At 60.3% G+C, this 44,170-nt stretch carries 48 protein-coding genes and 1 pseudogene; 29 read left to right on the top strand and 20 right to left on the bottom strand.

Annotated elements, in window-relative coordinates; translation table 11 throughout:
• Window positions 1-48 precede the first annotated feature (48 nt).
• The 5 genes from AX672_RS01005 to AX672_RS00985 all read right to left on the bottom strand — a co-directional run bounded on the left by AX672_RS01005 (window position 49) and on the right by AX672_RS00985 (window position 4,195).
• The gene (locus AX672_RS01005) at window positions 49-318 is read right to left on the bottom strand and encodes a cytidylyltransferase domain-containing protein (RefSeq protein WP_066646900.1); all 270 of its coding nucleotides are present in this window, start codon (window positions 316-318) and stop codon (window positions 49-51) included.
• A gap of 151 nt (window positions 319-469) precedes the next feature.
• A complete protein-coding gene (locus AX672_RS01000) occupies window positions 470-1,483 on the bottom strand; it encodes a sensor histidine kinase (protein ID WP_060977085.1) in 1,014 nt (337 codons plus the stop codon).
• Complete coding sequence (locus AX672_RS00995; protein WP_060977086.1) at window positions 1,484-2,155, bottom strand: response regulator; 672 nt, start codon at window positions 2,153-2,155, stop codon at window positions 1,484-1,486.
• Between the two features lie 51 nt (window positions 2,156-2,206).
• A complete protein-coding gene (locus AX672_RS00990; RefSeq protein ID WP_208597792.1) occupies window positions 2,207-2,878 on the bottom strand; it encodes a cytochrome b/b6 domain-containing protein in 672 nt (223 codons plus the stop codon).
• Between the two features lie 306 nt (window positions 2,879-3,184).
• Window positions 3,185-4,195 carry a site-specific integrase gene (locus AX672_RS00985; RefSeq protein WP_081095488.1) on the bottom strand — a complete coding sequence of 337 codons (1,011 nt, stop codon included), beginning with the start codon at window positions 4,193-4,195 and terminating at the stop codon, window positions 3,185-3,187.
• A gap of 314 nt (window positions 4,196-4,509) precedes the next feature.
• Here AX672_RS00985 and AX672_RS00980 point away from each other — a divergent pair, with 314 nt between their 5' ends.
• Window positions 4,510-5,310, top strand: a complete 801-nt coding sequence (locus tag AX672_RS00980; RefSeq protein ID WP_231731107.1) for a MarR family transcriptional regulator — start codon at window positions 4,510-4,512, stop codon at window positions 5,308-5,310.
• A 5-nt stretch (window positions 5,311-5,315) separates the two neighbouring features.
• Here the strand turns inward: AX672_RS00980 and AX672_RS18090 are convergent, their stop codons facing one another.
• The 4 genes from AX672_RS18090 to AX672_RS00965 all read right to left on the bottom strand — a co-directional run bounded on the left by AX672_RS18090 (window position 5,316) and on the right by AX672_RS00965 (window position 10,255).
• Window positions 5,316-5,597: a WGR domain-containing protein gene (locus AX672_RS18090; protein ID WP_082660524.1), complete on the bottom strand. Its 282-nt coding sequence runs from the start codon at window positions 5,595-5,597 to the stop codon at window positions 5,316-5,318.
• Between the two features lie 1,013 nt (window positions 5,598-6,610).
• On the bottom strand, window positions 6,611-7,864 hold the full coding sequence (locus tag AX672_RS00975; protein ID WP_082660526.1) for a replication initiator protein A: 1,254 nt from the start codon (window positions 7,862-7,864) through the stop codon (window positions 6,611-6,613).
• Between the two features lie 178 nt (window positions 7,865-8,042).
• Complete coding sequence (locus AX672_RS00970) at window positions 8,043-9,059, bottom strand: ParB/RepB/Spo0J family partition protein (protein ID WP_058803371.1); 1,017 nt, start codon at window positions 9,057-9,059, stop codon at window positions 8,043-8,045.
• Complete coding sequence (locus AX672_RS00965; RefSeq protein ID WP_058803372.1) at window positions 9,056-10,255, bottom strand: AAA family ATPase; 1,200 nt, start codon at window positions 10,253-10,255, stop codon at window positions 9,056-9,058. The genes AX672_RS00970 and AX672_RS00965 overlap by 4 nt, the downstream gene beginning before the upstream one ends.
• 222 nt (window positions 10,256-10,477) lie before the next feature.
• Between AX672_RS00965 and AX672_RS00960 the strand changes: the two genes are divergently transcribed.
• Window positions 10,478-14,695 (top strand): strawberry notch family protein, encoded by a 4,218-nt coding sequence (locus AX672_RS00960; RefSeq protein ID WP_058803373.1) that lies wholly within the window; start codon window positions 10,478-10,480, stop codon window positions 14,693-14,695.
• Window positions 14,696-15,009: 314 nt separating this feature from the next.
• Here AX672_RS00960 and AX672_RS00955 read toward each other — a convergent pair whose 3' ends face one another.
• The 5 genes from AX672_RS00955 to AX672_RS00935 form a co-directional block, all read right to left on the bottom strand.
• Entirely contained in the window at window positions 15,010-15,747 is a 738-nt protein-coding gene (locus tag AX672_RS00955; RefSeq protein ID WP_062344765.1) for a type II toxin-antitoxin system PemK/MazF family toxin, read from the bottom strand.
• Window positions 15,748-15,780: 33 nt separating this feature from the next.
• Window positions 15,781-16,902 carry a hypothetical protein gene (locus AX672_RS00950; RefSeq protein ID WP_058818313.1) on the bottom strand — a complete coding sequence of 374 codons (1,122 nt, stop codon included), beginning with the start codon at window positions 16,900-16,902 and terminating at the stop codon, window positions 15,781-15,783.
• Window positions 16,903-17,585: 683 nt separating this feature from the next.
• Window positions 17,586-17,825: a hypothetical protein gene (locus AX672_RS19245; RefSeq protein ID WP_066646894.1), complete on the bottom strand. Its 240-nt coding sequence runs from the start codon at window positions 17,823-17,825 to the stop codon at window positions 17,586-17,588.
• 21 nt (window positions 17,826-17,846) lie between these two features.
• Complete coding sequence (locus AX672_RS00940; protein WP_058803377.1) at window positions 17,847-18,797, bottom strand: ArdC family protein; 951 nt, start codon at window positions 18,795-18,797, stop codon at window positions 17,847-17,849.
• Window positions 18,798-18,879: 82 nt separating this feature from the next.
• Window positions 18,880-20,688: a ParB/RepB/Spo0J family partition protein gene (locus AX672_RS00935; protein ID WP_066646891.1), complete on the bottom strand. Its 1,809-nt coding sequence runs from the start codon at window positions 20,686-20,688 to the stop codon at window positions 18,880-18,882.
• A 67-nt stretch (window positions 20,689-20,755) separates the two neighbouring features.
• On the opposite strand from AX672_RS00935, the gene AX672_RS00930 reads away from it, so the two are divergent.
• The 6 genes from AX672_RS00930 (at window position 20,756) to AX672_RS00905 (ending at window position 23,614) form a co-directional block, all read left to right on the top strand.
• Window positions 20,756-21,112 carry a hypothetical protein gene (locus AX672_RS00930; protein WP_066646888.1) on the top strand — a complete coding sequence of 119 codons (357 nt, stop codon included), beginning with the start codon at window positions 20,756-20,758 and terminating at the stop codon, window positions 21,110-21,112.
• Between the two features lie 128 nt (window positions 21,113-21,240).
• Window positions 21,241-21,801 (top strand): hypothetical protein, encoded by a 561-nt coding sequence (locus AX672_RS00925; protein WP_066114003.1) that lies wholly within the window; start codon window positions 21,241-21,243, stop codon window positions 21,799-21,801.
• A gap of 12 nt (window positions 21,802-21,813) precedes the next feature.
• Complete coding sequence (locus tag AX672_RS00920; protein WP_058803379.1) at window positions 21,814-22,437, top strand: DUF6927 domain-containing protein; 624 nt, start codon at window positions 21,814-21,816, stop codon at window positions 22,435-22,437.
• A 16-nt stretch (window positions 22,438-22,453) separates the two neighbouring features.
• Complete coding sequence (locus tag AX672_RS00915) at window positions 22,454-22,654, top strand: hypothetical protein (protein ID WP_058456862.1); 201 nt, start codon at window positions 22,454-22,456, stop codon at window positions 22,652-22,654.
• A gap of 110 nt (window positions 22,655-22,764) precedes the next feature.
• Window positions 22,765-23,115, top strand: coding sequence for an antitoxin Xre/MbcA/ParS toxin-binding domain-containing protein (locus AX672_RS00910; RefSeq protein ID WP_054590611.1), 351 nt, complete (start codon window positions 22,765-22,767; stop codon window positions 23,113-23,115).
• Window positions 23,116-23,119: 4 nt separating this feature from the next.
• Window positions 23,120-23,614 carry an RES family NAD+ phosphorylase gene (locus AX672_RS00905; RefSeq protein WP_058456863.1) on the top strand — a complete coding sequence of 165 codons (495 nt, stop codon included), beginning with the start codon at window positions 23,120-23,122 and terminating at the stop codon, window positions 23,612-23,614.
• Window positions 23,615-23,621: 7 nt separating this feature from the next.
• Here the strand turns inward: AX672_RS00905 and AX672_RS00900 are convergent, their stop codons facing one another.
• Window positions 23,622-24,119, bottom strand: coding sequence for a hypothetical protein (locus AX672_RS00900; RefSeq protein WP_058803380.1), 498 nt, complete (start codon window positions 24,117-24,119; stop codon window positions 23,622-23,624).
• A 67-nt stretch (window positions 24,120-24,186) separates the two neighbouring features.
• Between AX672_RS00900 and AX672_RS00895 the strand changes: the two genes are divergently transcribed.
• The 12 genes from AX672_RS00895 (at window position 24,187) to AX672_RS00835 (ending at window position 33,152) form a co-directional block, all read left to right on the top strand.
• Entirely contained in the window at window positions 24,187-25,473 is a 1,287-nt protein-coding gene (locus AX672_RS00895; RefSeq protein ID WP_058803381.1) for a hypothetical protein, read from the top strand.
• Window positions 25,474-25,520: 47 nt separating this feature from the next.
• The gene (locus tag AX672_RS00890) at window positions 25,521-26,156 is read left to right on the top strand and encodes a DUF7007 domain-containing protein (RefSeq protein ID WP_062344724.1); all 636 of its coding nucleotides are present in this window, start codon (window positions 25,521-25,523) and stop codon (window positions 26,154-26,156) included.
• A 103-nt stretch (window positions 26,157-26,259) separates the two neighbouring features.
• Entirely contained in the window at window positions 26,260-27,954 is a 1,695-nt protein-coding gene (locus AX672_RS00885) for an ATP-binding protein (protein WP_062344726.1), read from the top strand.
• Complete coding sequence (locus AX672_RS00880) at window positions 27,947-28,318, top strand: DUF3768 domain-containing protein (RefSeq protein WP_066646883.1); 372 nt, start codon at window positions 27,947-27,949, stop codon at window positions 28,316-28,318. Before AX672_RS00885 ends, AX672_RS00880 begins: the two co-directional genes overlap by 8 nt.
• A gap of 73 nt (window positions 28,319-28,391) precedes the next feature.
• Window positions 28,392-28,739, top strand: coding sequence for a hypothetical protein (locus tag AX672_RS00875; RefSeq protein ID WP_058456870.1), 348 nt, complete (start codon window positions 28,392-28,394; stop codon window positions 28,737-28,739).
• Between the two features lie 202 nt (window positions 28,740-28,941).
• Window positions 28,942-29,442: a DUF736 domain-containing protein gene (locus AX672_RS00870; protein ID WP_058456871.1), complete on the top strand. Its 501-nt coding sequence runs from the start codon at window positions 28,942-28,944 to the stop codon at window positions 29,440-29,442.
• Window positions 29,443-29,626: 184 nt separating this feature from the next.
• Window positions 29,627-30,142 (top strand): hypothetical protein, encoded by a 516-nt coding sequence (locus AX672_RS00865; RefSeq protein WP_058456872.1) that lies wholly within the window; start codon window positions 29,627-29,629, stop codon window positions 30,140-30,142.
• Entirely contained in the window at window positions 30,136-30,507 is a 372-nt protein-coding gene (locus AX672_RS00860) for a hypothetical protein (protein WP_058456873.1), read from the top strand. Before AX672_RS00865 ends, AX672_RS00860 begins: the two co-directional genes overlap by 7 nt.
• A gap of 75 nt (window positions 30,508-30,582) precedes the next feature.
• Entirely contained in the window at window positions 30,583-30,885 is a 303-nt protein-coding gene (locus AX672_RS00855; RefSeq protein WP_058456874.1) for a hypothetical protein, read from the top strand.
• Window positions 30,866-31,270 (top strand): hypothetical protein, encoded by a 405-nt coding sequence (locus AX672_RS00850; protein WP_058456875.1) that lies wholly within the window; start codon window positions 30,866-30,868, stop codon window positions 31,268-31,270. Before AX672_RS00855 ends, AX672_RS00850 begins: the two co-directional genes overlap by 20 nt.
• 476 nt (window positions 31,271-31,746) lie before the next feature.
• Window positions 31,747-32,082, top strand: coding sequence for a single-stranded DNA-binding protein (locus AX672_RS00845; RefSeq protein ID WP_058456876.1), 336 nt, complete (start codon window positions 31,747-31,749; stop codon window positions 32,080-32,082).
• Window positions 32,083-32,516: 434 nt separating this feature from the next.
• Window positions 32,517-33,152, top strand: coding sequence for a hypothetical protein (locus AX672_RS00835; protein ID WP_058456878.1), 636 nt, complete (start codon window positions 32,517-32,519; stop codon window positions 33,150-33,152).
• Window positions 33,153-33,568: 416 nt separating this feature from the next.
• Here the strand turns inward: AX672_RS00835 and AX672_RS18790 are convergent, their stop codons facing one another.
• Both AX672_RS18790 and AX672_RS00830 read right to left on the bottom strand, forming a co-directional pair.
• Window positions 33,569-33,805, bottom strand: a complete 237-nt coding sequence (locus AX672_RS18790; RefSeq protein ID WP_062345367.1) for a hypothetical protein — start codon at window positions 33,803-33,805, stop codon at window positions 33,569-33,571.
• Between the two features lie 223 nt (window positions 33,806-34,028).
• Entirely contained in the window at window positions 34,029-34,514 is a 486-nt protein-coding gene (locus tag AX672_RS00830) for a hypothetical protein (protein ID WP_058456879.1), read from the bottom strand.
• A gap of 681 nt (window positions 34,515-35,195) precedes the next feature.
• Here AX672_RS00830 and AX672_RS00825 point away from each other — a divergent pair.
• Window positions 35,196-36,188, top strand: a complete 993-nt coding sequence (locus tag AX672_RS00825; RefSeq protein WP_058803389.1) for a DUF2493 domain-containing protein — start codon at window positions 35,196-35,198, stop codon at window positions 36,186-36,188.
• Window positions 36,189-36,527: 339 nt separating this feature from the next.
• Window positions 36,528-37,094, top strand: coding sequence for a hypothetical protein (locus AX672_RS00820; protein WP_058818295.1), 567 nt, complete (start codon window positions 36,528-36,530; stop codon window positions 37,092-37,094).
• Between the two features lie 149 nt (window positions 37,095-37,243).
• On the opposite strand, the gene AX672_RS18415 is transcribed toward AX672_RS00820, so the two are convergent.
• On the bottom strand, window positions 37,244-37,435 hold the full coding sequence (locus AX672_RS18415; RefSeq protein WP_146215413.1) for a hypothetical protein: 192 nt from the start codon (window positions 37,433-37,435) through the stop codon (window positions 37,244-37,246).
• A 47-nt stretch (window positions 37,436-37,482) separates the two neighbouring features.
• On the opposite strand from AX672_RS18415, the gene AX672_RS00815 reads away from it, so the two are divergent.
• Entirely contained in the window at window positions 37,483-37,776 is a 294-nt protein-coding gene (locus AX672_RS00815; protein WP_331711152.1) for a hypothetical protein, read from the top strand.
• Window positions 37,777-37,824: 48 nt separating this feature from the next.
• Here AX672_RS00815 and AX672_RS00810 read toward each other — a convergent pair whose 3' ends face one another.
• Window positions 37,825-38,163, bottom strand: coding sequence for a hypothetical protein (locus tag AX672_RS00810; RefSeq protein ID WP_152998736.1), 339 nt, complete (start codon window positions 38,161-38,163; stop codon window positions 37,825-37,827).
• A 437-nt stretch (window positions 38,164-38,600) separates the two neighbouring features.
• Here AX672_RS00810 and AX672_RS00805 point away from each other — a divergent pair, with 437 nt between their 5' ends.
• The 6 genes and pseudogenes from AX672_RS00805 (at window position 38,601) to AX672_RS00775 (ending at window position 43,593) form a co-directional block, all read left to right on the top strand.
• The gene (locus tag AX672_RS00805) at window positions 38,601-38,894 is read left to right on the top strand and encodes a ribbon-helix-helix domain-containing protein (protein WP_058818294.1); all 294 of its coding nucleotides are present in this window, start codon (window positions 38,601-38,603) and stop codon (window positions 38,892-38,894) included.
• Window positions 38,887-41,283, top strand: a complete 2,397-nt coding sequence (locus AX672_RS00800) for a type IV secretion system DNA-binding domain-containing protein (RefSeq protein ID WP_058803392.1) — start codon at window positions 38,887-38,889, stop codon at window positions 41,281-41,283. Before AX672_RS00805 ends, AX672_RS00800 begins: the two co-directional genes overlap by 8 nt.
• On the top strand, window positions 41,280-41,576 hold the full coding sequence (locus AX672_RS18080) for a helix-turn-helix domain-containing protein (protein ID WP_082660521.1): 297 nt from the start codon (window positions 41,280-41,282) through the stop codon (window positions 41,574-41,576). Before AX672_RS00800 ends, AX672_RS18080 begins: the two co-directional genes overlap by 4 nt.
• Window position 41,577: 1 nt before the next feature.
• Window positions 41,578-41,928 (top strand): annotated as a pseudogene (gene mobF / locus AX672_RS00790) (MobF family relaxase); the annotation flags it as partial.
• Window positions 41,927-43,243, top strand: a complete 1,317-nt coding sequence (locus AX672_RS00780) for a hypothetical protein (protein WP_058803396.1) — start codon at window positions 41,927-41,929, stop codon at window positions 43,241-43,243. The pseudogene mobF and the gene AX672_RS00780, both read left to right, overlap by 2 nt.
• 140 nt (window positions 43,244-43,383) lie before the next feature.
• Window positions 43,384-43,593, top strand: coding sequence for a hypothetical protein (locus AX672_RS00775; protein ID WP_054136348.1), 210 nt, complete (start codon window positions 43,384-43,386; stop codon window positions 43,591-43,593).
• A gap of 128 nt (window positions 43,594-43,721) precedes the next feature.
• Here AX672_RS00775 and AX672_RS00770 read toward each other — a convergent pair whose 3' ends face one another.
• Complete coding sequence (locus tag AX672_RS00770) at window positions 43,722-44,081, bottom strand: hypothetical protein (protein ID WP_058456890.1); 360 nt, start codon at window positions 44,079-44,081, stop codon at window positions 43,722-43,724.
• Window positions 44,082-44,170 lie beyond the last annotated feature (89 nt).

Below are 44,170 nucleotides of genomic sequence, written 5' to 3'. Positions count from 1 at the left end.
TTCGCTATCCGTTCGCCCTTTCCGTGCAGATACGTCACTTTCGTGTAGTCACCCCATGATGTTGCGGGAAATACCCGACTGGCCCGATTTCACCACCACGCGCGGATCGGAAGCGAAATGGGCAAGCGCAGGATCATCGAGGATCGCATTGTCCTGCGCGATGATGACGACCCGCCCAACGTAACGGGATTGCAGCAACGCATCGAGCACCCAGCCGATCATCGGCCTGCCGTTGATCGGAATCAGCGCCTTGGTAGAACGCCTGAAGCCGCGTGCCAGCGGATCGACACCAGGGCGCTGCCCCGCAAGAAGCGCCACCGACCAATATCGAGGCGAACGACCAACCATATTCACGAACCCTTCCCGTGAAGCATTACGGGGGATACGATACCGTGCCCACTAATGCTTTGGATTTTGATGAGATTTTGCCTACTCGCCGAAGCTGACAGCAACCTGACGGAGCGATCGTTCAGCTGAAGTCGAGGATCAGCGCGCTGTTCTCAGGATCGGTGCGGATCGCGCCGCGGTGCACCTGCATGATGCGGTCGACGATCGCGAGGCCCAAGCCGGCGCCATCCGGGCTGGCATAGTCGGCGCGTCGGTTGCGCTGGATCAGCTGGGTGAGCTGATCCAGCGACAGACCAGGTCCACCGTCGATCACGCGAATGGCAGGAGTGCCGTCCAGCACCACGTGAACGGTGCCGCCATTCGGCGTAACCCGCACAGCATTGTCGATGAGGTTGCGCAACGCCGCCGCAATCGCCTCGCGCCGCCCGCGGATCACCAACCTTTGGCCATCATTTACCAGCTCAATGGTGCGGCCTTGCGCGATCACTGCCGGAGCACATCTTGCAACCACATCGCTGGCGACATCAGCCAAATCGACATCGTCGGTCGCGGTCGCTGCAGCCTCCTGCGCATCCATTTGCGCCAGCAACATCAGCTGGTCGATCAACCGGCGCATGGCAGCGACATCGCCTTTCAAACGCGCAGCGGCAGGGTCGGTCATGCCATCGAGTTCCAAAACCATCGCCGCCAGCGGAGTACGCAACTCGTGCGCGACATCGGCGGCAAAGGCCTCCTGATGCAATGCTGATTGCTCAAGCCTTCCCAGCAGGGTGTTGACCGCCACGGTAAACGGGCGGACTTCGGTGGGCAGCTTGTGATCATCAATGCGGATGTTGCGATCACGTCCGGTAATGGCGTTCAGCTGCTCTGTTGCATCCGTCAACGGCTTGAAAGCTCGTCGCATGACGAACAGGGCGGCGGCCGTCATCGGCACGACCAGCGCGACGACGGGCAACAGCACGTGTTCCACCATTTCATGGAGCGCGGCCTCCAACGCATTTGCCGTTGCCATCTCGGCAAAGCTGATGCGATATTCGATGAGCACGGCAACAAGCAGGAACACCGTCCCGCCCAGCCCGACCACCGCAAGGCCGCGCGCCAGAGACTTGAAGATGGACGTGGGCTGACGTGACATTCAGCTGCTCCGCAGCATGTAACCGACACCGCGCACCGTGTGCAGCTGCCCGGCAAGCCCTGCTTCGTCCAGCTTGCGGCGAAGACGCGATACCGTGGCCTCTACCGCATTGGGGGTTACCGGCTCGTTGAAGCTATACAACGTGGTCTCGATCGTATCGCGCAACACAACCGTGCCCAGTCTGCGCATCAGCAGTTCCAGCAGGTCAGCCTCACGGCGGGATAAATCAAGCACCCGCTCGTCGCAGCGGGCCTCACGGCTGACCGGATCAAAGGTGAGCGCCCCGGCTTCCAGAAGTATCGCAGCACGCGGCCCAGGCCTGCGCAGCAAGGCGCGAACCCTCGCCGCCAGTTCCTCAATATCCACCGGCTTGACCAGGTAATCATCAGCGCCTGAATCGAGCCCCGCGATCCGGTCTTCCAGCCCGCCACGTGCGGTCAGCATCAGCGCCGGGATCAGCTGGCGCAGGCTGCGCTGGCGCTGCAACCATGTCATGCCGTCGCCATCGGGCAGGCCAAGGTCGAGGATGACAGCATCGAAGGCAGCGCTTTCCAGGCATGCATCTGCTGTCGCCAGATCCGGGGCAATATCGCAGGAAAAGCCCCGCCGGCCCAGACCTTGTGCGATCAGACCGGCGAGGCGTTCATTGTCTTCCACGATCAGCAATCGCACGGGTCTGGCCTCATGGGTCGCTGGGCAACTGTGGAACCTTGGCGCGGACACTCAGTCATTGTCGTGATCGCCATCGGTGCTGCCTGCCTTGCCTTGCTCATATTCGCCTGCTTCGCTCGATACGCCATCAAAAGCCGTCTTGTCATAGCGCAATATGCCCAGGACAGACATTACCACGACTGCGCCGCCTGCCAGCGCGGCCAGGGCGCGGGGGCGCTCGGACTGCTGCACCGGCAGCCCCGCCGCCGTTTTGCGCCCGGTGACCATGGCGCGGACGAGATTGTCTCGCGTCATCACCGACATCACGATCACGCCGATCACATGCACCGCGATCATCACAAGCAGGCCATAGGCAATCGTCTCGTGCAGCTCTTCGCTGCCGCCCACGCCGGTCAGCTGGACGCCGGTCCACACCGCCGCAGCTGTGCCGCCGAGCAGTGCCAGAACAGCCAAGCCACCCAGCGGATTATGGCCCACCGACCGTTCGGCCTTGCCTTTGAACAATTCGCGCAGATGCGGCAGCAGCGCACCGGGCCGGACAAAACTGGCAAAGCGTGCATGCTTGCCGCCGATAAAGCCCCAGCTCAGTCGAAATGCGATCAGCACGGCAGCAATCCATCCTGCCGTCATATGCCAGGTCGCGAGCACGCTATCCTCTTCAGACGAAAGAAATGCTACTACGATGGCCGTGACGAGGGACCAATGGAACAGCCTGACGGGCAAGTCCCAAACGGCGATCTGATTTTTTGGTGATGCAATTCCATGTGCCATAACAGCCTCCTATGAGGCGTTAATGGCTGAGCTACCTGACACCAGCCTGACGGTCGGTAAAACACTTAAGTCGCCTCCCGGAACTCGTGGAGCCGATGGTTGCTGGATGAAGGTAACTGGGGAGCAATGGTCAAGGATGGTGTGCGATCACTGATTGTCTGGTCTTGGCAGAACCTGCCGCTGGAAATTTTGTCCGGGAAAGACCGGAAAGTCCCAGACCCGGTCAATTCGGCCACGGTGAGCGCTCAAAAACGAGGACTACAGAAATCTCTCGCCCGCATGGTTCTCGAACAGAGCAGCATCACGGACATAGCCAAGCAACACCTCGACCTTTTTCTGGCGCGACACCTCTTGCATTTTGGGCAATGAAGCCCCGGCCTTGGCCGCTTCAGTCAGGAATCCGGATCGCAACGAGTGCGCGCCAACCACGGCAGGATCGAGCCCAACCTTTTCGGCGTAGCGCTGGATAAGGCGGGCAACCGAGCGATCTGACATGGGCTCCTTGGTCATCATCCCTTGTGCGTCGGTGCGGTAGAACAAAGGACCCGCCTCCCCTCCCCTTACGCTGAGCCATTCGTTGAGGCGCGCGCCGGGCTTGAGAACCTTGCCCGACGGCACCGCAATGACCTGCCCTTCCCCTTCCTGGTCGGTTTTGGAATGCCGGATCGTCAATTTGAGACCCTCCCGCACCAGCTCGAGGTCAGCCAGTTGTAGCGCGACCAGTTCGGAACGCCGCAGCGCCGCCGCCAGCCCCAGTGCCATCACCGCCCGGTCGCGGACCGCCCGCGGACTCTGGCCTTCAGCAGCTGCAATCATCCGCGCCAGATCAGCCGCCAGAATTGCGCTCTTCTTGCGCGTCGGCCGCGCGCGCTGTTCGCGCCGGATCCCCGCGAGGGTATCGGCAATCACATCGCGCGGATCGCGATGCTGGGGTGCGACCTGCCCTGCCTGCCTGTGGTGCCAGGCGATGGCGGCAAGATGGCGACCAATCGTGCTGTCCGCCCTCCCCGCCTGCGCCAGCGAGGCAAGGTATGTGGCCACTGCTTCCGGCATAGCCGGCATAGGCGCAAGATCGCGCGTCCAGCACCATTCTTCGAACTGCCGCCAGTCGCTGTCATAGGCCCGCACAGTGTTTGCCGCCTTGGACCGCGCCCGGTACGACCGCGCCGCTTCGATCTCAGCCGCTAGCTGTGACGGGATTCCGTTCCCCAGCGGCGCGAGCGCGGCTTCACCTGAAAGCCTCAATGCCTTGCTGCTATCATCGTCCAAGGCGACACTCCTGAAGTTTCAATTCCGCTGTGGTGCCTCACCCTTGCCTTTGGGCGCGGGCGAGATCGCAGCGAATTTCGCCTGCTTTATATAGAATAGCATGTCGTCCGTGAAGGGCTCTTATCGGACAGCAAACCCACCGTACAAGCTGGGTATACTTTTTATGCCATTTATATACTATCTGGCCGATGGTATCCGCCCCAGCACCTTGGCAACTGACGCTTGCCCGCATCGAAGGCGCCCTCCCCTTCATCTCACCCGAGTTGTCCGAATGCCTTGCGCTGGCCTCACTTCGGCGCCTCTGGCGCGTGCATGTGCGCGATTATCCGTTTGATAATCTTGGAATTGAACACAATCCGGGGCTCGAAGCGAGCGAGCTGATGCGCTCGTGGTATTCCGAGGAACGCCGTCAGTTCTTGTCGTGGATTAGCCGGCGAGGACACCCTCCCCTCGCCCATGCTGCCAAGCTGGTCATGGCCGCCAAGAACCACTCTGAAGGGTTCACCGAGACCTATTGGCCCGCCGATCGCGCGCTGGAGCGGCTTGACGCGCTGCTACCAAGCCGTGACCCGATGAGCACCTTGCTTGAATGGCTGACGGAACTGAGAACGGAAGAAATCGACTTTCTCGAAGGCGGCAGCGAGATGGTCCAGGTCGGAGGGTTCGCGGTAACACGTATGGCACCGCGTGGGGCGGCCTGGGCGGCATCGCTCGCTGCTGCCATGCGGCCACACTTGTTTGGGCTGGGCTCGGCGCCAATGGCGCTTGCTGGGGTCATGCCGCGGGCTCTGTTCCGTGAACTTCACGAGGAACCCCTGCCCGTCCTATTAGGCCGTGCGCTTCAGGCTACCGCTGAGAGTGCAGCCGCAGACCTCCGTGCCATGCAAAGGGCTCACCTGCAGGCTGAGGGAGCACTTTCAGGCCTGTACGCCTCCTCGACGGCTCCCCTGGCTTGGCGTCTGGTAGCCGGCATCGGACCTCTCACCCGTGCGGAGCTTGCCAGAGGCCTTGGGGTGACCAAGCGAACCGCTTCACAATCAGTTGCGGCTATGGTGACTGCCAGCATGGTCAGCCTTCGAACTTCCGATGGAGCAATCGTCCCAACGGACACGTGAACGTATCATGGACCCCGGAATACTTCCCGGTAGCAAACGCCAATTCGATGATGTGAGGTCGCTCTGCGACGCAGCAACTGTTCTACGAACTTTGTCGCCCTGCCTGCGTCGGCGAAGGATAAGATGCGTCGCTGTCCACGCGTTCCAATCCGCCCCCACGAGAATTCAACAATCGTGACACCGAACAGGTCCTGGCTTCGAGATATGACGTACCGCCTTGCAACATTGAGATCGGGATCTTTGGCTTCGAGCCAGATCTGACATTCCCTTTGTCCAACCTCTAACATGCGGAGGACTATGCGATAGCCACGTGAAGTTAGGCCAATCGGAAGTTTGAATCACAGGTCCCTGTCGTGATTCACGGAATCGATCTTAAGGCTGTGACCAGCGCTAATCTGCCGAGTTGCCATTCTGGTGGAATGTACGCATCGCACGCAAAGCGGTCATCGTCGAAGGGATATGTCGGCCTTCCTTAATCTTGAATCAAATCAATAACAAATCCGCCGCAGGCGTGAACGTTAGGGGATTTAGATTCTAAGGTTAAGAGGTTACCTGCTCGTGATCAGCCTGCAAACTCCTGATTTCTCGCGAGTCGGGGCGGCTATGCCGAATCTGAAAACACGATGTTCGGTTTCTGATAGCACGACCGCCAGATTCTAATAACACGTCATCTGATGCCCGATCACACGTTCGCCACCTCCCCGCCCTGTTGATAACTTTGAAAGCGCGGCTGTGAGCGTGAGGCCAGAGGATCAGTTAGCGTTCCGATTCACATATGATGCGCCGATCCCAAACTTTCTGATCCCCCATTTGCTCCTAGGCTGAAACGAACGTGTTTTCGGAAATGTGGTATTTCCGGTCGAACGTGTTTTCAGGAATGGTTTTTGGAGGCATTTTCCATCGTCCAGATTGAAGGCCGACCTGTCGGGTTTCTGGATCGCAGTGACTGAAGTGGAGCCTCAGGCGATCTGCCAGCTGGCTTGAGCGCTGCACAGTAGATCGCTGATTTCAGTCAAAGATGGACGGCAGAAGCACGGCTGTAGGGTCTATGCCGGTACTCTTGGGCCTAGTCAGCGATTTATTTACCTGGCGCCGAACGTAGACGCGGTCCTCTGATCGGGCGGGCTAAGCGAAGTGATTCCCGAAAACACGTTCGCTAGCTGCCGTGCATGATGAGACTGTTCTTATTCTTACGATAGATCGCTATGCCTGCGGCAGAGCGTAATCAGGCCTGAAGCCGAGCGGCAGCTCTACCAGCGCGCCGGGCGCCGCTACCAAGTCCTGCAGAAGGTCGCGATCTTCAAAAGCCCGGAAGCGTATGCTTGTTGCGCTCGTGGTGCTTCTTCATGAAGCCGTAGAACCGTTTCGAGTAGTTCCTTGGCAACTCATGCGGATTGCTGTTCAAAAAGGAATCGAATTGCCGCATCAGCACATCGAGATCCCAACCAGGACATTCAGCACGGATGGCCTGATAGATTTCGGGGTCAAGAGTGTCCTGAGCGCCCCCTCCCCTTCGTCGTGACTGAGATTGGCTCGCATTGCTGTCCAATGCCGCTGATGCATCGGCTTGCTGTTCGGGGCGCAAGCTCGCGCTTGTTGTTGCAAGGAGCTTGCGCACGAGGGCAGGATCAACGAATTCCTGCGGAGGGCTGACCTTGGCTGCCTTTTCGGGGGTTGCGCGCTGAATGCGCTGGGGTCTGCTCTCCGTGGCGACAGAGCCACTATGTTCGGTTTTTCCAGAAGGTTTTTCGAGATGGCGACGCATCACCATCTTTAGCTTTGGACGCGGCGTCTCTGCTCCAATGACCTCCAGACTGATATCCGGCAGGTTGTTAGCTCGCGCCAATTCAAGAATCTTGTTCTTGAACGAGGGTAGGGAGCTTTCGCTGCCGCTTTTCTGATGAAGAGTTTCGAAGCCAATCGTGAAACCTTCTGGCCCATTGCCACCAGCGTGCTTGCGAGCTGCGCGGTAGAGCCATTTCCCAAGTCCGCTCGTTATCTCGAAATACAGAGGCGAAATCGCAAGGACATTTCGCTTGTCCATGACCCCGTCGAAGAACCACTTAGAAAGCGTGATTTCCATCCCAAGCGAACGCTGGGTTCGCTCATCAACGAGATGAGTATAGCTATCGATCCACGAAAATGTGGTCTCGCGGGATTTGGAGTTCGCTCGGATGTTCGTCTTGATCGTCGTGGCCTGAAGGCGATCAAGCGCTGCGATCAGTCGCTCATAGGCGCGCCCGCTTACACCCCAGCAGATTCGCTTGAGAAGATCGCCAGGTTGAACACGAATGGTCGGCGACAGGTCATTGTCACCCCGCTCGCGCAATTCGTTGAGGTGGGACGCCAGATAGATCATGATATCTGCATCCCAGATGGTCGCCATCCCATAGGCTGGGTTGGCTGATACATGCACGGTGACCGACTTGTCCGGACTGAGGTACTCAATGGGTTTCAGGCGCTTCTTCTTCGAAAGGCTGAAGAAAGGGCGCTGCATGGTCTCCTGATAGTCCCGCAGCGAGATATCGCTGAAATCAGGCAGCGTGAAGAACATCTCGAACTGCACCCGGCGACCGGAGGAGGACTGATCTTTCTCGCTCACGTTCTTCGCCTAGTAAATCTGCCGCTGTCCCACATGTGGGACAAGTGAGCTAAACATATGAAATAAAACGATAAAAGCCACATTTTCAGAGTGGTAAAGGCATGGCCATAGGTGGGTCCAAAACCCTCCTTCATGGGGCAGGCCTTTTCAGAATCTTCGCCTTCTCAATCAGAGGGCGCAATGCATCAAGGATTTCGTCAGCGCTCAAATCAGTGGGGTTGATCGTTATCGTGAGCCCTCGTGCACGATCCTTTTCGATGACACCAATGGACGATCCTGCGGCTTCGATTACGGCTTTCTGGGCACGGCCAGGCCTGCCCGAAACTGCCTTGAGCAGACGGACAACAACCTGAGGGCCAGAAATTGGCTCTTCGTCTCCGGATTGCCGGAAACTTTGTTCCGCAGCGATTTGCTTTGCTGCTTCCTCCATCCTGGGGCGCAGCGATGGGTTGCGTATGGCTGGAAGAAGCTTGTCACCGTACCGGACCTGAAGTTCCATTGGCGAGGCAAATGCGCTTACGATTGTTTGCGGGATCTCTGTCAGGCCGATGTACCGGGCGAGCGTAGATTTCGAGATCTTCACGCGTTCAGCAAGCCGTGCCTGAAGGCCATCGTAATAGGTGTCGACTGCTGCCTTGTAGTTCAAACCGCGTTCTAAGTCTGAGATATCTTCCCTCTCGCGGTTCTCGATATCAGCAAGGCGGAACGCAGCTTCGTCATCGAGATCTTCGATAATCGCTACGAGCTCGATATCCGGGTAGTGATTGGCGTTGAGCCACGCGACAGCCCAGTGACGCCTTGTGCCAATGATCAGTTCGTACTGCAGCTCACCTTGCTGCTTACGACGCACGACTACTGGGATGCGGTTCCCGTTTTCTGCTTGGATCGACTCAATCAGAGATCGCAAACGGGGTTCGGTGAGCTGTTCGTAATCACGGGCGTTTCCCGGCCAGATCGAACATTCTGCAGGTTTGAGCCGGATGGTCGGGCGCTTGACCATCCGCGCTGCTTCCGTGAAGCCTTCAAGCCGACGTGTTGTGAAATTGCGCGATGCAGTTGCCCCTGCAGCGTCCTTGGCTTCAGAGACGGAAGGCTGGTCAGGGGCAGGGGAGGCGAGGGCCTCGCCAATCAATGAACGACGGCTCACGCTGCAACACTCCCTGCCGTGTCAGATGACCGTCTCGAAATGCTCTTCGACGGCCACTGCTCGTGTATTTCGTTCAGAACTTCTCCGAAGACTGCGTTGAGATTGTCCCGGCAACGCTGGTAGGTTGCGTGCGCAGCTGAAGGCTTGCTTTCATAGATCGACCGGAATGCTTGAGTGGCATTCTTGATTTCCTCAGAAGCCAGAATTGGCTGATTCAGCAGGAAATTGGCATATGTGGCCTTCATCATCTTCCACATGTCGGCTTCACCTGGCTTGCTGGGGGTGTAGGCCGAGCAGACGACGCGAATGAACCCATAATCAACAGGCGTTCCGTGATCCTCGAGGATCTCGATATTCTCGGCGATGGTGTCCATGAAATGGATGGTTGAAAGATAGTCGAGCTGCCTTGCCGGAACCGGGATGAGCATACCTGTTGCGGCGGCCATCACATTGAGGCCCAGGAACCCCATGGCCGGCGGAGGATCGAGCAAGACGACGTCGAAGTCCTTGATGATACTGTCGATGCCAATTCGGAGACGCTGAAGTCCCTCGCGCACTGCTTGTCCGCCCTCCGTCAACGTTGCCGTGAGGTCCCACTCTGCATCCTGCAGGCCAAGGCTTGACGGCACTATTTTGATTGTAGGCCAAGCGGTTTCTCGGATTGCCTTCCTGAAATCATCGAATGTACTGCGAGGCGACAGGAAGTTTCCTAAAGTCTCCTCTTCATCGATAAGTGCTTCGGGCTGGATGTCGAACATAGTTGTCGTTGACGCCTGCGGATCGCAGTCGATCACGAGAACGCTATATCCGTTCAGTGCGAGAAAATCGGCGAAATGCTTGGTAATCGTACTCTTGCCGACGCCGCCCTTGAAATTCTGCACGGCTACTACGACCGCATTCTCATGGGCTAGCTTGCCCGGATGAATGTTCAGCGCCTTGCGAATATGAGTAAGGTCTTCGAGCGTGTAATAGCGACGGCCATTGTTAAGCTGCTTCGGAGGCGCGAGACGTCCCTCCTTCTCTGCCTTGGCAAGCGCTTCAGGCGTTCTTCCGACCAATTCCGCTGCCGCCGTAGGCCCAAACGTGATATCCAGGACCTTGCGTTCATCAGGTTTGAACACCACAGCTTTGACCCGATCGCGCATCATTTCGCAGGATCTGGTCATATTTCGCAGTGTGTTCACGGTGTAGGACATGCGTCTGCCTTTCGATGAATCGCAGTTCTGCGACCCAGTTCGTGTTTTATGATCATTTTCGGCGGTAGAAGTCAAACCGATATCTTCGGGATGGTGCCGGTCCCGAATCCTCGTCGCTGCCGGGCACCCCTTGTCGCATAGCCCGTAGTGATCACGGGCTCATAAACCCGAGGCGAGAGGGAAGGGGGATGACCTGATGCGGTTCAGCATCAGGAGCAGACCGTGACCGACCTATTTGAACAATCCAGCCAGAAGCTGGACGCAGCAATCACCGAAATCCAGAACGCCATCGCCACCGGAATGGCGAACAAACAACGCCTGTTTGAGACGATGAGCCAGCTCTACGGGGAGGGCTCCGCAAACGGCGCCTGGAGCCAGAGGGACGCCTTTGACCTGCTCGAGGCGGCATTGACGCGCCACATGGCCGGACTCCTGAGCAAACCTCAGATGCTGACCCAAATTTCGGAGATCAGCGCGCTTATCGAGGCGCTGCCGACACATACGGTCAGAAGTGAAAACCAGCTCAGGTACCAGCAATTCTCGACGCCCGCTGACCTCGCAGCGCTATCCGTGATTTTGGCGCAGCCGCTTGCAACCGATATCGTTCTTGAGCCGAGCGCCGGACATGGCGCTCTGGTGGCAACTTTGCCCGATGTCCGCGCATTGCATCTCAATGAGATCGATCCGCGCAGGCGGGAGAAGCTGGCTCTGCTGTTCCCCCAGGCCACCACCACGGGGATCGATGGAGCCATGCTGGCATCGCATCTCGACGCTGCTGTGCAGCCCAGCCTGATCCTGATGAACCCGCCGTTTTCCCGCTCAATGGGACGAGGAGCAGACGAGTTCGCGGCTGTGCGTCACCTGCGCGCTGCCATAACGCGGATAGGGCAGGGGGGGCGGATCGTCGCGATCATGCCGGACTGGTTCACGACGAGCGCGAAGCTTGCGAAAATCTACGACGACACCTTCGCCTCTTGCACGGTCCGCACATCAATCCGCCTCGATAAATGCTATCACAAGCAGGGCACTAGCGTGGCTGTGCGCTTGTACGTGATCGACAAGATCCCGGGGCAAACCAGACCAGCAGTTTTGGCGCGGGAAACGGTTGCAGACGTGGCGTCTGCGGTTCCAATCATCAAACGCGTGACAGCCCAGCCCGACTGCGAACCGCGCGCGGTGCCGCCGAAAACAAAGCCGGGCGCGCTCTTCAAAGCCATGCGGGCAACGCCGATCACAAAGCCCGTCAAAGCGAGGGCAGCCCAAGCGCCCAAGATCGAAGCACTGGCGTTCAGTACCCTGGACAAGCCGCGCGTTCTCGGTGAGCAAAGCGGGGTCTACATCCCATACCGGCCAAGCCGGATCGACATTGTTGGTGCACGCGAGCATCCGACGCCGCTCGTCGAAAGCGTGGCCATGGGTTCGATCCCGGCACCGATCCCGGATTATGTCCCGGCGCTGCAGGATCGGGTTTTGCAGGAAAGCCTGCTATCCGAGGCCCAGATCGAAACTGTCATCTATGCTGGGAACGCGTGGCAGCAGTATCTGCCTGGCCAGTTCGTTCCGGCTGAAGAGGGCGTAGGCCTCCAACTCGACGAGCAAGGACGGGCCTATCGCAAAGGCTATTTCCTCGGCGATGGCACGGGGGCAGGGAAGGGCAGGCAGATCGCCGCCTGCATCCTTGATGGATGGCTTGCCGGACGCCGGAAGGCCATCTGGGTATCGAAGAACGAGAGTCTGCTCGAAGACGCGCGCCGCGACTGGAGTGCCATCGGCGGCCTTGCTGCCGACATTCAGCCGCTTTCGAACTGGAAGATCGATCAGGCGGTTCCGTTTCGCGAAGGAATCCTGTTCGTCACTTACCCGACCCTTCGGAGCCAGCGTCAGGATGCCACGCGCCTCAAGCAACTACTGGACTGGGCGGGCGAGGATTTCGACGGTGTCATCGCCTTCGACGAGAGCCACGAGATGGGCGGGGTTGCGGGAGGCGAGGGCGCCCGGGGCACGAAAAGCGGATCCTTGCAGGGCATCGCCGGCGTACTGCTGCAAAACAATTTGCCCAATGCCCGGGTTATCTACGCCTCTGCAACCGGGGCCTCGGAGGTCAACAACCTTGCCTATGCCGTGCGGCTCGGTCTGTGGGGACCGGGCACTGCGTTTGCCAACCGCGAAGATTTCATCAGCCAGATCAGGGCAGGGGGCATCGCAGCGATGGAACTCGTGTCGCGCGACCTCAAGGCACTCGGGCTCTATCAGGCGCGCGCGCTCAGCTTTGCAGGGGTCGAATACGACATCCTGAAGCATGATCTGACCGCCGAGCAGATCGCGGTCTATGATACTTATGCGGATGCCTGGGCGATCATCCATCAGAACATGGAGGAAGCGCTGGAGCTCACCGGCGTGGTCGATGAAATCGGCGGCGCAACGCTCAACAGCGGCGCAAAAGCTGCGGCACGCAGCCGGTTTGAAAGCACCAAGCAGCGGTTCTTCAACCAGCTGCTGCTGTCGATGAAGCTGCCAACGCTGATCGCTGCCATCAATCATCATCTGGACCGGGACGAGGTGGTGGTGGTTCAGCTGGTCTCGACTGCCGAAAGCATCCTCGATCGCCGTCTCGACAGCCTTTCGCCAGAAGAGCGCGCGGAGCTCGACCTCGACCTCAGCCCGCTCGACGCTGTGATCGAGTACCTCGAACGCGCCTTCCCCACGCAACAGATGCAGGTATTCGTCGATGATACCGGCACCCAGCGCTCTGCACCGATGTTCGACGAGGAAGGCCGTCCCGTCCACAACCAGACTGCGATCGCCCGCCGCGGCGAGATGATCGAGCACCTGTGCGCCATGCCGCCGATCAAGCCAGCGCTGGACGGGATCATCGAGCACTATGGCCCGGAGAAAGTCGCCGAGGTGACCGGGCGCAGCAAGCGGCTCATAACCCAGAGCGACGGGCAGCAGCGGCTCGAGACCCGCTCGCCGCGGACGAACCAGTCCGAGACCGACCAGTTCATGGATGGCAGGAAGCCGATCCTGGTCTTCAGTGATGCGGGCGGCACCGGGCGGTCCTATCACGCCAGCCTCGATGCAACTTGCCAGAAGCGGCGCATCCACTTCCTGCTGGAGCCTGGATGGCGAGCCGACCGGGCCATCCAGGGGCTGGGCCGAACGCACCGGACGCATCAAGCCAACACGCCGCTGTTCCGGCCTGTGACCACGAACTGCAAGGGGGAACTGCGGTTCACCAGCACCATTGCGCGCAGGCTCGATAGCCTCGGCGCGCTTACTCGGGGCCAACGCCAGACGGGCGGGCAGAACCTGTTTGACCCTGCCGACAATCTCGAGAGCGAATATGCCAAGGCGGCCCTCTCGACATGGTTTGCCTTGCTGGCGGACGGCAAGCTCAAGAGCGCTACGCTGATCGATTTTCAGCGCCGCAGTGGGCTCAAGATCGTCTCCGACGATGGCGTGCTCGAAGAGGACCTTCCGCCGATCCAGCGCTGGCTCAATCGCATCCTCGCGCTGCCGATCGGGATGCAGAATGCGATCTTCGAGGAGTTTCTGGGGTTGGTCGAAGCGCGGGTGTCAGCAGCGCGCGAGGCCGGATCGCTCGATGTTGGCGTCGAAACCCTGCGGGTTGAACAGGCCGATATTGTCGAGGACATAGTCCTTCGGACCGATGAGCGAACCGGCGCCACGTCGCATTTGCTGCAGCTAGCCCTCAAGACCAGAGCACGGCCGATCTCGCTTGAGCGTGTCCTTGAGCGCCGCGACTATGCCGACGGCTGCATTCTGCTCCACAATATCAAGAGCGGGAAGGCGGCCTTGGCCGAACCTTCGCGGCACTTCATGACAGAACAGGGGGATTTGATCCGGCGGGTTATCCTCCACCGTCCGCTTCGCCGCGAATACCACCACTTCGATGACCTCGCCGAATCCGCATGGGAGGAAGTCCCGCGCAGGACCTTCGAGAAGCTGTGGCAAAGCGAGGTTGCGGAGCTTGCCGAACGGCTAACGACGGAGACCGTGTACCTTGCGACCGGACTTCTCCTGCCGATCTGGTCGAGCCTGCCTATCGACTATCTGGAGGTCCGGCGGATCGTGGACGAAGAGGGCAGAAGCTGGCTCGGCCGTATGGTCCACGAACTCGACGTGGCGAAGCTGCTCGAGAAATTCGACATTGCCTCCACCGTTGAACTCAGCCCGGAAATGATCATCAGGTCGCTCGGCGAAGGCCGGACAGTCCCGATCAATCAGCCCTTCGAGGCGACCTTGAAATGCTCCCGCGTGGCAGGCGAGCAGCGCTATGAAATCGTGGGGGTCCCGCCTGAACAGCTGCCTTGGCTCAAGAGCATCGGCTGCTTTACGGAAATCATTGCGTTTCGCACACGGGTGTTCATCCCGACAAAGGCAGCGCTGTCGGTCATAGGCGCGATGTTTCGAGCATGATGAAAAGCAATGCTGGGAACATCGATGCCGGAGCCCTGACGTCCCACGGTTTTCCTCTTGGTCTGCACTATCTGTGCAGCATGGAAGGCCACGAAGTGGGGCATTCCTGTCAGTGTCGGTGGCGTTTGCTAGCAACGGCTCGCGCCAGAATCAGATGTTTCCTGCTTGTTCGCAACGACGAGTGAGGCTGGCCGGTTGGGGAGGGCGACAGTGCTCGTAGCACCCTCGGCGCAGCCGAAGCCGATCAGCTTCGACAGTTCGGGTCAGTCGAGTGGATGGAGTCAGCGACGTGACCGCATCACCGACACCGCTGCCTACTTCTTTCTCAGCGTCAGGGTGTTCGGCCCCAAAGCCTTTGCAGGTACGGCAGGCGGTACCTGAACTGGCGTGGCCCCCGCCGCTACAGCGGTCTGCGCAGGTCCGAACGCAGCGCCCAGAACCTTTTGCACTACCGCGAAGATCGCGGTCAGATCGTGCGGCTCTACCTTGGGAAAGACAGCCTTCCCATTGTGGACCAATGGGCGGAGGCGGTTGATGTTGACCGTGTAGAGATGGTCGCAGACGACATAGGCGATCCGCCCTGCAGCCTGCCCTTTGGGATTGGGATTCCTGGAGAGCTGATGAAAGTTCGTCCCCGCTTTCTGCTGCGCGCTCGTAACGGGCAGGATAATGCAGGTGTCGTGTAGCGAATTGGCCGCGCGAATAACAATGCCAGGGTGCTCTTTCACGAACTCGGGCGCATAAGCGTCGTGCGGAAAATCGATCCAATACATTTGGCCCATGCGCGGTCGGCTTACGATACGCCGTTCGCGGCGGCTGATTGGCACATAGCCCGCTTTGATGATCTCATGATGCAACGGAAAAGGATGCCCGGCTTCCGTCAGTAAATGGGCCACGTCCGGCATGTTTGTGAAATCGATCGGCACATAGCCCTGTGCCAGCAACTCTTCGTCTGTCGGGATTGGCACATAGCCCGCTGCAAGCAGTTCGGCCTCGGTCGGGAACGGCACTTCCATAGTCGGCTGATCATCTGAATTGTCGTCATTCGGCATGGAGAGGCTGCTTTTTCCCGGCGGTTGGTTGTCTCATTGCGGCGTGCTGGTATTCATTGGTCGACTATATTCACCCCGTAGCGCATCGAGTGCTATTTGGGTGTAGCCAGCTTCGTAGATTTCGATCTGGGTTCGGCGCTTGTAATAGGAAAGCCGACGACCCGGCGTATCCGCCTCGATCCGCATACGCGCCACGCCCCGGATACCTGGCGCGCGACGATGCTGCGCGAGGGTCACTAACATGTCGATGCCATAGCGTTCGAGCAGGTTGCTGCGCTCTTCAGAAAGATTGGCCGCAGCGTCGAGCATCGTGCGGGTGAGCTGATAGACATCGTCACCCTCACCCTGATGATACAGGGCGCCGGGATCGACTGGAAACAGCGGCTCGGCATCCGATTCCTCGCTGTCGAAGATCCATGCTTCATACCAGACGGCCCCGATCTTCTCGAGCATCGCCACCCGCGCCCAGAAATCCCCCCAGGCTCCATCCTTGTTGCGGCTTTTCGAGCGATGATAACTCGCCCAATCACCTTTCGCAGACTTCGACCCACCGACGAGGCGAAGTGCCCAAACGGAATGGATGCCGATCTCAAAAACCTTTCGAGCAGGATAATCGTCGGGCGGGGTCTGGCTCAACGCGCCGATTGGCACACCGAATGTCGCATCGAGCTGGACCAAACCATAGAGGTCCACCAGCATTCGCAGTAAGAGCGCGTCGCCGGTCTCGCGGACACGGCGAAGCATTGAAGCCTCAGTTTCAATTCCCGTTACCAACGCGACCGGCAGAAAGATGGGGTCGCTGTCGAGAGGGATCGGCTGCAGGCGATATTGCGGATAGAGCTTCGTCGAGCGGTCGGTGTGCGCAACGAACCCATGCTGGATCAGCTCGTCGATCGCGACCTTGGCCCGTGGCTTGCCCATTCCTGCATGCTGTTCGCAAGCCTTGGTCGACCATTTGCTGAGCTGATGGTCGCTGCCGGTCCCGGCAAGCAGCACAATATATGCGGTGACGAGGTTCAGCCTGTTGTTAGTCTCAACCTCCCATAGGCGTTCCCATGCTGCGCGATCAATGGCAAGAAAGTTGCCGCCTCGCCCCTTCCCCCGAATGCGATCGGCACCGACTGATTCGGCTTCACGGGACGCCGAATCGTCCAAAGGCGCATTTTTCGATCGTTCCACGAGGGCGTGGTAACACGTCTTTCTGTCCCCATCAAGGTATTCAATGCAATCAAGGGTATCAAGGCAATCAAGAACAATGGAACATATCAAGGGAATCAAGGAAAATGGATCATGCCGTATAACGGCCTGGCTCGCAAGGAATGTCTGAAATCAGGGACTTAGGATTCAAACGCGAGTTGAATTTTAACGCCTTTGGCCTATATAGAACTCACAGCTCAGGCTGCTCGGCTTAACGGCCTTTTGGAATTACACCGCAAGGTGCTCGGGGAGAGCTTCGCAAGAGGCTCTCCCCTTTCCTCATCCAGATTCCTTTAGCATCAAGCGCTTTCCGATCACCGATCGCGCATTGTGCGTTCAGCTCTCGCCTTCAGGCAGGTGCTGTCGAGAAGCGATGAAAACTGCCTTTCAAAGCTCGACTAGCTAACGTCGCATTCTGGCTCAAAGCCGGTCTGGTTACGCCGCGAATGGTGGCCATCCCAGAATCGCGAGCTCCAACCCTTTCGGCATTTTGTTCTTTTATGAGTCGCTCCGTCCAGCTCAAGACCATGTTATGCTGTTCACCCTCAGGGGAGAAGATGGTCAACTCTTAGTCCTGCGTGAAACGCAGATCGGAAGGGGAGGGGGAGGGGATGTGTGCCCGGGTGATTGCCGGGTGCACATCAGGAGCGACCACGATGCTTATTCCCTTTTCCCGGCTCTATCTGAGCGATGCCAATGTGCGCAAAACGCGCAGCGAAGAAGACGATATCCAGCTTTCCGCCGACATCGAAGCGCGCGGCCTTTTGCAGAACCTGCTGGTCACCAGGAGCAAGAAGCGCGGCAAGTTTGCCGTGATCGCCGGTGGCCGGCGATTGCGGGCCATCGAGATGATCGTCACGCGCGGTGCCTGGGTGAGGCAAACGACCTCCTGCGGTGCCGGCTCAAGCAAAAGCCGGAACTGGCGCCGTCTCATCGGCTTCCTCCCCCTCTTCGCCGGCAGGTTCGCTCTGGAAGCCCGAATAGGCCGCAAGATGGTTGAACGCCTGATCGGCCTTCGCGGCTGCGGTGATGATCGCCGTCTTGTCGGCCTTGAGGATCTCCAGCCAGTGCGAGACGTAGCTGGCATGGCTTTCGTGAAGGTCTGCCGGCAGACCCAATTCATAGCAAATGCGCGCACTCACCTGCTCGGCCACCAGCTCCTCGAAAGCGTATGCCTTGTCGCCGAAACGCTTGCCAAACTCGCGGGCGAGCCGCGAGGCATGGCCCGACCAATGCCCGAGTTCATGCGCTTTCGTCGCCACGAACCCGTCTTCGGTGTTGAAGACATTGGGGTGCGGAAGCTGAATATAATCAGCGCCCGGCGAGTAGAACGCGCGGTCTCCGCCGAGGCGTATGTCAGCCGGAACGGGTGAGAAGAAGCGCTCGATGGCAGCGGCCTTCTGCGAGGGCGTCGGCGGCGCTTCAGGCACCGGGCTCGGATAGAAATGCGGCGGCAGCCCGTCGATTTGCGATGCGTTGAACACACTGTAGGCGCGCATGAACCGGATTGTTTTCGAGGATTCCTCGCCGGTCGCCTGGTCGATCGCAGTCTTCTTCGTGCTGTTGAAGTAGATGCTCGGCTCGGCGGTCTCGCCCTTGCGCACCTTTCCGCCAAGCTCGATGGCTTGCCGCCAGGTCATCCAGTAGCGCGAGCCATAACCATAATGGTCGGCGACCGCCCAAAGATAGAGGCGGTTGATCCCTGTGTAAGGGACGCCTGCCGCGCGCAGCGGCGCTCCGCCCATCCCAGTCTTCTTCCAGGGCCGGCGCCAGGGCAGCGTTCCGGCCTCGATTGTAGCGATGATCAGATTGGTGATTTCCTGCGCGACGTCGCGCTTGGGTCTTTGGCGCATTGGCCTGCTCCTCAACAAAAAGAGGCCCAGCTCACTCAGGCGAGTGGCCGGGCCAGGTCATCAGGAGGGGTGATTTGCCGCCTCAGGCGGCTACCGCCGCTTCTTCACAGGCGACTTCAGGTTGATGGTCATTGATAAGCTCGTCGGCCTCGCTATCGGCTTCAGCTTCAGGTTCAGCGCCATCGCCATCGCAGGCGCCGGAGACAGGGGCGCTTTCGTCGGTGTCCGGGATGACCGGATCAGCGGGGTTGGCACCAATCGTGAACTTCATGCCTTCGGGGAGCCAGGCCAGCGCTGCTTCCTTGACGTCCTGTTCAATGATCGCCTTGCCGGCGAAGATCGTCTCGCAGGTCTTGGCAAGGTCAGCCTTCTTCGATGCGGCATAACGCGCCGCAAGATCGCTGCCGCCGACTTCGGTCAGTGCCGCAAGACACGAGGTCTTGCTCACCCGGTCGAAGAAATTCTCGGCTGTCGGGCGCCACATTGCTGCAACGTCAATGTCGAGCATGCTGCCGATGACGGCATGGATCGGATGGTATTCCGAACCATAGCCCTTCTTGGCTTCGAGCGAGATGGCCACCGCATAGGCGAGCCACGCCGCCTTGGCTTCGTCGGCAAGTTCGCGAAAGGCAATGAAGCGCTGCGCCGCACACCCATGTTCCTGCCATGCCTTGTCGAGCGCGCTTTCGGCCTCGGCGAGAATCCCTTCGGCTGTGGACTGCGGAAGTTCTCCGGTCGCCGGATCGCTGGGGTGCCCGCCCCTGATCGAGGTTCCCCGGCTTTCATAGCTGCGGCTGTCAGCCAGCGCGAAGATGGCGAAGTCGAGCGCGAGCCCGGCATCGCTGAGGAGGGATGCCGACAGGATATTACGGCGCTGCACGGAAAGCTCGTCGAACAGACGGGCGCTGATCGGCTTCTCCGTGCCCGGCGCAACTGCCTCGGGTCTGGAAGGTGCAGCGCTACCGCGCTTGGTGGAACCTGACACCGGCTCTTCGGCCGTCGCTGTCACCTTGCCATTCTCATCGGTCTCGAACGACAGGCGCTTTTCGCTGTAGTAATCGGCCTCGAGCACCATCTCGCCGCGGGTGGTGAGAACCAGGAACCGCCCGGCCTCACTGCGCCATTCTTCGGGCAGTTCGCGCACCGGGTTATTGAGGTCGCTGCGCTCAGCATCGAGATCCTCATACTCGGCCTCGAGCTGCCCGAAATCGGCCCCGTCGCCTTCAGGGCCGCCTTCATGGCCTTCGTCGATGATCTCGCTGATTTCTTCCATGCGGGCATCGATCGCGTCAATTCGGGCTCGTGCTTCTTCGGACAGCGGCGCGGGCGGCAGCCGGACAGCATTGACGCCCATTTCGCTGCGCGCCTGCCATGAATTGGTCGACGCCACTGGGCTGATCCAGGCAAGGCCAGTTTCAGCAGCGATCCGCTGGGCTTCGGCCTCCATTTTCTCGGCCGCAAGCCTGTGGGCGATCTCGATGTCGATCCAGCGATCATCTGCCGCTTCGCTGAAGAGGTCGCGTTCGATCTTCCCGCCGGCGGCCACATAGGCATCTTCGCCGATCAGCAGCGCAATCGGGTCATTGCCGCGCATGGAACCGTTCGCCACCATACGCCGGATGGCATCGGCGCTTGGGTTATAGGCGTAGCGCATCTGCTCAAAGACCCGCAGTTGCACCTCGTGCTGGTCGGTCGCTGCGTAGGCCTTGGCGATCTCGAGTGTGACATCGCCTTTGGCGAGTGCCTCGAAAATCGGCTCGGCAAGGTTCGCTAGCCGCAAGCGGCCTTCCACGAAGCGCAGGGTGAGGCCGAAGCGTTTGGCGACCGCGGCAACGTCGCTGCCTTCCTTGATAAAGTGCTGGAAGGCCCGGCATTCCTCAGCCGGTGACATCCCGACGCGCTGGAAGTTCTCGGCAAGCGAGGCCTCGCCTGCTTCCTCTTCGCTGCCTTCGAGCAGCTTGCATTCGATCTCGGTATCGGGGGCCCAGCTTCACCGTTATGCGGGCGATGTTGCAGGCCGGAGGAGGGCGCCGATCGGCGAGGAGCTGGACCAGCATATCGCAGGCCTGTTCCCCCAGAGGGACCCGCGCCAGGTGCTGGACGGCCTTCTCGGCAAGGGGGGCGTCGGTTGGTCGCTTGGCACAGTTCCGGGTCAAGGCCGATCGCTCATCATCCTGACAACCGAGGCGGGCGTTGCGGTCTCGGCAATAGCGAGGATCCTCGAACAGATTGCGCCAGGGGCGCTCCTGCGACCGATGATCTACGAGCCGTTGCTGCTGGAGAACCCGAGCGAGCACTGCGGCAGCCTGCATTGAGGAAAGGGGGATGGGGCCATTGCATCTTGCAATGGAAAGGAAGCCTCATGTCCTGCGACATTGATTACCGTTACCGCCGCGCACTCCAGCCCGATGGGCTGACGACCTTCGAAAATGCGCTGCGAGCATTGAACGAGGCCGTGGATGATGTCCGTCTGGCAGGCCGGCAGGCCGCAACCTGTCCGGCAGTGCTGCTGCTGACGCGCCACCTTCAACGCATTGCTGACGGAAGGCCGACCGAATGTGAGGCAGACGACCAGGCTCTGCGGTCCCAATGCATTGAACGCCTTGCCGAGCTCAAACACAGGCCTGCGATCATTGCGCTGGTCAAACGCGGGATCGACTATCGTCCCGAAGAACTGCGCCACTACCGGCGCGAGGGCACGCGGGCGCTGCGCCAGATCGCAGCAGGGATCGGGCTCGAGCACGCCGATTATCGCATCAGCTATTACACCTCACAGGAACAGCTCGCGGGCGAGCATGTGCTGGAAGCCGACGGGATCTACGTCCGGATCAGCCCGGAAAGGTTCGGCGAGCCGGGTCTCGCCTGGCGCAACCCGTTCTGGAAACCGCCTGGCGCGGTGATGCGCAAAGCGCCGATCACCGCCCTTGCAGACATTCCCGCACTCACGGCGCGGATCGCGCGCGAATTGAAGATCGCACCTCCGGCGCAGCCGGGGCTCATCTGAAGGAGAACACGCATGGGCTGGCTTTACATGCACCGTGCCGGAATGGGGGGCTTCGACACTCCCAAGGCCTATCTTGACAATCAGCTCACATGGGAGCGCGAGAATGAAGAAACCGGCACCTTCGAAGGATGCCGGGTCATCAGAAGCGTGTCCACAACCGGTGCCTACTACGCGGCTGTCCAGCGCTATGGACCGAACAACCAGACCCACGCCATCTCCGCGGTGATCTGTCTGGTCCGCTGGAACCCCAAGGCAGCCGACGGCCTCCTGTTCGGCTACAAGGACATGGATGAAAATTCAGGACCGGTGGAGGCCGGGTGCCCCAGAAGTGTCCTGGAGGAGTTGGGGCCAACCAGTCATCCTTATGCCCTCGACTGGCGCAACCGGTGCTACCGCCAGCTCCGGCTCAAGGAACGCAAGATCGCCGATGGCGACATGATCCGGCTGCCTGAACCGATGAAGTTCACCGACGGCACCGAACACGCTGAATTCAGGGTGACAAAGCGCGGCGCGAAAATTGAACTCAGCACGCCCGATGGCCGAGGCCGGTTTCGCATCAGCAGATTGATGGAGCGCCGATTTGAAGTCGTGCCCCCAAAGCGCGCGGTGCGCACATTCTTCCCGGCGACGCCGTAACGCTCGGGAGGTGATCATGCTGCCTCAGAGCCTGGACCCCAGAAGGGCGATCCTGTGCGGGCGCGCCAATGCCGAGCGTGTCGCCATTCGGATGACCGCAAATTCCGGGCAGAGCCATGCCGTGGTGAGGACGGACAGCAAGCTCCAGCCCTTTTGCGTTCTGCCTGCAGAAGAGGGCCTTGCCGGCGCGATCGAATTGCAGGTCGTGGTTTTGTAAGAGCGGGTAACCTCTTCGGCAAAACGGGAACACCTGCTGGGTTTGACACCCAAACCTTGATTACCGCAGATATTGACGCTATATCGCGTCAGAATTCATGGGAAAGTGCAATGGCGATTCAAAACTACGCTGACAACGGCGCGTTTGCTCCGCGCAAGATCGTCGACGCGCTGCGGACGACCAGCGACGAACTCGCACGCTCGCTGGGCCTCGGCAAGGATGCGATCCAGCGCAAGGACCGGATCGCGTCCGACCGGACGCAGCGCCGCCTTCGCCAGATGGTCGAGGTGCTCAACAAGGTCGAGCCGCGCTTTGGTTCGGCGTTGTTGGCCTATGCCTGGTACCGCTCGGAACCACTGCCGGGTTTCTCGGGCCAGACTGCCATGCAGCTCGTGCAGAGCAACCGGGCCGATGACGTGCTGACCTATATCGACGCGGTCGACGCCGGCGTCCACGCCTAGTCCAATGCACTTTACCGGGCTGCTCTACCGCGCCCACAATCCGGTCTGGTCCCGTGAACCCCTCTCAGGGGAGGGGGCCGCCCGATTTGGCGGACGGTTCAATCGCATGGGGCGCACGGCGCTCTATACTTCCCTCGCCCCTGAGACCGCGCTGCGCGAGGCCAATCAGGCTGGCACGCTGCAGCCCACCACGCTGGTGGCCTATCAGGCCGACATCGGGCCGCTGCTCGATGGCCGGGACACGGCTGCATTGCATCCCTTCGGCATCACACCGGCTGAACTCGCCGACCCGTCATGGCGTGATCGGATGCTCTCCGGCAAGCCGGTCCCGACGCAGGACCTGGCGGAGGCCGCGATCGCGCAAGGCTATGCTGGCATCGTTGTCCCGAGCTACGCCCGCGGCGCCCCCGCAGACGCGCTCAATCTTGTCCTATGGGACTGGGACGGGCGCATCACGCTTGTTGATGACGACGACCGACTTGGCCTTCGCAATAACTGATGGCCTCTTATTCCTCGATCATCCCTCCGAGGCCGGGATCGAGATACCACGATGGGCCTTCGGTAAAGTCGGCGTTGCGGGCAGGAACAGGGCCATCAGGCTCTGACGAGACGTAAGGGTTGACCATCGGTGCCGGGTGCTGGCCCGAGCGCAGAATGTGGCCCGACATCTGGCACCGCGGCCCGAGGAGCTCGAAGAGCCATTCGAGATCGTCGAGCATCTGGACAACCCCGCGCCCTGCCAGTGCATAGTAGAGGCAGCGCTGATAGTCATCGCAATGGCAGGACAGGATCTGCGTCAGCCGAGCCTTGGCATTGGGCAGGCCCTGAAACACGCCCTGCAAGGTCTCATAGAGCTCGCGCGCTGAGTAATAGGCATCGAACGGCTCCACTCCGATCGAGGCATTGGCGAGCATACGCTTGGTTGGACGGCAATTGGGATCAAGTGCCGCGTCGCGCAGCGTGACATCGAGGTCGAACTTGCCGATATCAAAGACCTTGTTCATTATTCATGGGCTCCTGCAGATTATGAACATAACGTGAACAAACGACAGGGTCAAGGCGTCATCATGCATGTGGCTGGTAGGTAAGGACACCACAGGAAAGACCGGCAGGGTCGCCATCAGCGACGAGCTGAAGGCTGCGCTGGTGCGCTGGTATACAGGCCGGGGCAGCGAGGCCGACCACCGCGCTTGCGTCTCACTGGTCTCGACCGCGCGAGAGAACCACAAGTGGATCGCCTGCGATTGCCTTGGGGCAGAGCGGCCGCCGCCGCTGATGAGCGCGGCCTATCTCAGTTTTCAGGAAACCTATTACCTCCGGCGTCTTACCTCGCGGCCAGGCCACGAGCCGGGCTGCCCGTTTCATCTGCCGCAGGCGCCACCGCGCATCCGCGAGACCGTGAAGGATTCGCTCTATGCCATCGGCCTTCCAAAAGGCCTGTTCAGCGCACACCAGAAGGCGCCGGAGAAGCTTGCACAGAGGCCAGAGGACATAGAGCCCGACGACCGCTCACGCGGCGTCGCGATCCCGCGCCTCGGCAAGCTGCTCTGGTTGCTGCTCGAACGCGCAGGCTCGAATATCCTGCGCGAATTACCGCCCAGCGGCAGGCGCGCAGGCTCGATCAGCGAAGAAATGCGTCACCTCAAGCGCGCCGCTCAGGGCCTCGAAATCGCGCCGGGCATCCGGCTGTCGGATCATCTCTACACCAACGCGATCGATTACGAGAAACGGCGGGTCCATGCCCGATTGCGGGCTGCGGCCGAGACCTGGCCGCCCGAGTTTGCACCGCAAGCCTTTCTGCTTCTCGAAGCGAGCGAGGTCACATCGAGCGAGGTGGTGACGGGGCTCGGAACTGTCGAAATCCGCAACCGCATCCAGCACACCGGGATCATCCGCGCCGAGGTCGAGCCCCCATTTCTGGTGCTTGCTGTCGTCGGCGAGCACAGCCGGCGCGAAGGATACCTGGCGCTGCGGGCATATGCCCAGCCTGTGTTCAGCGGAAACCAGTTCGTGCCCGCCGAGCGCGACCACGATCGCGATGTGCTGCGCGCGCTCCAACAGGCCCAGTATGAACTGCGTCGCCTCGGCGTCAGGATGGCGGTCAAGAAGGTCCTTTTTGACATCACGCTGGGTGCTGGCTCGGCGAGGCCGGATTTCCTGGTGGCGCTGCTCGATGAGCATAGCGGGGAGGAATGCAAATTCGCGCTCCAGATCCTGCAGTCGGATGATGCCGACTATCTTGAGCTGTGCAGCATCGAGCGCGAGCGTCTCGCTCAGGCAGGGCATGTCGTATGCCTGTCGGTCAGCAGCGTGACGCCTCAGAAAATTATCAGCGAAGCCCGCCGCATTCTCGCGTGAAGGGGAGGGGGAGGATTTGAGCGAACCTGAAGAAGGAGAGTTCGCTCATGACATGCTTTGCTCCGTCGCCGCGCCCATCGACATCGATCTGGGGTGCTGTCCAACAGGCCGATCAGCTTGGCCCCGGGATTTGGTCGGTGATGACCGCCAGCCACGGCGGCATCATTCTGTCCGATCAGAGACAGGCCGCCATGCCGTCAGCGCTACAGATCGACGGAGGGTCCTACGAAGAAGACTGCGATTGGGCGCTCCCGATCCTTGCCTTTTCCAGCGAGCTTGATGGGCAGGGCTCCTGCTCTGCAGGCTTTCTGCAGCTTGCCCGCGATACCGCCAAATGTTGGCATCCGGACCGCTTCAGTGCCTTTACCGGCGAGGCTGTCGAGGAGAATGCCTCCACGATCCTGCGGACGCGTAAGGCCTACATCGCCGCCATCGGCGAGTTCTGCGTCACCAGCGCCTGGGGCGATTGGGCCGAATGGGTGCCGGAAGGCAAGGTTGGCGTGATTGCCCGGCAAGTCGAGCGCGTCGATCACATTGGCCGGCCAACCTATGGCGAGGCTGAGGTCTGCGCGCTGATCGCGAAGGACCTCTACGCCGCGCGCGGCGAGGTCACAGCGCTGCGGGATACGGCGCACGAGATCATTCCGATGCCCGAGGCCCTGCGACCGAAACGAGTGGGCTGAAGAGCAGGCCGAGGACCGCCCGGCTCTGGCCAGGCATCGATCCGCCGATCTGGAGGGAAGGGGGAGGGGAAGGGCGAACCAGTGCGATGAAGGACCCTTTGCCATGAACCCGACAGTCATCCGACCCAGCGTGAGCCCGAAGACTATCACCAAAGTCACGCGCCTCTTTAACGGCACCATCGGCGATATCCTCGGCGAGCTCCTCCAGAACAGTCGCCGCGCTGGCGCATCCCGGATCGATATCGCCTGCTGCGCCGATCAGGACGGAGCGCGATTGACCCTTGTCGATGATGGAACCGGGGTCGCCGATCCCCAGACCATGATTGCGCTGGGGGATTCGGGCTGGAGCCAGCACATCCATGAGGCCGAAGACCCGGCAGGCATGGGTGTCTTCAGCCTGGCGGGCAAGGACACCCGGATCAGCTCACGTCATGGCGGTGCCGACACCGGATGGTCGGTGCATGTCCCCGCGGATGGCTGGACCGGCGCGAAGGACATTGCCGTGGTGCCCCTTGCTCGCCCGGTTGGCACGACCATCACCTTCCTGATGCCCGGAGTGAGTGAGCAGACGACCGAGCGGATTCTGCGCGAGGTCGCGAAGTTCTATCCGCTGCCGGTCTTCTTCAATGGCGCGCAAGTGCCGCGCGAGGACTTTCTCGCCAAGGCGATCTACATCGCCGAATGGAACGGCAGCCAGATCGGGGTGTTCGAGGGGCGCGAATACAACCAGGATCCCACCACGAACTTCCATGGCATGGTGCTCACCCGCAAGCTTGCCAGCGTCTCGGAAAGCCTTGGCGGCAAGACCTACCATGCCCGGCTCGATATCGGGGCCACCCCGGGCCTTGCCCTTGTGCTGCCGGCGCGCAAGGAATTCGTCGAGAACGCCGCATTTGCGGCGCTGCAGACAGCGTGCAAGCGCACGATCTATGCCGCGCTGGCGCACAGAGGCCAGCACCGGCTTTCCTTCGAGAACTGGAAGGAAGCGCGCGATCTGGGGGTCGCCCTGCCGGAGGCCGACCCCTGCCTGCCCCGCTGGCATGCGGCCATCGCGGAGAGCGACAACGTCAATGTCGAGTATGAGGAAGTCGCAGCAGGTGCGGACACGATCCTTGTCGCGGATCTTGAGCCCGATATTGCACAGGGACTGGAGCGCGCGCTGCGCGAGCACCCCTTGCGAGCGCACCTCGTCGAGAACCATCCTGCCTACGCTGGCTATGGCTGGTATGACGCGCTGCATCAGCTCGGAAACGTGCGCTTCTATGTTGCTGCCGGGGAGCAGGGCCACGTCATCGCCGAGAACGGCAGCTTCCCGCCGCTCAATGACCATGTGCGTGCAGAGACGATCGAACTGAGGTTCTGTGTCTCCCACCGCGCCAGCGAAACGCAGCGCGAGGAACGGATCCCGGCAGATGTGGCCTTTGTCGTGGGCGAGGATGGCTGGTACAGCGGTGTCGATCAGATCCGCATCGCTTATGTGCTGGGTCCGGCGCTGACCCCCGAAACGCTGGTCGATCTGATCGAGAACGTCTGTTTCTGCGCGAGCGACGACAGCGAGGCCGACTCCTGGGACACCCAGCACGAGCACTTCTTGCGCGATGCGCGCGAACTCGCGGCCCGGGTGCTGCTCGGCGAGGACGAGGCCATCGCGGCGCGCATCCGCGACACGCTCGCCGGCATCCTGTGGGTCATTCCCAAGGATCGGCAGGTCGCCATTACCGTCGCCCCGGGGACCGCGATCGATGTTCAGCTATCCGCTTGTTGCCTCCTGGATCGGGACGAGACCTCCAATGCATGACACATCCGACATCTCTTGCGCACGGCAACGCACCGAGCACATCGCGCAGCTCAATGATGCAGCGCGTCAGGGCCGTGACCGCACGGCCCGCATCGTCATGACATCCGGGCTGCTTGCAGAACTCGGCGGCGACACCGCGGCAGACAGCATGATGGCCCAGGCTCGGTTGATGGCCGCTCTGCGCCATTGCACCTTCGCCCCGGATTCGCCCGAGCGAGACTTTGCAAGCATGGATGTCGATGGCATCAAGGTGCTGATGAAAGTCGATTATTACGACACCGAACTGGCGTTCGGGTCAGAGGATCCGGCCAATCCAGCGATGACACGGCGCGTCGTCACGCTGATGCGGCCTGCGGACTACTGATCATTGTGAGGGACAGGCATATCGCTGCGTCACCCGGCAGCCGCCCAAAACCTGATGGGGAGGTAAAAAGCGCATGAGCAGACACAAAGTACCGCTTCGTGACGGGGTTGCGGCGGCAAGTGCCTATGTTGGCTGGGACCGCCCCTTGCAGACATACTTTGCGCAGGTTCTGAGCGCGCCTGACGAGGACGGGGAGGAGACCGAACTCGTGTGGGTCGGCACTGCCTTCGGCGAGCTGCCCCGCGCGGTTGACGCAATCCGCGTACTCGAACCCTACTGCCAGATCGAGGCAAGTCTTGCCGCACAGCTAGAGATCGACAGGATGGCATGCCTCGCCACGCGCGACGGACCCAATCAGCTCGAAGCCAAGGCTTTCATGGCGCGTGTCAGCCAGATCAAGGACACCGAGCCGGAAGCTTAGGTCGGCACGGACCGCGCATGGCTCGAAGCAGGGCCGGTTCATCTCCAAACCACACATCGAGGCTCCTCAGCCCTCTGGGCTGGACAGGATGACGCGCGCCTGCGGTGGCTGGCGCACGGGCCGGGCCACGGGCCCGGAGGAGAGGGGGGATGGGAGAAGGTGTTCCGGACAAGGGGTTCGGACAGCATCAGGAGAATGTGACATGAACATCGGCACCCTCAAGGCCAACGCAGAAGGCGTTCACATCGGCCGCATCACCACCCTGACCTTCAGCGCAACGGTTGCTCTGCGGGCCTTCGAATCCAGCAATGAGCGCGCACCCAAGTTCGACCTTATGGCGCTCTCGGCGGACCGCCGCAGCTGGGTCAAGATCGGCGCGCTGTGGGAATACTCGTCGAACGAGACCGGTGAATGCTTCCTGTCGGGCCAGATCGACGATCCCAGCCTCTCGGCGCCGATCCCGGTCGCCATGTTCCAGCAGAACGACGGCAGCTTCAATGTCGCCTGGCGGCGTTCGAAGCCCAAGGCGTCGCTCGACGGCTTCGGCAGCGAGAGCGAAGGCGCCCTGCCGCCGCTCACCGCCACCGGCGACGAACCGGCCAGCGACCGCAGCGTTGACAGCGCCGCTGCCACCGGCGACGGTCTGGGCGAAAGCACCGCTCCGGCACCCAAGGGCAAGACGCGCGTGAGCGTCGACGCCTGACCGGGACAAGCCCCCCGTGACCGGTGCCGCGACCCGCGCCGGTCACATCGGGAAGGCCCGTCCGCGCATTTGTCGCGGGCGGGCCTTTTCTTTTGCCCGCTGCTGTCGGGCTTGGCAGAACTGCTGAAGGAACTCGGCCCACAAGAGGGAAGGGGGAGGTGCCGTTCGAGCAAAGGAGGCTTGAATGGCACAGACAAACTGGACTCTCGATCTTGGCGGGGCTCCGTGGAACGAAGACTGCGCGCAGATCGGCCACACCCTAAACTTCGACCTCGTGAATACTGCCGAAGCCATGCTCTACAGGGCTGCGCTGATCGCGGTAGCTGGCTTCCCGCCTGCCGGCATCACCTTGCGGATCAAGGCCAACGCCCATGACTTCGGAACCTACCGGACGGTCGAGGCGCGCATCGACGACGACCAGGACGATGGCAGCCATGCCAGCTATCTCGAGACCCTCGAGATCGGCATCGCCTTCTGGCATCAGGCCGGGTTCGCACCGCCTGAATTTAGCAAGCTGACGGCCAGCGATCAGCTTGTGAGTTTCGTCGTGGATGCCGTCGCAAGCGCGCTGCGGATCACACGGCCGAGCACCACCGGGGCATTCTTTCCAGAATCCTCCGGGCCGATCCATCGCAACCTCACCGCAGCCTTTCCGGAAGCGGCACAGCGCGCCTTTTCCGAAGGGGCCGTGCCATGCTGACCGACAGCGAGCGCTTCGCCTTCAGCGCCTGGCGAATCCATGCCTTCGCCTCGACGGGCAATGCCTACGACGCCGTGCAGACCGACGAGACTATTGCTGCTGGGGATACGCTGCTCATCCTCGATGAGAGGGTTGTCGGTGTCGCGATGACCTGGCCGTTTGCTATCACCGCAGAGCCGGGCAAGCTTCACGCGGTCTGTGAGCCATGCGCTGGTGAAACCCTTGGGCACATTGAAACGGCGCTAGATGTTCCAGACGGGTCAATCGCGCGAGCCTGCCGCCTCGCACGGACACTGGGCTTTGCGATTGATGCGGGCCTCGTCCCCTTGTTGCCTGAGCTGCTGGCGGCAGAGGTGGACGGCTAGCGCGGCAAGCGTCGCCACAGAAATCTTGCTATTTTGGCAATAATTGCTATTTTGGTGCCAAGAGGAGATACCACCATGCCAGCGACGGCGAATGAGCACCCCAGGATTCCCCTGACCCGGTTTCACAACAACACCGGCGAGTTCCTTGATCTCGCAACCAAACAGCCGGTCGTCCTCACCAGCCATGGGCGCGAGCGACATGTCATCGCAGATAGCGAATATTTCCGCCATCTTGAACAGGCAGCACGCGGTGTGATCGCCGGCCACATGAATATCGAAGCTGTCGCTTCGTCCGACATGACCGAAGCCGATCGCAAGGCTTTCGCTAATGCACGGCCTTCGGCCAGTGAACTCGCCAATGACCGCTGGGAAGACTGACCGCCCCGCCGCAGGCCATATCCTCCGATACGTCTATCTCTTCGAGGAAGAGCAGAGACGGGGCCGCGACGAAGGCGTCAAGGAACGCTTTGTCGTCGTCGTTGGTGTGGAAGGGTCACGCTACCTGGTCGCGGCGATCACGACCAAGGGCGAGGGGCGCAAGAACGCTGTCGCAATCCCCGATGAGATCGCACGCGCAGCCGGGCTCGCTCCGGGCAGCGCCATTGTCGTTTCGGAATTCAACCGGTTCACCTGGCCCGGGTTCGACATCAGACCCCTGATGAAGCAGCCCGGGTACATTGCCGGACGACTCCCACCGCGGTTCACGGCAAAGACCATCGATGCCATCGCAGCCTGGGGCGCCGCTGCCGTCGATCGCGATTGATTGCCGCAACGCAGAGACAGGCAGCCCCCTTGGAGCCATGTCTGACCCCGCATCAAGGCCAGTATGGCGGCAACTTCGGGGATCGGCACCCCAGGTAGCCAAAATCGGGTCTTCCGGACGACAGCCACAAAGAGTCTATTCGCTCCCTAAAATCGGTGAGGACGGGCGATCGATCCTGCGATCATCACCGTCGACAGCAAGCTCCTGCGAGCCGAGACGCGGCGAGGTCGATGTCCAGGCGTGCGATAAGCTCCTGTGCCAACAGCACGTCCGCCGCCCAGTGCCCCTGCCTCTCTGGTCGAGCTTAGGGCCAACCTGCAGAAATGCGAGCCGTGTTGCCCGGCAAGCCGGGCTGCCCGCACCATCTCGCTTTCTGAGGTTTCCCGCGCGCCGCAGCGCGCGGTGTCCCAGCTCTCTCGCCGAGGCTCGATAAGGGCACCGGCGGACGAGCCGTCGGCACCAAGGAGGCTCATGCAATGAACATCGTCAACCTCGTCGGCCGTCTCGCCAAGGATCCCGTTGCCCGCGACCGCAGCGACACCCGCATCACCGAACTGATCCTCGTGACCGAGCGTCCGGTCATCCGCGACGGCAAGGTCCAGAAGGATCCGGGAACCGGCTACCCGGTCAAGGATGCAGAATTCCACAAGGTCACCGTCTTCAATGGCCTCGGGCTCCCGCTGCGCCAGCACAAGGCCAAGGGTGACCAACTCGCCGTGACGGGCCGCATCCACTACTCGCGCTGGCAGGACGCCGAAGGCAATGACCGCTATGGCTGCGAGATCATCGCCGAGAACGTCGAGTTTCTCTGACCGGGAGGGGCGGCGCGCAGGCGTCGCCCGAGCCCTTTCAGGGGGGCGACAGCTGGACACCGGTGGCGTCCAGCTTGGTTCCCCGGTGACCGCAGCTGCAGCGCAAGTGCCGCGCGACGATCTCCAGCTTCATCGGGATGGATTTGGCAAAGCATCGGTCTCGCAGTTTGGCCGCCGGAACGATCACAACGCGGCGGCATGCGAGACATTCAACCTGTGCGTTGAGGCCATGGCGAACCAGATCGGCCACCGTATCGAGACGCTTGCTGCCCATAGCCACGGCAGAACATCATAAGAACATTAGTTGTCAAGCGTGCTGCGGGGTTGCGCAATCGGCCTGATCAGAAAGACCCGCAAACCGAATAACAAGACACTTTGCGCCGAAGCAAAAAAGCGCAATAATCCCGCACATTGCAGCTGAGGAGTATGACATCATGGCACTCTTTAGGGTAAATCTCGACGAACAGCTCGAGGAGCATCTGGATAACGCAGCCCAGTACCAGCGGCACGATCGATCCGAAATCGTCCGACAAGCGCTGACCGAGTATTTCAGTTCAGCTCAGAACCACGTCCACGACGACGAAGCCATCTGGGACGAATGGCGCGACTTCTCCCGAACCGTGCTCGACGCACAACAAAAGGCGATCATAGCCGCCATCCGAACCCTTCCCGATGAGGCATGGGCCTCGCGGAGCGAAACGCTCGATCGCCTAACCAAGGCCATCGAAGACGTCGAATGGGACCAGGGCATTGAGCCGATCTATGAAATCTTGAGAGAAAAGGTGATCGAAAAATCGCTCGCCTTCGCCACTAACCCCGAGATCGAACCCACCAACCGAAGCTACCCGTTCGCGCCCATCATCCGCTTCGACATTGGCTTTGCAACCGATGACCTCTACTCGGTCCGGCTGCCGCTGATCCAGGCATTCTTCCAATACTACTGGGAAGCAGGCGAAGCGGCTTTCGATGAAATACCAGCCATCTGGGAAGCTGCCAAAGCGCGCATAGATGCTGGCGAAAGGCGCCCCTCAAATGAGGAAGCTGCAGCGGCGCGACGGACCTCTGGCTAGGAAATGGTGCTCTGGCAAGCGGAGTGGTTGATGTATCATCTTCCGTACGCGCGCCTTGCATGAGGCTACCGTCATGCAAGCGGCCTTGCTTCAAACTTGGTTGCCCCCTCGCAGGATAAACAGTGGGTGGCGTCTCCCGACCTCTGGCCGGGATCGCGCTCTATTCCGCCCCGTGCGCTGCGGCCCCGTCTTCACGAAGGCTTCGCGCACCCAAGGCTTCACCGAGCCCCTGAAAGGTCTCGGTCCTTCAGGTGACGATCGCTGACGCATTTGGCCGCTGGCCACGCTTGCGCGCTGCCGCCTGATGAGCGGCGCTCTCAAGCGGCTCGGGCTGCGCCGGGGCATTGCGTTTCTGATGGCCCGCCGGCTCTCGGTTCCGCCGCTCGCGGCCGAGTTGCCGCGCGCGATTTCACGTTTCAAACTTCTTCGTTTATCAGACCTTTGAAAGGAGATGAGATATGGCCAACGTCAGTGGGTCGGAGCGCAAACGGCGCAAGAAAACGCGCGAAGAGAATTCCGTTTGCGCACGCTGCAGCATAACGCTTAGCGACGGATGTGCGGACACTCATCATGATTTTGAGCGTGGCGATAAGCGATACACGGATGAAGCTCATCGACATGCTGTGTGCAAGCCGTGCCATCGAGGCATTCATCAAGTCTTTCCGCAACAAGCCGTCCCTCTTTCCGAGGTGTTGGCCAAGGAGGCATCAGGTGAGATCAAGATTGCCAGAATCTGCTGTGCGAACTGTGCATAGACACCGCCGCCGCAGCCATCTCGGCTATTGTCGTTTCCGCGGCAAACTGCACGAAGCTGCCGGTCTGCTTCAAGTACGGCTCCTGCTCGTCACTTAATGTGGCCCGCCACTGGTATGGACCCTATCGGTCCTCCTGATCCAGACGGACCGCCTTTTCGATGAAGCCCTGTGGCTCTCTCACGAAATGCGCTGCGTCTGATTGCAGAACCGTCCTGACGACAGCTTCCCTGCTTGGCTGAATGATCGCACCCTCCGGCGTTGCAAAGACGCAGTCGAGTTGCCGCGCGACGTCGCAGACCCCGCCGACCAAAGGCAAAGAGAGATCTGCCGCGTCGAAGCGGACCTGGATTTCTTCGATGAATTCGTCATCGAAGCTCACCTGAATGTCGTCCGCAGGTTCGTCACCCCACACCCGGAGACCGGTGTACGATCGCGGCTTCTCGGGCAGCAGCATGTCGAGTTTTGCGAACAGCGCATCCGCCTTTGCGATGGGCAGTGCCAGAACAACTTCCTCGAGCTGCCCGCGGCTCATCCGTGCTGCGTGGACCCCTGCGATACGCGCCGCAGAGGCAGGGATGAGGTTGATGACGAACTGCCAGACGGCCATGGCCCGAACATAGCGTCAATGCGGGCTCCGACAATGGGCTCGTTCGCTAAGTGCCGCCCATGCGGGCAGGGCAGCGCCCCTTACCCGCGAACGCGCCTTTCCTTGCCAGGAAGGCGTTCGCGCTCGGAGCTTTCCGACCGTAATGCGTGCTGCTGCGAGCAGGCGGGTCATTCGGTATCCTCCGTCCGGTCAAGGATCGGCTCAGGCTGTCGCTGCGCTTGCCTTCACCGCCCGCGTGGCGGTGATGCCCGCTTTGCGGCATCATCCCTGACAGTCCGTCGTCTTGCGACCAGCCCCGCCAAACGGTCTCTCAAGATGGGGGGAGTTCCCGCTGTAACCCCTTCGCAGGGCCGAAGGGGCGGCCCGGTGTGGCGCTGAAGCGCCTGACCGGCCCTGCCTTCGTCTCACCTGCTCGAGGGCGGGAACGTCTCTTCCACACACACAGGAACACCTGCCGAAACCTATCGGCGGCCGCCCCTTGGTCAAGGATCGCGGTCCCCCCAATTTTCAGCAATCGCGGCTGTCTCGCTGCGCTCGCGCCACGCTTGGCAGAAAATCGGTTCCCCCACGCCCGCCATGGCGGCGGCGAGACGAGCTCGCCGTCCCTGACACGGTTCGTCCGGCCCGATGGGTTTTTGGCTGTTCCCAATGTGGGGACGATTTCAAAAATCGGAGGCTTTTATGACTTTTTTCAATTCGTTCGCAGATCTGGCTCAGGCACGGATCAATCTCGCCGATGCTCGTGAAGGGATCACGGAATCCTATGACGGAGCGTTTCTTGAACACAGCGATCTGGCAAAGCTCAACATCATCGAGGCTCCAATCGCCGCAGAGATGCCGGATCCCGACATGGCGCGCCGCGCCGTGGAGATGGCAATCGGAACGATCTTCGATGTCCTCAAGGACACGCGCATGGAGGAATTTGCGCAGCAACTCGCCTGGGGCATGGTCAACTCCTTCCACATGACCGCACGCCTGGCTGAAGGTCGCGAGGACGATGCTGCAAAGAAGCTGGGCGAAATGGCCCGCCACTTCGACCCTTCGGAGATTTACGCTGTCGAGCTCGAGGAAACACAACAGCTCTGCCAGACACTGCAAGGATGCCGCGAAGCGCTCGAGGCGATGCGCGATCATGCAGCGGACGTCTACCGGGTCGAAACCGGTCGCCCCTTCACGGCCGCACGGGGATCGCAAGTCAGCAAGAACGGGGTTACCGCAAGCCAGGTGCAGGCACGCGATTTCCTCGCCGCACGCGCCAAGGATCGCAGGGCACAATTCCAGCCCGATGGCCCGCTGGTGATCGTGTCAGGTGGCCAGAAGGATTGGCACGATTTTGCGATGATCTGGGCTATCCTCGACGACATCAAGTCGCGGATCCCGAACATGGTCCTGGGCACGACCGGCATGCGCAAGGGCGTCGACGCCATGGCCGGTGCATGGGCGCAGCAGAACGGGGTCAACACGATCCTGTTCGTCCCCGATCAGCGCCACGGCAACCGGGCTCCGTTCCTGCGCAACGAGAGCATCGTTAAGCTGAACCCTGTTGAAGCGATCATCGGTGAAGGGTCGGGCATCCAGTCCAACCTTGCACAGCGCCTCCGTCAGGCAGGCGTGCCGCTGCACATCCGCCGGATCAGTGATCAGGCGCAGGTTCGGTCGCGCAACTTTGCGTGAGCGCTCTTCGGAAGGCTCCGGCTTATCCCGGGGCCTTCCGCTCTTCTTTTGCGCAAGGGGCGGGCTCTGGGGGCATCGAACCCCCTTCGCCCGCTGACGCGAGCATCGCGATCCCCTGAGTTTATCAGGCGCGCTTGTGCCTTGGCTCGGCGCGCCTTGCCCATGCTCGATGCTTTGCATCTTGCGGGCATCGCTGCCGCACTAACTGCCACACCCGGACAATGGGTCGACCAGCCATCCTTGGGGTGAACCAGAACCACCTGGCGGCATTCTGCCACCAGCTCAGGTAGTGAGAAAGAAGAGGGGGATGGAGGAGACGAGCAGCGACAGGAGGCAAAGATGCTCGTCACATTCCGCGTCAAGGATATCGAGACAAGGCTCAATTCGAAACCGGCTCAGATATGCCCGCCAGAGCTCGCAGCACTGATGCGCAGACTGCACACCGCCAACAGCACGATCGATGCAGACCCAGGCGAATTCCTGGCCGCGCCCCTGAACTTCGAGATCAATGCCAACGCGCTTGCGATCGCCGAGTTCGCATCCTGTTTCGACCATCGCCCGGAAATGATCGCGATCGTCGAGGAAGCACAGTTTCTTGGACGAATGCTGCGGATCGAGCACCACCAATACGACGCACCGATCACGATGCGGGTGAGTGAGCACATTGCACTGGTAGGCGACATCACAATGAGCAGCGACCTTGCTGCAAAGGTGCTCACCTCGCTTGGCTACCACCGCCAAGAATCTGGCCAACTGTCCCTGCAAAAGCTTGGGACAGCGCTCGAGGATCACCGGACTTATGCGGCTTTCGCCAAGGCAGGAATCACTCCGCTCTTCGAAAGCCTCGCGTTCATCGCCGCCACCGATTGTGGAGAGCAACATCCGCTGCTCGAATGGACCTCATGACTATCCGGACAGCAGTTCACGAGCAGCCACGAACCGACTGAACTCGTCGCCATGTTTAACGCTCGATCTGCAAATTGCCTCCTGCAGGATCGAGGTGGAAAAGGGTGCCCGGCACGTTGCCGCGGTGCCCTTTTTTCATGCCCCCTGGGTCACGGCACTGCCGAACAACCACATTCCGGCACATAGCTTTCGCGAAGTCGCTGGTAACGCATGCCTCCCGCCGCAGGCACGTCCACCACCATCGCCATGAGCACCCCGCCAGCATACTGGTCAACCACTAATTTCCCGACCGAGAAGCCGTGCTGCGCCGGCTTCCGCACCATCGAAAAATTAGCGGTCAAGCCTCCGCTTCGCTCCGGTGACCAGCACACTGACGGGGCGCTGTTTCATGGCATGGCGGACGAGCCGCCGAGCGCCAGGAGGCAAGGTCATGTGCTACACAACAGAAAGCTACGAAGACGACATTTCAGTGCTTCGCCAGATCAATCCCAACATCATCGCCCTTGATGAAAAAACGCTCGAAGCTGAGCGGCGCTCCTACCACACATTCTTCGACGTCCATGTCGTCGAGACCCGGGACGGGTACATCCTCATTGAGGAGGGAGACTATGGCGAGCTGCCGATGCACCTGATCGATCAGATCGTCTACACCGCTACAGGCAAAATGGCCGATGAATTCTGACGAGACAGGGCGGTGGTCACCGCCGCCCAACTCGGCAAAAATCAGGCCTCACCCGCCGAGCTTTTCGAGAGCAGAAATCGCTACCTTTGGCTTCACTTTGACGGCTAGCTCCAGAAGGGCAATCGCCGTATCCTGACCGACCTTTTTGATGAGCCGATTCAGCTCTCGTTCTGCTTCCTCACGCTCAAGCTCTGCAAGCTTCTGCCGGCGCTCCTCCAGCTCCTTTTCCGCTGCTGCCAGGGCAGATCGTTCGCGTTCAAGTTTCGACACCATTGCGCATTCCTCCAAGCCTTGAAAGACCATGCGAAGATGCACCAATCGCAGGGTCTGTTCGAGGCATTTTTTTGCTTGCTGCTCTCGCGATACTTCATCTCGAAGCATGCCCAAATTGGACGCCCACCTTGATCGAACGTGGTGCCAATGACGTGACACAGCGGTCCACAGAGGCAGGCCAAACGTCTGTGGTCAGTTCGCGAGTCCGGCTCGCCGGCACATTCCCCCCGGAAGACCAGCTGGGCCAGTGATCCCCCTATGGCACTGAACCTAGCACAGGGCCTAAGTCCCTAATTTTATGCACACCGTACACCGCTGCGCGGTAGGCTGATGCAGCGAAGTTCTGCATATTTCACAATCAGTTAGGTAAGATTTTGCTCGAAATTCGCACGGTGCAGTCCGCTGCATACCGTCCAGTGCTCCATCATAAATATAAAAATACAGGGGCTTAGCGCTGCACCGGGCTGCATCTTCTAAGCTCTTGGCAAGGGGGCTGCAGCGTTATATACTCGGTCCTGCGATAGACGAACCACGCCTGAAAAGGTGTGGTAGTGGAAAAGAAACAGTTTCAGAGCGTCGGTGTAACGCTCAGCCCAAGGATGATCGACGTCGTCGATCAACTTGCGGCAAGCCGCGGTGTATCGCGGTCAGAAGCCATCCGCATTGCCCTTGAAGTCGGTATTCCGCTCCTGAAGGCGGGACTATCGCTCAATGCCGAGCGGGCTGTTACAATCCTCGAGCATACCCAGCTTGCGCTCTCGCTCATCGTCCAGGAGCAATATCCGGCTGATGCCGAACACCTGATCGCTCAGGCGCTCTCCAACGTGCGAGAGCATCATGGCTGAAGACATCAGGTTCAGCAAAAAAGCTGCCACTCTCACCCACGCTTCCGCGCGCGGAAAAGTGAAGCGGAACGCAGGCAATTTCACGCGCGGATCGCAGCTGTTCCACCATGAAATCCTGATGACCTGGGCGGGCATCAGAATGCCCCTCTACGTCTGGGTCGGAACCGCCATTCTTCTGCTGTGTGCCCTCGTCAGTTTGACCTTCAAGAACCACGAGGTGCAGCTCGTGCTTATGAAGCTCTACGCCGAGGCTTGGGGCTGGGTTCAGCTCAATCCGAACAAGCCTGTAAACCTGACGCTTCCATCGGGTCAGATGGTGCAAGGCACCATGTCCATGGTGCCCTATCATCCTGCAGTGGAAAGGGCGTGGGCCAAGGCTGTGCAGGTCAGCATTTCTGCGGGTCTTGGTGCAGCCTTTATCTGCGTCCCATTGACCGTCTGGTTCGTCGACTTTTCGAAACGGCGCGGCACCGACATTCTGACCGAGCGCCATGAGCGGGGGGCCGTGCTTGTGACACACAGCGAACTGGCCCAAGCCATCACCAGCCATAACTGGAAAGCGCATATCAGCGAGTGCCGCAAGCGCACGCCACCAGTGGACCCCGACAAGATCCTCGCAGAGCCCTTGAAGGACCGTGTTCGGGCGGGTCTGCATGCGCCTTACCGCCTGGCAGGTGTGCCGGTTCCTTGGCGTCTTGAGCAAAGCCATGCGATGTTCATCGGTACTACCGGTGCTGGCAAGACGACCGAGCTGAAGAAGATCGTCACGCAGGCGCGTGAACGCGGGCATCGCTGCGTCATTTTCGATCTGACCGGCACCTTCGTCGAAAGCTTCTATGATGCCGAAACGGACATCATCCTCAACCCGATGGATCGCCGCTGCGTGCCATGGTCGATCTTCAACGACTGCGACAATTACGCCGAATTCATGAGCGCTGCGACAGCGCTGGTTCCCAGCGGCCATAGCGCGGAAGATGACTTCTGGCAGAAGTCGGCACGCACCCTGTTCGTCGAGATGTGCGTCAAAATGATCAAGATGGGCGTGCGCTCAAATGGCGCGCTTTCCTACTTCCTGATGCAGTCGGATCTGAAGACGATCCATGCTCAACTTGAAGGCACGATCGCAGGTCCGATGATGTCACCCGCCGCTGCCAAAATGGCAGAGTCGATCCGGACCACCTTCATCGCCAATGCGAATGTTTTCCGCTTCCTGCCCGAACCTCCTCCGGGCGAAACCGGCTTCTCAATCAAGAACTGGATGACCACCGAGGTCAAGGAAGGGTCGATCCTTTTCATCACTTCCACGCACCCGGACCTGGTCCTCAATCGCCCGCTTTTGACGCTGTGGATGGACCTGGCCGTCAATGCGCTGTTCCACATGGGACGGACCCGAGATCTGCGCACCTGGTTTCTCATCGACGAAGTCCATGCGCTGCATCGTCTCCCGGCGATCGATCATGGTCTTCAGACCGCCCGCGCGTTTGGCGGAGCCTTCGTGCTTGGCATGCATTCCTTCGACAAGCTTGAAGAAACCTATGGCGAGAACGGAGCTACCAATCTGGCCTCGCTGGCGGGCACCAAACTGATCCTCAAGACGGCCGATCCCGAGACGTCGCGGCGATGCTCCGAGTTCATTGGCAACCGTCAGGTCCGGATCATGGATGAAGCCTATTCCTACGGCTATAATGACAACCGCGACGCCTCGACGATCACGCCTCGTACCAACGTCGAAGAACTCGTCATGCCGGTCGACATCAGCGACCTGCCCAGCATGCACGGGTTCGTGAAATTCCCCGACGGTTTCCCCGCTGCCAGGATCAGGCTGACGTGGAAGGATTACGAACCCCGCGCCAAGGGTTTCGAGCGTGTCACCGACATGCGCGCCGCCGAATACATCCCACCGTCCGGGGATATCGCGGAATTGGGGGGTGGGGATAGGGAAGGCGCACAACCTGACATCGCGCCTAAGGAGCGGAAGGATCGCGAAGAGGTCGCGCTGAGTGAGGCTGAGCGGGCGGCGCAGCAGCTGAGGGAGGCGATCGAGGGGCCATTGAACCCTGAGCGCGAGCTGACCGAGGAGGAGGTAACACGCAAGATTGAGGATGAAGAGGAGCGGGCAGACTTCGAGCGAAAGCCAGCGCAAGGGGAGCTGTATGGCTATAACCGCCCTGGCAAGAAGGACCAGCGCGACCGGCAAAACCTTGCCATGCGCGACAGCGAAGAGCGCGGCGCGCAAGCGAAGATCGAAGGGCCGAAGGGGCGAGCGCAGAACAGCAGGGCAGACGCGCAGGAGAGCGAGCTTTCCAAAGAGAACATGCGCGGCATCGGCAACGAAAAGCAGAGCCGTCAGGACCCTTCCATCGACGATGATCAGGAGCTTGGGCGATGAGCGCGGCCGCGCAAACTGGCCATGTGTCCCCGTCAATGTGCCCGCATTGTGCCGGTACGATCGGGCGGCGGATAAAGACCGTCCGAGCGGCTCTGGGTATCTCCCAGCACGTGATGGCATTGCAGCTCGGGATCGCGGACAAGACCATCAAGAACTATGAAGGTGGGCACAGGGATCCGCCCTCCAGCCTGATCGCTGCCATCTGCGAACAGTTCCGCATCGATGCCGCCTGGCTTCTGCTGGGCGATGCTTCGCGGCCGATGTTCCAGCATGAGCAGGCAAGGGTGGCCTGAGATGCTGTCGGTCGCATCGGTCGCATCTGCAGGCGGCGCCGCAAACTACTTTGCCAAGGACGACTACTATGTCGGCGATGGTCCTGCCGAGCTTAGCGAATGGGGTGGCGAGGGCGCGAAAGCGCTCGGGCTTGCAGGCCCAGTTGCCAAGGAAGACTTCGAAAAAGTCCTCGATGGCAAGTTGCCCGATGACACGGTCGTAAATGGCAATGCAAACCGCCGCTCGGGCATAGACCTCACATTCTCGATGCCGAAGTCAGCCAGCCTGCTGGCGCAGTTGGGCGGCGACAAACGGATTCTCGATGCACAGCAGGCCGCCGTCAAGGCGACCATGGCCTATCTCGAGAGGCATGGCGCTTGAATACAAAGACGCAGGGACCGTCGGAAGCAAGCGTGGGGCGAAGGACGGGGCGCAGCACAAAAAGGTTGATCTGCGCGATCTCCACATCCGCAATGCCGGCGGTCAAAGTACCGTTCAGAAAACGAGCGAGTTCAAGCGCAGATCACCCAACAGCTACTTGAAGGGCGAAGCGGCAAACAATCTGGCACGCCGGGTCTTCAAAGAGCATAGGGCCGGAAAGTCGGTACGAGAAATCGCGGGCTGCTTTGAGCTTTCTCAGACCAAAATCCGCGTTCTCGTCAATCGCGGCCTCGATGCCGAATTTCGCGACGTGACAGCACCAAGGATGATCCAGCAATACTGCGATGAGGGACGACAGCTCGATATCCCCCTTAATGTACTTCTCGGTAAAAGAACGGGCGTCCATTGCTGGACCTCAAAAATGCTGAACGAGGGAGCGCTCCTGCGAGAGGTAAAGGCGCTCTATGAAGACTTCACGCTCGAGCACCTCCAGCACTGCATCTACAATTGTGACGCTCACCTAGCAAAGATCGAGGCCCTGATCGGGCCGCTGCAGTTGATGAGCGTCGAAGCATTTCATCACCGAGCCCGTCAACGGGTTGCGGCTTACCGGAGCCAAAATCGCTTCCACAAGATCCGCTATATCGACTGGGACACACGCCCTAACTCATACTTTGCTTGTACCAACCGATACGAACAGTGGCACGACTGGGTACTGCACCCCCGAGTGAACGAATGTTTCAACCCTAACCAAACACTACACGATATCATTGCAAGAATGGAATCGGTCTTCAGTGCAGCAATCTATTATAGGAATCAGGAAGCCGCCGAGGCTGAGTATCGGCACCTTGAGCGGCTTATTGCCGAAAACAACGGACCCAGAGAGTTTACCCAGTTCGTTGCCCAGGGGCGCGCCATATGGCGCAAGCGAAAGGCCGATAGAGCCGAAGCAGCGTACAATTCGACGCCAGACCCTATCGTCGAGGCTCGCCAGCGCGAATCCATTGCGAGAAGCCGGCTGATTACACACGCCGGCACGATAGCGATCCGGATGGCCCTGATGTTTGGCAGCATCATACTCCTCGCCCACGAGATGAGTGTGATCAACGACCCACAATATCTGGCTCGGATGAATGTTCCCGCAATGAGCTTCTACATCACCGCATTCATTGCCGGTGCTGCCGCCGTTGCGCTGGCGTTATTCACGTTCCAGTCGGCTCGAGGCTTCAGCCAGCAAATAAAGGAGCACCGGTCGGCCAAAGCCAGCCTCGACCACCAGATGGACCGAGGATCAGCGCTTACATGACGAACTGCACTTCAACTCCAATTTCAAGCGGCAGCCCTTCCCAAGCCCGATCCGCCAATGCCCAGAAGCAGTCGGCATGAGCCTGCGCCTGCGCATCCAATCTTCCAGACCGTCAATCACCACATGAAGGAGAGCATGAAATGGCATTCGATTACGAAGATGCAGGCACTTTCGGCAGCGAGCGCGAGGCAAAAGACTGGGCGCAGCGCAACAAGGTCGATCTGCGCGATCTCCACATTCGCAACGTCGGCGGCCAGCGGGTCGAGGTGGGTATCCGCAAGAGCGCCTACGATCAGCGCGAGAATTACGACAACCGGCACGGCCAGAGACAGGACGGCTTCTGGCGATGATGAAGTCCACCGCAGCGTGCCTGATTTGGACCACTGGCTTGTTGCACGACGCGAACGGAGCTCAGAATTTCGGCCTGATGGAGTTGTGGCGTATTGAAGCCGCTGGTTCCGCGGCTTCCAATATCTTCTTATGCAGCCAAAGCAGATTGCACGTTGCCAGGAAAAAGCAGGAGAGCGAAGGCATTTGCAATCTGCCGGGCGCTTGATTCAGACAAGCCAGTCACATCCCCCACCAAGGCCCCGCCATCGAAAAAGCTTTTAGGCTCAAGGCCAGAAGCGATCAGTTGATAGGTTCGGAACAGAACCCTTGCCATTTTCCCATCGGCAGACTGTCTGATCATCTGGTCATAATCAGAATCCAAGCTGATATGGTCCCAATGGACCGAGAAGTGTTTTCTTGCTTTTGCCACGTGCAGGAACGGTATCTTGCGGCGTTGGCACTCATAGAACCAAGCATCGCGAGCGGCCGAATCTCGCTTGTCGATCATTTTCCAAGCGGGGTTAGGCCATGGGATCCCTTTGAGGGGTCAGGACATAGAACGGGCACAGATATACGCTAAGCGTCTCTGCGCGCACT

The organism is Sphingomonas sp. CCH10-B3, from assembly GCF_001556185.1.
In the GTDB taxonomy this organism is placed as follows: Bacteria; Pseudomonadota; Alphaproteobacteria; order Sphingomonadales; family Sphingomonadaceae; genus Sphingomonas; species Sphingomonas aquatica.
Note: the sequence above shows the minus strand (reverse complement) of the source record. Positions and strands in the feature narration are given on the sequence as shown.

Coding starts and splice junctions, on each gene's coding strand:
- AX672_RS01000 (WP_060977085.1), bottom strand. CDS start 1,483: ATGTCACGTCAGCCCACGTCCATCTTCAAGTCTCTGGCGCGCGGCCTT.
- AX672_RS18090 (WP_082660524.1), bottom strand. CDS start 5,597: ATGTTAGAGGTTGGACAAAGGGAATGTCAGATCTGGCTCGAAGCCAAA.
- AX672_RS00975 (WP_082660526.1), bottom strand. CDS start 7,864: ATGTTCTTCACGCTGCCTGATTTCAGCGATATCTCGCTGCGGGACTAT.
- AX672_RS00965 (WP_058803372.1), bottom strand. CDS start 10,255: ATGTCCTACACCGTGAACACACTGCGAAATATGACCAGATCCTGCGAA.
- AX672_RS00955 (WP_062344765.1), bottom strand. CDS start 15,747: ATGCCGAATGACGACAATTCAGATGATCAGCCGACTATGGAAGTGCCG.
- AX672_RS00940 (WP_058803377.1), bottom strand. CDS start 18,797: ATGCGCCAAAGACCCAAGCGCGACGTCGCGCAGGAAATCACCAATCTG.
- AX672_RS00935 (WP_066646891.1), bottom strand. CDS start 20,688: ATGTCACCGGCTGAGGAATGCCGGGCCTTCCAGCACTTTATCAAGGAA.
- AX672_RS00920 (WP_058803379.1), top strand. CDS start 21,814: ATGGGCTGGCTTTACATGCACCGTGCCGGAATGGGGGGCTTCGACACT.
- AX672_RS00915 (WP_058456862.1), top strand. CDS start 22,454: ATGCTGCCTCAGAGCCTGGACCCCAGAAGGGCGATCCTGTGCGGGCGC.
- AX672_RS00910 (WP_054590611.1), top strand. CDS start 22,765: ATGGCGATTCAAAACTACGCTGACAACGGCGCGTTTGCTCCGCGCAAG.
- AX672_RS00905 (WP_058456863.1), top strand. CDS start 23,120: ATGCACTTTACCGGGCTGCTCTACCGCGCCCACAATCCGGTCTGGTCC.
- AX672_RS00900 (WP_058803380.1), bottom strand. CDS start 24,119: ATGAACAAGGTCTTTGATATCGGCAAGTTCGACCTCGATGTCACGCTG.
- AX672_RS00895 (WP_058803381.1), top strand. CDS start 24,187: ATGTGGCTGGTAGGTAAGGACACCACAGGAAAGACCGGCAGGGTCGCC.
- AX672_RS00890 (WP_062344724.1), top strand. CDS start 25,521: ATGACATGCTTTGCTCCGTCGCCGCGCCCATCGACATCGATCTGGGGT.
- AX672_RS00885 (WP_062344726.1), top strand. CDS start 26,260: ATGAACCCGACAGTCATCCGACCCAGCGTGAGCCCGAAGACTATCACC.
- AX672_RS00880 (WP_066646883.1), top strand. CDS start 27,947: ATGCATGACACATCCGACATCTCTTGCGCACGGCAACGCACCGAGCAC.
- AX672_RS00875 (WP_058456870.1), top strand. CDS start 28,392: ATGAGCAGACACAAAGTACCGCTTCGTGACGGGGTTGCGGCGGCAAGT.
- AX672_RS00870 (WP_058456871.1), top strand. CDS start 28,942: ATGAACATCGGCACCCTCAAGGCCAACGCAGAAGGCGTTCACATCGGC.
- AX672_RS00865 (WP_058456872.1), top strand. CDS start 29,627: ATGGCACAGACAAACTGGACTCTCGATCTTGGCGGGGCTCCGTGGAAC.
- AX672_RS00860 (WP_058456873.1), top strand. CDS start 30,136: ATGCTGACCGACAGCGAGCGCTTCGCCTTCAGCGCCTGGCGAATCCAT.
- AX672_RS00855 (WP_058456874.1), top strand. CDS start 30,583: ATGCCAGCGACGGCGAATGAGCACCCCAGGATTCCCCTGACCCGGTTT.
- AX672_RS00850 (WP_058456875.1), top strand. CDS start 30,866: ATGACCGCTGGGAAGACTGACCGCCCCGCCGCAGGCCATATCCTCCGA.
- AX672_RS00845 (WP_058456876.1), top strand. CDS start 31,747: ATGAACATCGTCAACCTCGTCGGCCGTCTCGCCAAGGATCCCGTTGCC.
- AX672_RS00835 (WP_058456878.1), top strand. CDS start 32,517: ATGGCACTCTTTAGGGTAAATCTCGACGAACAGCTCGAGGAGCATCTG.
- AX672_RS18790 (WP_062345367.1), bottom strand. CDS start 33,805: ATGAATGCCTCGATGGCACGGCTTGCACACAGCATGTCGATGAGCTTC.
- AX672_RS00830 (WP_058456879.1), bottom strand. CDS start 34,514: ATGGCCGTCTGGCAGTTCGTCATCAACCTCATCCCTGCCTCTGCGGCG.
- AX672_RS00825 (WP_058803389.1), top strand. CDS start 35,196: ATGACTTTTTTCAATTCGTTCGCAGATCTGGCTCAGGCACGGATCAAT.
- AX672_RS00820 (WP_058818295.1), top strand. CDS start 36,528: ATGCTCGTCACATTCCGCGTCAAGGATATCGAGACAAGGCTCAATTCG.
- AX672_RS00815 (WP_331711152.1), top strand. CDS start 37,483: ATGGCATGGCGGACGAGCCGCCGAGCGCCAGGAGGCAAGGTCATGTGC.
- AX672_RS00800 (WP_058803392.1), top strand. CDS start 38,887: ATGGCTGAAGACATCAGGTTCAGCAAAAAAGCTGCCACTCTCACCCAC.
- AX672_RS18080 (WP_082660521.1), top strand. CDS start 41,280: ATGAGCGCGGCCGCGCAAACTGGCCATGTGTCCCCGTCAATGTGCCCG.
- AX672_RS00780 (WP_058803396.1), top strand. CDS start 41,927: ATGGCGCTTGAATACAAAGACGCAGGGACCGTCGGAAGCAAGCGTGGG.
- AX672_RS00775 (WP_054136348.1), top strand. CDS start 43,384: ATGGCATTCGATTACGAAGATGCAGGCACTTTCGGCAGCGAGCGCGAG.
- AX672_RS00770 (WP_058456890.1), bottom strand. CDS start 44,081: ATGATCGACAAGCGAGATTCGGCCGCTCGCGATGCTTGGTTCTATGAG.